Here is a 57,126-nt window from a genome sequence, read left to right on the forward strand (position 1 = left end):
AGCAGATGCTCAAGGTCAGCGAAGACCTCGGCGGCATGCTGCGCAATCGCATTCCCTACGACGAAGCTGCCTTCATCAGCGGCGCTGCCGAGCTCGATAGGCTGTCGCGCGAGCCCTGGCAGCATTTCCCCTCGGTGGCCGACGACGAGCGCAGCAAGGCCAGCCCGGACGTCTGGCAGCGCCAGGAGCAGTTTCAGAAAATGGCGCGCGATCTGGAGCAGGCCACCGCTGCACTGGTGCAGGCGACGACCACGCCGCCGCTACGCCGCTCCGAGTTGGAGCCTGCGGTACAGGCCGTCGAGGATAGCTGCGAGGCCTGCCACAAGGCGTTCCGCGCTTACTGATCGACGCTCGCTTCGGCTTCGGCCTGCTGCAGTTCGGCGCGCGCTTCGGCCAGCTTGGCCTGACGCTTGGCGATCTTCTCCTGATCGCCCGTGCCCATGGCTTCGCGCAGATCCTTTTCGCGCTCCTGCACTTCCTCACGCGCTTCCTTGACGCTAGCCAGGCGCTCCTCATGCAGCGAAGCGTCTTCGCAATGGGCATCGACGTTGCCCAGTGCTCGCCGCAGCCCATCCAGTTCTCTGGTATTGCCGCTCTGCTGCGCGGCGTCGATCTTCTCCTGAAGCACTTGGCGTTTGACGGCGCAGCCACCTTCGCCGTCGGCGGCGAGCAACGGCATGGCATTCAGATTGGCGGCCAGCAGCAGGCCGAACAAAGCGGTATGACGGATCATGATCTTTCTCCTTGGGTCTCTTTCGAAGTGACCTTGACGGTCGCGCGAGGTTCGACCCGATTGAGCCATTGCCTGACCTGGATCAACTGCGCGGTGGATGTGGCGCTGGCTCGAAGCCGGCAACGCCGGCCCGCTGCAATCGCTCGCCAAGGCGCTGCACCTCCGGATGGCTGAAAAAGGCTTGCAGGCGCTCGGCGCTCTTCGGGCCGACGCCCGGATGTTGCAGCCAGTCCTCCTGGCTGCGAGACAGCAGCGCTGGCCAGTCATCCTCCTCGCGTAACTGCAGACCCGGCGGCACGCCAAGTGCCAGCAGCCACTGCTGCATCGAGCGTTGCTGGGCTTTGGCAAAGGCCTGCTGCAACTGCGCGGCGCGCCGTGGGCCGATCCCCGGCAGTAGCTGCAGTTGCTGACTGTCGAGCTCCAGCCAGTCGAGCAGGCCATGCAGTTGCTCGCCGGCCAGCAACGTATTCCAGGTGCCCGGTCCGACGCCTGGCAGGTTAAGACCCCGTTTGCCGGCGAGCCAGTTCAGTCGGGCATGAAACTGCTGCTGACATTCAGCGCTCAGTCGCCAGCAGCTCAGGGCGTGGTAGCGGCCAGGATCGGGCGCGTGCACCTCTGCGCGCTCAGGGCTGCGCCAGATCACCTGGTCGAGGCGTGGAATGGTCAGGCCCGCCAGGCGTATCGACACTTGATCGCCCGGGCGTATGTCCAAGTTCTCCCAGGCTTGCAGCGAACCCAGGGCCACGCGGCTGATGCGTCGTTCATCGAGGTCGACCGGCTGCAGGCGCAGGATCGGCGTGATGCGCCCCGTGCGGCCGATGCTGAAGTCCACCGCCTGGACCACGGCCAGCGCCTGGCTGGCCGGGTATTTCCAGGCGATTGCCCAATGCGGCGCCTCGGCCTGCCAGCGTTCGCCAGAGGGGCGCGCGCCCTGGCGCAGCACCACGCCGTCGCTGGCGAATGGCAGCGGCTGATCGAACCAGCGTCGGCGCCAGTGGCTGGCCTGGTCCGGGCTCTGCAACGCCTGCGTGTAATGCGGGCTGTCGCTGAAGCCGAGCCTGTGCAGGGCTCGCAGGCGCTCGGGCATCTGCTCGGGGCCGTCCGGCCAGTCCCAGACGAACAGGCCGACGGCGTCAGTCTCGTGCTCGTCCAGGGTCTGTCGCGCCATCAGGCCGGCAACCTTGCCCCGCGCACCAGCGCCACCGTCACGGCTTTGCACGTGATCGTCCAGGCGCCAGTAAAGCTCGCCATGCAGCACGGCGTCGAGTGGCTCCGGCAATTGACTCGGTACACCTGGCAATTGCCGGGCGCGGGCCGTCCAGTCCTGTCCCTGGCGTCCGTCACCGCGGCTAATGGCTTGCTGAAGCAGGCCGTTGCGGTAGACCAGCGTGACTGCGACGCCATCGACTTTGGGCTGAATCCACAGGTCATCGCGGCTGGCGATCCATTCGGCTACCGCCGCGTCGTTCAGCTTGCGCAGACCGGTTTGTGCCACCGGGTGAGCGAGCTTGCCCGTGCTGCCCGCCAGCGGTTCCGGCAGGGGGTCGAGAGCGCCTGGAAAACACTGGTGCCAGGATTGCAGGCGCTCGCGAGCCTGATCATAGATCTCATCGGCGACCAGCGAGCGGCCCTGGTTGTGGTAGGCGTCGTCCCATTCGGCGATCTGCTGGCCAAGGGCAAAGAGTTCGGTCTTGGCGCGGCTGGCCGGCCAGTCGGGGCAGAGGGACGCCTGGGCGGTGAATGGGAACAGCAGCAGCGCGATCCAGCGTTTCATGGCAAGCATCCGTGCTTGGGGAGGTAAACTTCAGACTAGACCAATTCGTCGCCTGCGTCGGTTCCGCTTCGGCAATGAAAAAGCCCCGTACACTCAGGCGCGGGTGAAGCGCTCTGATTGGGCGGAGCTGAGCAACTGTGGTAGCGGCCTTGGCCGCGTTGTTTTTCCATCCCGTTCGCGGACAAGTCCGCTCCCACAAGAACTGCTGCTTTTGCCATCAGTGGTTAGGGGGAACCAGTCGCGTAGCCCGGATGCAATCCGGGCTGCGAACGGTGGGGGAGGCTTGGCTGCGATGTTTCTTCTTCACCCCTTTCGCGGACAAGTCCGCTCCCACAAGAGCGGTAGCCTCTTCCCCGGCCCTCTCCCATAGTGGGAGAGGAGGCGCCAAGCGCGTGCTGCCTTGAATGAGCAGCGTTACCGCGCTGGGCGGGGCTTCGAGTGACGCCTGAGGGTCTTACAGGCCGGCAGCGGCGCGCAGGTCGGCAGCCTTGTCGGTGCGTTCCCAGGTGAAAGTGGTGAAGCTGTCGTTGCCGACGGTCCTGGACTCGGGCGTGCGGCCGAAGTGGCCGTAGGCGGCGGTGTCCTGATACATCGGGTGCAGCAGGTCGAGCATGCGGGTGATGGCGTAGGGACGCAGGTCGAACACTTCACGCACCAGCTGAATGATCTTCTCTTCGGCGATCTTGTGGGTGCCGAAGGTGTTGATCGAGATGGAGGTCGGCTGGGCCACGCCGATGGCGTAGGACACCTGGATCTCGCAGCGCTCGGCCAGGCCGGCGGCAACGATGTTCTTGGCCACGTAGCGGCCGGCGTAGGCGGCGCTGCGGTCGACCTTGGACGGGTCCTTGCCGGAGAAGGCGCCGCCGCCGTGACGGGCCATGCCGCCGTAGCTGTCGACGATGATCTTGCGCCCGGTCAGGCCGCAGTCGCCCACCGGGCCGCCGATGATGAACTGGCCGGTCGGGTTGATGTGGAACTGGGTGTCCTTGTGCAGCAGCTCGGCCGGCAGCACGTGCTTGACGATCAGTTCCATCACGCCGTCGCGCAGGTCGTCGTATTTCACTTCCGGGTTGTGCTGGGTGGACAGCACGACCGCGTCGATGGCCGCGACCTTGCCGTTTTCGTAGCGGCAGGTGACCTGGGACTTGGCATCCGGACGCAACCACGGCAGCAGGCCGGACTTGCGCGCCTCGGCCTGACGCTCGACCAGGCGGTGCGAGAAGCAGATCGGTGCCGGCATCAGTACGTCGGTCTCGTTGCTGGCGTAACCGAACATCAGGCCCTGGTCGCCAGCGCCCTGGTCTTCCGGCTTGGCGCGGTCGACGCCCTGGTTGATGTCCGGGGACTGCTTGCCAATGATGTTGAGTACGCCGCAGGTGGCGCCGTCGAAGCCGACATCGCTGCTGGTGTAGCCGATATCGCAGATCACGTCGCGGACGATCTGCTCCAGGTCGACCCAGGCGCTGGTGGTCACTTCACCGGCGACGATGGCCACGCCGGTCTTGACCAGGGTTTCCACGGCCACGCGGGCGTGCTTGTCCTGGGCGATGATGGCGTCGAGCACCGCATCGGAGATCTGGTCGGCGATCTTGTCCGGATGCCCCTCGGACACGGACTCGGAGGTAAACAGGGAATATTCGCTCATCTATCGGTTCCTTTCTTGCCGGAGGCTGAAGGCGCTGTGCGCGTCGGGTTTGGCAAAGTGCCGTAATTGAATCTGAAAGCCGTTTTTCAGGCCGATGTACAGGCTTTCGCCGGGCGTCAGGCCGGCGGCCGTCGCCCAGCGCGCCAGGTCTTCCTGTTCGAAGCCGAGCCACAGATCGCCACAGGCTTCGCGGGCCCAGCTCTGGTCATGGCTGCACAGCTCGCTGAGCAGCAGGCTGCCACCTGGGGCGACCAGCCCGGCCAGCTTGCGAAAGGCCTCGGCCGGCGTGGCGAAGTGATGCAGCACCATGTTCAGCACCACGCAGTCTGCCGGCCGTTGTTCGTCCTGTAGCGCATCGGCCAGCTTCAGCTCGACGTTATGCAGGTTTTCGGCAGCGCAACGCTGGCTGGCCAGTTCGAGCATAGCCGGGCTGTTGTCCAGCGCCGTGACCTGGGCGAAACGCCGCGCCAGCTCGGGTAGGAAGGCGCCGTCGCCCGGGCCGATTTCCAGCGCCGTGGCGCTCGGCGTGAAATGCAGGGCATCGAGCAGGGCCAGCAGGCTGTCGCGGTACTGCGGCAGGCCGGCGATCAGGTCCTGCTGGGCCTGGAAACTGGCGGCCATGCGTGCGAAGAAGTCGCGGCTGACGGTGGCGCGCTGCTGATGCACGGTGGCAATGCGCGCCTGCACGTCGCCGGGCAGCGGCAGTTCGTCGATGTCCTCCAGCAGGGCAGCGTGTAGGCGGCCGTTGGGCAGGGCGCGACGGTAGAAGACGGCGTTGCCTTCGCGGCGCGTGGCCACCAGTCCAGCCTGGGCCAACACCTTGAGGTGGTGGCTCATGCCCGACTGGCCGATGGCGAAGATTTGCGCCAACTCCAGCACACCGAACGAGTCGTTGCTCAGCGCGCGCAGCACGTTCAGCCGCAGTGCATCACCGCCGGCCTTGCACAGGGCGGCGAGTTCATCGCAAGGGTCGAATTCCAGTTGAGGTGCGCGCAGGGTCATGCGGCGCAGTCTAGTCGGTCATTTTTCATACAGCAATACCAATATCAAAAAGTTTTGATATTGGCTCGGGGTGGGTTGGCGCCCAGGCGTTACAGTGCACGCCGGTCATGCTGGCACGGGGCGGCGGTGGGCCTGGCAAACAGCCTTGCGCAGAGTGTTCCAAGCGAAACAGGCGGGCTGATTTCGGCTCTACGACCATCTGTCATTGCTCCGCGGGGCCCGGCTGGGCGAAAATACACGCCTTTTTTCGCCCCCTTCATTCAGAAGCAGCCCCCGTAGGAGATTCAGCGATGCCCAGCCGTCGTGAGCGAGCCAATGCCATTCGTGCCCTCAGCATGGATGCTGTGCAGAAAGCCAACAGCGGCCACCCCGGTGCCCCCATGGGCATGGCGGACATCGCCGAAGTGCTGTGGCGCGACTACCTGAAGCACAATCCGGCCAACCCGAACTTCGCTGATCGTGACCGCTTCGTGCTGTCCAACGGCCACGGCTCGATGCTGATCTACTCGCTGCTGCACCTGACCGGCTACGACCTGTCGATCGACGACCTGAAGAACTTCCGCCAGCTGCACAGCAAGACCCCGGGCCACCCGGAGTTCGGCTATGCGCCAGGCGTCGAGACCACCACCGGCCCGCTCGGCCAGGGCATCGCCAACGCCGTGGGCTTCGCCCTGGCGGAAAAGATCATGGCGGCGCAGTTCAACCGCGACGGCCACAACATCGTCGATCACCACACCTACGTGTTCCTCGGCGACGGCTGCATGATGGAAGGTATCAGCCATGAAGTCTGCTCGCTGGCCGGCACCCTGGGCCTGGGCAAGCTGATCGCCTTCTACGACGACAACGGCATCTCCATCGACGGCGAAGTGCACGGCTGGTTCACCGATGACACCCCGGCACGCTTCGAAGCCTACGGTTGGCAGGTGATCCGCAACGTCGACGGCCATGATGCCGACGAAATCAAGATGGCCATCGACACCGCGCGCAAGTCCAGCGACCGTCCGACGCTGATCTGCTGCAAGACCATCATCGGCTTCGGTTCGCCGAACAAGCAGGGCAAGGAAGAATCCCACGGCGCCGCTCTGGGCCACGACGAAATCGCCCTGACCCGCGCTGCCCTGAACTGGAACCACGCGCCGTTCGAAATCCCGGCCGACATCTATGCCGAGTGGGATGCCAAGGAAGCCGGTCTGGCTGCCGAAGCCGAGTGGGATCAGCGCTTCGCTGCCTACTCCGCCGCCTACCCTGAGCTGGCCAACGAATTCGTGCGCCGTATGGCAGGCGAGCTGCCAGCCGATTTCTCCGAAAAGGCCAGCGAGTTCATCCGCGCCGTCGCCGAGAAGGGCGAAACCATCGCCAGCCGCAAGGCCAGCCAGAACTGCCTGAACGCCTTTGGCCCGCTGCTGCCGGAGCTGCTGGGTGGCTCGGCTGACCTGGCCGGTTCCAACCTGACCCTGTGGAAGGGCTGCAAGCCGGTGGTCGCCGAAGATGCCTCGGGCAACTACATGTACTACGGCGTACGCGAATTCGGCATGAGCGCGATCATGAACGGCATCGCCCTGCACGGCGGCCTGATCCCCTACGGCGCGACCTTCCTGATGTTCATGGAATACGCGCGCAACGCGGTGCGCATGTCGGCGCTGATGAAGCAGCGCGTGCTCTACGTGTTCACCCACGACTCCATCGGCCTCGGTGAAGACGGCCCGACCCACCAGCCGGTCGAGCAACTGACCAGCCTGCGCACCACGCCGAACCTGGACACCTGGCGCCCGGCGGATACCGTCGAAGCCGCGGTGGCCTGGAAACACTCGGTCGAGCGCAAGGACGGCCCGAGCGCGCTGATCTTCTCGCGCCAGAACCTGCCGCATAACCTGCGCGACCATGAAACCGAAGCGGCCATCAGTCGCGGCGGCTACGTGCTCAAGGACTGCGCCGGCGAGCCGGAGCTGATCCTGATCGCCACCGGCTCGGAAGTCGGCCTGGCCATCCAGGCCGCCGACAAGCTGAGCGAGCAGGGTCGCCAGGTGCGCGTGGTGTCGATGCCGTCGACCAACGTCTTCGACCAGCAGGACGCCGCCTACAAGCAGTCCGTACTGCCGCTGCAGGTCACCGCGCGGATCGCCATCGAAGCCGCCCACGCTGACTTCTGGTACAAGTACGTCGGCCTCGAAGGTTGCATCATCGGCATGGACACCTACGGCGAGTCGGCGCCTGCCGGTCAGCTGTTCGAGCATTTCGGCTTCACCGTCGAGAACATCATCGGCACTGCCGAAGAGCTGCTCGACGCCTAAGCACCGTTCTTGGAAGCGAGCACTGCGCGGAACCTCTGGTCTCGCACAGGGCTCGCCGGCCAGGTTTCTCTTTCCTTGTGAGCGCCTATGCCACGCCATCGCCCCTATCGCGTTGCCCTCAACGGCTATGGCCGTATTGGCCGTTGCGTGCTGCGCGCGTTGCACGAGCGTGGTAATGCCGCGAGCCTGGAAATCGTCGCGCTCAACGACCTGGCCGACCAGGCCAGCATCGAATACCTGACCCGCTTCGACTCCACCCACGGGCGCTTTCCTGGCGAGGTGAAGGTCGATGGCGACTGCCTGCACATCAACGGCGACTGCGTGAAGGTGTTGCGTCAGAGCGAGCCGGAGGCCGTCGACTGGGCGGCGCTGGATATCGACCTGCTGCTCGAATGCTCGGGGCAGTACACCACGCGTGCCGACGCCGAGCGTTTCCTCGATGCCGGCGCACCGCGCGTACTGCTGTCGCAGCCGATGGCGAGCGAGGCGGATATCGACGCCACCGTCGTCTTCGGCGTCAATCAGCAGTGCCTGAGCGGCGCCGAGCGCCTGGTGTCGAACGCCTCCTGTACCACCAACTGCGGCGTACCGCTGTTGAAACTTCTCGATGAGGTGGTGGGTCTGGAATACGTCTCCATTACCACCATCCACTCGGCGATGAACGACCAGCCCGTAATCGATGCCTATCACCACGAAGACCTGCGCCGCACGCGCTCGGCCTTCCAGTCGGTGATCCCGGTATCCACCGGGCTGGCCCGTGGTATCGAGCGCCTGCTGCCAGAGCTGGCCGGGCGCATCCAGGCCAAGGCCATCCGCGTGCCGACGGTCAACGTCTCCTGCCTGGACATTACCCTGCAGACCGCGCGCGACACCTCGGCAGAAGAGATCAACCGTGTGCTGCGCCTGGCAGCGGAAAGCGGCCCGCTCAAGGGACTGCTGGCCTACACCGAATTGCCGCATGCCAGCTGCGACTTCAACCATGACCCGCACTCGGCCATCGTCGACGGCAGCCAGACCCGCGTGTCCGGCCCGCGCCTGGTCAATCTGCTGGCCTGGTTCGACAACGAGTGGGGCTTCGCCAACCGCATGCTCGATGTCGCCGAACATTTTCTCGCTGTATCCACTTCCCCCTTGCAACCAGCCTTTGTGAAGGACTGATCCATGACCGTTCTGAAGATGACCGACCTCGACCTCAACGGTAAGCGCGTGCTGATCCGCGAAGACCTCAACGTCCCGGTGAAGGACGGTGTGGTCAAGAGCGACGCGCGTATCCTCGCCTCGCTGCCGACCATCAAGCTGGCGCTGGAAAAAGGCGCGGCCGTACTGGTTTGCTCGCACCTCGGGCGCCCGGAAGAAGGTGTCTACAGCGAGGAAGACAGCCTGGCGCCCGTCGCCGCTTACCTGAGCAAGGCCCTCGGCCGCGAAGTACCGCTGGTCAAGGACTACCTCGGTGGTGTCGAGGTCAAGGCCGGTGAGCTGGTGCTGCTGGAGAACGTGCGTTTCAACAAGGGCGAGAAGAAGAACAGCGACGAGCTGGCCCAGCAGTACGCCGCCCTGTGCGACGTGTTCGTGATGGACGCCTTCGGTACTGCCCACCGCGCCCAGGGCTCGACCCACGGCGTGGCCAAGTTCGCCAAGGTCGCCTGCGCCGGCCCGCTGCTGGCTGCCGAGCTGGACGCCCTGGGCAAGGCCTTGGACAAGCCGGCCCGGCCGATGCTGGCCATCGTCGCCGGCTCCAAGGTGTCGACCAAGCTCGACGTGCTCAACTCGCTGGCGGACATCTGCGATTCGCTGATCGTCGGTGGCGGCATCGCCAACACCTTCCTCGCTGCTGCCGGCCTGCCGGTGGGCAAGTCGCTGTATGAGGCCGATCTGGTCGACACCGCCAAGGCCATCGCGGCCAAGGTCAGCGTACCGCTGCCGGTCGATGTGGTGGTGGCCAAGGCCTTCGCCGAAGACGCCGAAGCCACCGTCAAGTCGGTTCAGGACGTCGCTGAAGACGACATGATCCTCGACATCGGCCCGCAGACTGCCAAACAGTTCGCCGAGATGCTCAAGGCCTCGCAGACCATTCTGTGGAACGGCCCGGTCGGCGTGTTCGAGTTCGACCAGTTCGGCAACGGCACCAAGGCCCTGGCCCTGGCCATTGCCGAGAGCCCGGCGTTCTCCATCGCTGGCGGTGGCGACACCCTGGCGGCCATCGACAAGTACGGCGTGGGCGAGAAGATTTCCTACATTTCCACCGGTGGCGGTGCGTTCCTCGAGTTCGTCGAGGGCAAGGTACTGCCGGCCGTGGAAGTGCTGGAGCAGCGCGCACAATAAAGGCGAGCCAGGGTGATGGGTGTCACCCAGCGCCCCGGCTGATTAAACCCTGACGCGAACGGGTGGTCTGTAGAAAACCGGATCATCGTACAAGGAGTCGTGTCATGGACAAGTTAGCCGCATTGAGCGTGATTGGTATGTTGCTGGCCGGTTGTGCCGGCGGTGGTCGGGAGGCGGCCTGCGAGGTCTTCAGCCCTGCGCAGATCGAAACCCCGACCACTCAGGATGATCAGCGTGTCGAGCAAAGCACTGGCCAGCCTACTGGCCCGGCGCCGGAACAGCGTTGCTGACGAGGAGAGGTAATTGAGCGGGATCAAACTGGCGGGGCTCGCTGCCATCGCCCTGCTGCTGGCAGCCTGCAGCAACCAGCCGGCCGCGCCGGATCAGTGGAATCGCTGGGTGTGCGACAGCCAGGCCGAAGTCCAGTGGCGCTTCGCCAATGGCAGCTTCGATCAGGTGGACGTGCGCCTGGGCGGTGACGACATCGTCTATCGCCTGACTCAGGAGCCGGCCGCCTCCGGCGCGCTGTACAGCGATGGGCGTCTATCCTTCCACACCAAGGGTGAGGAAGGTCTGGTCTACTGGACGGCCACCGATGACCTGATAGGCCGCGGCTGCAAGGCTCCGTAACATCCTCGGTGATGCCGAGGCGAGAGCGGCGGGCGTGTCCCAGCTTCACGAAACTTGAACAACGCCTGCCCCTGCGGCAGGCTTGCACGATTAACGACCTCCAAACCGGGAGACAGAAACACCATGGCACTTATCAGCATGCGCCAGATGCTCGACCACGCCGCCGAATTCGGCTACGGCGTGCCGGCCTTCAACGTCAACAACCTCGAGCAGATGCGCGCCATCATGGAAGCCGCCGACAAGACCGATTCGCCGGTCATCGTCCAGGCCTCCGCTGGTGCCCGCAAGTACGCCGGTGCGCCGTTCCTGCGCCACCTGATCCTGGCTGCCATCGAAGAATTCCCGCACATTCCGGTGTGCATGCACCAGGACCACGGCACCAGCCCTGACGTGTGCCAGCGCTCCATCCAGCTGGGCTTTTCCTCGGTCATGATGGACGGCTCGCTGAAGGAAGACGGCAAGACCCCGGCCGACTACGACTACAACGTCCGCGTGACCCAGCAGACCGTGGCGTTCGCCCACGCCTGTGGCGTTTCGGTGGAAGGCGAGCTGGGCTGCCTGGGTAGCCTGGAAACCGGCATGGCCGGTGAGGAAGACGGCGTCGGCGCCGAAGGCGTGCTGGATCACAGCCAACTACTGACCGACCCGGAAGAAGCCGCCGACTTCGTCAAGAAGACTCAGGTCGATGCCCTGGCCATCGCCATCGGCACCAGCCACGGCGCCTACAAGTTCACCAAGCCGCCAACCGGCGACGTGCTCTCCATCGAGCGCATCAAGGAAATTCACAAGCGCATCCCCAATACCCACCTGGTGATGCACGGCTCCTCCTCCGTTCCGCAGGAATGGCTGAAGGTGATCAACGAATTCGGCGGCGACATCAAGGAAACCTACGGTGTGCCGGTCGAGGAAATCGTCGAAGGCATCAAGCACGGCGTGCGTAAGGTCAACATCGACACCGACCTGCGTCTGGCTTCCACCGGCGCCATCCGCCGCATGATGGCCGAGCACCCGAGCGAGTTCGACCCGCGCAAGTTCTTCGCCAAGACCATCGTCGCCATGCGTGACATCTGCATCGCCCGCTACGAAGCCTTCGGCACCGCTGGCAATGCCTCCAAGATCAAGCCGATCTCCCTGGAAGGCATGTTCCAGCGCTACGCCAGCGGCGAGCTGAACGCCAAGGTCAACTAAGCCCGGCGCGTTGCATGCAAACGCCGCGGTTCCTCACGGAGCCGCGGCGTTTTTTTATGGCGTGCGTTCAGGTCGCGTCAGTTCGCGGCACCCACCAGCGAGCGGTGTTCGATCTTGAGCAGATCGAAGCGCGCGGCGCCGGCTTCGGTTTCATACCCGGTGTTGTCCTGGGTGTAGACCCCGGCCTTGAAGTAAAGCGGTTTGATCGCCCAGGTCGGCTCCACTCGGGTGTTCCAGTTGATGCTGTTGAGGCTGATGGCCAGGGTGCCGTCGGGTTTCAGGTTGATAACGTAGCGAAACGGCTGGTTCAGACGGATGCCGCTGGCGATGTTCACCACCTGAATCTCCGACGTTGGCGTTACACGGACCTTGGCGACGATATTGCCGTCGGCGGTTTTGGTCTTGTACTGGTACTCCAGCTTGAGTAGCGGCTCGGAACTTTTCAGCGCGTGGATCTGGCCGATGACGATCTTGCCGGTGGACGGCACCTGGCTGACGCTCAGTGACGCACGCAGGAAATTGTCCGCCTCCGGGTAGGTCCAGTTGCGCAGACGGCCGTCGGCGAAGGTTTCGCGCAGTTCGGTGCGGGGGTATTTCGCGCTCTCGGTCGTGGTGCCATTGACCGGCGCCCAGAAAAAGATGGCGCCTTCCTTGGACTGGAAATAGTGATCCTGGTAACCACCAGTCAAAACGCGGGTCTCGATGGTGGTCGCGGGGACGCCGACTGGAACGCTGAGATTCCACATGGCGAGTTCGATCATGTTCAAAAGCTCCTGAAAAAGGAAACTTCAGTCGGGGGCACATCTCATCCAGGAGTCAGTAACGGCTTACTTGGCGTTCCAGCCGGTGACGCGCGAGCTAGAAGGGTGGCAGGGCTGCCTTCACGGGCGGCGAGTGCGCTCGTGGCGCGCTTTATAACGGAAACCGGGGCAAAAGCGTGATAGCCGTCCATCGTCTTATTGGCGCCAATATAAAGTCATTATCATTGGCACTTCGATCCGTCGTGCCGCCGCTCAAAAGCGAGGGTGGAGGCGACACCCGGCACAGGTAAAACCCTGTAAAACACCCAGGGAATAACGGTCGGTGGGGTGCGCCATAATTCGCGCACTGTCGTTCCGGGAACCGTCATCCATGTCCAGCAAGCCGCGCCTGTTGTTCGCCTTTCTCCTCGCCGTGTTGCTGGCTTCGCTGCTTGCCTCGATCTTCCAGACCCAGACCAACCTTGCCGCCCTGCAGGCTCTGGGGGCGCCGGTGCCAATGGATGTGCGCGTTGGCACCACCTGCCTCGACCTGCTTGGTTTCGCCCCCACCTTTATCCTGCTCAGTGCGCTGGGCTTTCTCGTCGCCCTACCGTTGGCCATGTGGTGTGCGCGACGTATGCCGATGCTGCGCTGGCTGATCTTCGTTCTGGCGGGCGCGCTGGCCATCTGGTCGGCACTGGCGCTGGCCAACGCCGTTGCGCCGATGCCAACGCTGATCGCCGCTGATCGCAGCCCGTACGGCACGCTCGGGCTAATGGCCTGCGGCAGCGTCGGCGCATTGCTGTTCGGCCTGCTGGGCCGGCGTGTGCGCTACCGGACGCGCCCGACCCCTTCCGACTCCCTGTGACAAGGCGTTGCCTATGTTGAGAAGTACCCGCGCGCTATTGCTCGGCGCCCTGTTCGTCAGTGCGCCCGTGCTGGCGCTGGATTACCGCATCGAGACCTTCAGCGAAGGCCTGGAGAATCCATGGGCGATGGCCTTCCTGCCGGATGGGCGCATGCTGGTCACCGAGCGCGTCGGGCGCCTGCGCATCATCGAGGCCGACGGCAGTGTCGACTCGGAACCTGTCGCGGGCCTGCCCGAGGCGTTCATCGCGGCCCAGGCCGGGCTGATGGAGGTGGCGCTGGACCCGGACTACGGCGAAAACCGCTGGCTGTACCTGACCTACGCGCACGGCTCGCTGGAGGCTAACAACACGCGCCTGGCCCGTGCCCGCCTGGTGGACGACGAGCTGCATGACTTCGAGGTGCTGTTCACCGCCCAGCCGCTCAAGGCCGGAGCTTCGCACTATGGCGGGCGTATCGCCTTTCTCGCTGACAAGACCCTGGTGCTGACCCTGGGCGACGGCTTCGACTGGCGTGAGGAGGCGCAGAACCCGGCCAATCACCTGGGCAAAGTCGTGCGCCTGAACCGCGACGGCAGCGTGCCGCAGGACAATCCACTTGTGGAGCAAGAAGGGGCCGCGCCGGAGATCTACAGCCTCGGCCACCGCAACGTCCAGGGTATCTTCTTCGACGCCGAGAGTGGCCGCCTGTACAGCCACGAGCACGGCCCGCGCGGGGGAGACGAGCTCAACCTGATCGAGGCTGGCAGCAACTACGGTTGGCCGCTGGCGACCTTCGGCATCGATTACACCGGCGCGCGGATCAGCCCCTACACCGAGTTGCCGGGGCTGACCGCCCCCCTGCTGCACTGGACGCCGTCGGTCGCGCCGTCGAGCCTGACGCTGTATCGCGGCGAGCTGTTCCCCGAGTGGCAGGGCGATCTGTTCGCCGCCACCCTGGCCGAGCGCAGCGTGCGCCGCATTCGTGTGCGCGACGGCATGCTGGCCGGTGAGGAGGTGCTGTTCGAAGAGCTGGACGAGCGTATTCGTGACGTGCGCAGTGGGCCGGACGGCGCCCTCTACCTGCTCACCGATAACCCGCAGGGGCGTCTGTTGCGTGTGGTTCCCAGCGAGTGATGCGCCATCCGGTACACTGACGGTCCAGATGAAAGCGGGATCGTATCGTTGAAGTATCTACAGGGTTATCCGGTTGCCGTGCAGCAGCAGGTTCGCCAGCTGATCGCCGATGATCGGTTGGGCGGTTACCTGGCGCAGCGTTATCCGGGGCGACACGAAGTGCAGAGCGACAAGGCGCTGTACGGCTATGTGATGGCGCTCAAGCAGGAACACCTGAAGAACGCACCGGCTATCGACAAGGTGCTCTACGACAATCGCCTCGACCTCACCCATCGCGCCTTGGGGCTGCACACGGCGATCTCGCGCGTGCAGGGCGGCAAGCTCAAGGCCAAGAAGGAGATTCGCGTCGCCTCGCTGTTTCGCGACGCCGCGCCGGCCTTTCTGCAAATGATCGTGGTGCACGAGCTGGCGCACCTGAAGGAGGCCGAGCACAACAAGGCCTTCTACAAGCTTTGCGACCATATGCTGCCGGGCTACGCGCAGATCGAATTCGACCTGCGCATGTTCCTGACCTGGCGCGAGATGACGGCGGCTAACTGAGCCGCCGGTGCGCTGCCCCGCGAGCTCAGCTGTGCAGGCGCACGTTGAGCTGGTCGACCACTGGCGCCCAGTCGGCGTCCTCGAGAATCTCGTCGCGCAGCAGCGCGGCCTGCGCAGGCGTCCAGAACGGGGCTTCGGACAGCTTGCAGGCGTCCGGTAGCGGCGAATGGGTGCTGATGAAGGCGTTGATACTGGCGGCATCGTCGGGCAGGCCGAGCTGCTTGAACAGCGCGGGCAGGCTGTGCACGGGGTTTTCCATGACGAACTCTCCAAACGTAAGGGTCATCGATAATTACCCTGCTTTGGCCCGGATAGTTCCGCTCACTCGACCATCACGACCTCGAAGGTCTGCAGCCGCTGGCCCATCGGCAGGGTGATTTCGTCGCCGGGGTGCTTGCCGAGTAGCAGGCGCCCCAGCGGCGCAGCATTGCCCAGTACCTGGATGCTCTGCCCGGCATGCTGCAGCTTCATGCTAGCGCCCTGCGGGCCGAGAAACAGCCACTGCTGGTGATCGTCTTCGCTGGCAAGCAGAATCAGCGCACCCAGTTCGATGCCTTGCGCCTCGTCGAATGGCCGCGGGCGCAACTGGCGCCAGGTGATCAGGGTCTGGCGCAGTTCTTCGACTCGGCGTGCCTGGCCGCTGGCCAAATAAGCGGCCTCCAGGCCCAGGGTGTCGTACTTGTTCTCGGCGACGTTCTCTTCATGGGTGGCCGCTTCATGGGCGGTGAGGGCAGCGAGGCTGGCCTGCTCGAGGTCGGCCTGCAGATGGGTGAGCACGTCTTGCAGCAGCAGATTCTTGTCCATGGAGCGTTATCGGTTCGGGTGAGGCGATGGGCCATGCCCATCTTCAAGGATTTTGGGTAGCCAGTTGTACACGGTTGCGCCCTTCGGCCTTGGCCCGGTACATGGCCGCGTCGGCCAGGCGAATCAGCGTGGTGGCATCGTCGCCGCCGCGGGTCAGGGCGATGCCGATGCTGGCACCGACGCGTACGGCACGATCTTCTAGATACATCGGCGTGTCCAGCCCTTCCAGCAAGCGCTTGGCCAGGTCCTGGGCATCCTCGGCCGACTGCACGTTCTCGCAGATCACCACGAACTCGTCGCCGCCCAGGCGCGCCGGCAGGTCGGCGTCGCGGATGTACTGGCGCAGGCGTCTGGCGATCTCGGCCAGCACCTGGTCGCCAAAGCCGTGGCCGTGCTGATCGTTGATCGGCTTGAAGCCATCGAGGTCGATCAGCATCACGGCGAGCAGTTCGTCACGGCGCAGGCTGCGTGCCAGGGCCTGTTCCAGGTGCTGCTGCAGCGCGGTGCGATTGGCCAGGCCGGTCAGCGGGTCCTGCAGCGCCAGTTCGCTGAGGCGCTGGTTGGCCTGCTGCAGCGCCAGGGTGCGTTCGGTGACGCGCTTGGCCAGGACCTGCTCATTGAGTTGCAACGCCGCCTCGCGCTGGCGCTTGAGTTCGTTGAAGCGCGCGGCCAGGGCGAAGGACAGCAGGATCATCTCCAGCCCCGAACCGATCTGCATGGCGTACAGGGTTAGAAAGTTCGACGGGATCAAGGCGAAGTTGCGCAGCGCCAGCAGCACAGCGCCGGTCAGTAGCATCAGCCAGGCCAGGGCGAACAGGCGCGCACCGGGCACCCGGTAGCCGACGCAGACGAAGCTGGTGACCAGCAACGTCAGGGTGGCGACCAGCCCGGTCAGCGACATCAGCTGCAACGCGCGCTGTACCGGCAGTAGCACTGTCGCCACCACGGCGGCGCCGATAGCGATGCACAGTATCAGCAGGCCTCTGTCCCAGCGCGGCAGCCACTGACGGGTATCGAGGAAGCTGCGGGCGAAGATCACCGACAGCAGGGCCGCCGACGTCAGGCTGACCGGCAGCATGCGGTTGCTCCAGGGCGCAGCCTCGGACCACAGATACTGCGCGCCAAGGCCGTTGAGCGAGAGCACGCTGAGGGCGAAGGCGCACATGAACAGCACGTAGTTGAGGAAGGGTCGTTCGCGCAGGGCGAGAAACAGCAGCAGGTTGTACAGGCCCAGCGCGATCAGGACGCCGAAGTAGATGGCATGCACCAGGTAACCGTTCTGGCTGTGCTGCTCGAAATCGCGCGCGGGCATCAGCGCGCCGCTGAGGGTCATGCTGCCGCGCGAATCGACGCGCAGGTACAGCGTGCGCAGCTCGCCAGGTTGCAGGGTGACCTCGAATACCGGATAGCGATGACCGACGGCGCGCTCGGCGTAGGGCACGGTATCGCCGCTGCGTGACTCGCGCACGCCATCGGCGCCAACGTCGTACAGGCGCACTTCATCCAGCGAGGCGTAGTTCAACTCCAGGCGCCAGGCGCGTGTCTGCTGGGCGTCCGATTGCAGTGCCAGGCGCAGCCAGATCACCCCCGGCACATAACCGAAGCTCAGATCGCGGCGCTTCAGTGAGGACTCAAATGGCGCGTCGGCGGCGCGAACGTCGTCCAGGCTCAGGGTGCCCTGAGGATCGGCGAGAAAATCCACCAGGCCATGAAGATCCTGCGCCGCGCTGGCGTCGCCCAGACGCGTGGCAGCGAAGGAGAGCTGGCTGGCCAGCAGCAGGCAGCACACCAGCAGCAGACCCGGCAACGAGACCGGAAAGGCAGGGGCGGTGTGTCGGTTGGCTGGCATGGGCAAGGCCTGGGAAATAGGCGTCGTCAGATAGTGGCAGAAAGCCCCATGAGCCTGCTAGTGGCGATCCTTCTGCAGGTGCGCCGCCAGGGTGCGCAGCGGCGCGAGCTGGCGGCAGATCAGCGCCAACTGCGTTTGCACCAGACGCTGGCGTTCGTCGACGTCATCGGCGATCTGCTCCAGGCTTTGCGCCAGGGCCTGTTCCTCGTCGCTGTGAATGGCCAGCGGTTGCTCCCCGCGCAGGCCAGTGGCGATTTCATCGAGACTGCTCGCCAGCGCTTCGGCCTGTTCCAGCAGCTGTGCCTGGGCCGCCTGCGGCAACTGCTCGCCGCGATGTGCGCCGAGTGCGGAGAGGTAGCTGAGCAGGGTGTGCGACAGCACCAGGAAGCGAAAGCCGAGGTCGGCGTCCTTACGGAAGTGGCCCGGCTCCATCAGCATGTTGCCGAGGGTGGTGGACAGCGCCGCGTCGGCGTTGTGCGCGTTGCGTCGGGCCAGGCGGTAGCCGAGGTCGTCACGCTTGCCGCGTGCGTACTGGGCGATGATCTGCCTCAGGTAGGCACTGTTGCAGCTCAGCGTGCCGGCGAGCATGCGGCCCAGGCGCCGGCCTTGCCAGTCCGGCAGGATCAGGAACACTGCCAGCCCGGCGATCATGCCGCCGAGCAGGGTGTCGACCAGGCGCGGCAGGAACAGGCCATAGCCATCGCCGACCTGGTTGAAGCAGAACAGCACCAGCAGGGTGATCGCCGTCGTGGCCAGGGTGTAGCGGGTGGCGCGTGTGGCGAAGAAGGCGACCCCGGCGACCACGGCGAACAGCGCCTGGATACGCGGATCGGGGAACAGGTCGAACAGCGCCCAGCCTATCCCCAGGCCGAGCAGGGTGCCGACGATGCGCTGCACCAGCTTCAGGCGCGTGGCGCCGTAGTTCGGCTGGCAGACGAACAGGGTGGTCAGCAGAATCCAGTAGCCCTGGGTCGGATGAATCAGGTGCAGCAGGCCGTAACCGGCGGCCAGGGCGATGGACAGGCGCAGCGCGTGGCGAAACAGCAGCGAGGTGGGTGTCAGCTGCTGGCCGATGCGCTCGGCCACTTCACGCAGTGAATGCGGTTCGCGATCGAGCAGGCTGCTGTCCTGTTCGTCGGCCAGGGCATCGGGGTTGCTGGCATTGCCCAGCAGCAGGTCGAGGCTGGCGAGGTTGCCGGCCAGTGCGCCGAGCGAGCGTAGCAGGCGGCGCCAGGCCGGGTTGCTCTGCAGATGCAGATGGTCGAGCGAGGCATGCAGATCTTCCAGCGCCTGGCTGCACAGCTCGCGGTATTCGAAGGGCTGGCGCAGTTCGATGGCGCTGCCCAGGCGTTCGCAGGCTTCGCCGTGTAGGCGCAGCAGGCGCTGGCAGCGAAACAGCACGTCGCTGTGGAAGAAGGCCTCGGCCAGCTCGTTGTAAGGGTAGTGCGAGGAGCTGGCGCGTTCGTGAATGTCCTGGGCGAGAAAGTACAGCTTCAGGTAGCGATTGACCTTGGGCCCGGGACGGCCATTGCCGACCCGGTGCAGGATGATCTCCTTGGCCGCGTTGAGCGCCGATACCACGCGCCCGTTCTGCTGCGCCAGTTCCAGGCGGCGCTGCTCGACGTCCAGCTGGCGCACCGGTTCGAACAATGCCGCCTTGAGCTTGAGGTACTTGCCCAGCTCGCGAAACAGCCTGGCCAGGCTCTGCTGCACCGGCTGATGGGCGAACAGGCCATGCCAGATCACCGACAGCAGGCCGTACCAGGCCGCGCCAGCGACCAGCAGCAACGGCTCCAGCCATAGACCGGCGACACCGCCGCGTTGCTCGACGCCGATCATGCTGTACACGGCGAGGATCAGCGTGCCGGAGCCGAGCGTGGCGAAACGCTCGCCCAGGGCGCCAAGCAGCGTCAGGCAGAACGCCGACAGTGCCAGGGCGATGACGAACAACCAGGGGTAGGGAAAGAGAAACTCCACAGCGTAGGCCGCTGCACTGAAGCAGCCCAACGTGACCAGCACCGCGCCGAGGCGGCCCTGCCAGCTGTCGTCGGTCTCGGTCAGCGCACTGGCGATAATGCCGAGAAAGAGCGGGATCAGCCCGTGCGTCCAGCCCTGCCACCAGCACAACGCGAGGGCGCCGGCCAGGGCGATGAATACCCGCAGGCTGGCACTGAACTTGTCCAGCGCCCAGAGACGGCGCAGCGAGTGGCGAAGGCGAGAGCGGGGCATAGGTGACCTGGTGGAAGTAGACGCGAGCAGCCTACCGGAACTGCATGACCGCTGGGTATCCGTCTGCACCCAATAGCCATGCCTGGCGCCTCGCTTCACCCGCTCGTACATGCCCTGTAGCACATCCGCTCGCCCGGTCGAGGGAGTCGCAGAAGGGCCTGGACTATGCTCAGTCAGGTCCCGCTGCCACATCTTCGGTACCACCGCGGGCCTGGGAGTCGAACGTGTCACCTGGCTGGTTGCGTCTGTGTCTGTGCGCTCTGATCCTCTGCGGATCGGCGGGGGTGAGTGCGGCGCCGGGCGCAGTGGTGCGCTTGCAGGTGGATGGCGTGATCGGCCCGGCCAGTGCCGATTATCTGGTGCGCGGCTTGGCCAGGGCGGTGGACGAAGGCGCGCAGTTGGTGGTGATCGAAATCGACACCCCCGGCGGCCTGGACAGCTCCATGCGCGCCATCATCAAGGCGATTCTCGCCAGCCCCGTTCCGGTCGCAACGCATGTCGCACCCGGTGGCGCGCGGGCGGCCAGCGCCGGTACCTACATCCTCTACGCCAGCCATGTGGCCGCCATGGCGCCGGGGACCAATCTCGGCGCCGCCACGCCAGTGGCCATCGGCATGCCGGGCTCGCCCGAGGGAGACGGCAAGAGCGAGTCGAACAAACCGACACAAGACCAAAGAGGCTCGGACGACGCCATGACCGCCAAGCAGGTCAACGACGCCGCGGCCTACATTCGCGGGCTGGCCAATATGCGCGGACGCAACGCCGAATGGGCCGAGCAGGCGGTGCGCGAAGCCGTCAGCCTGTCTGCCGAGGAGGCGCTGGAACGCAAGGTGATCGACTATCTGTCCGGCGATACCAGCGATCTGCTGCGCCAGCTAGATGGCAAGACCCTGCAGGCGGCAGGCGTCGAGCAGACCCTGGCCACGGCCGGCGCGCCGCTGATCAGCCACGCACCGGACTGGCGCACTCGCCTGCTGGCGGTGATCACCAACCCCAGCGTGGCGCTGATCCTGATGATGATCGGCATCTACGGGCTGTTCTTCGAATTCGCCAACCCCGGCAGTGGCGTTGGCGGCGTGCTCGGCGGCATCAGTCTGGTGCTCGCGCTCTACGCCCTGCAATTGCTGCCGGTGAACTACGCCGGCGTGGCGCTGATTCTGCTCGGCATTGCCTTCATCACCGCCGAGGCCTTCCTGCCCAGCTTCGGCGTGCTCGGCATCGGCGGGGTGGTGGCGTTCGTATTCGGCGGGCTGATCCTGATCGATACCGATGTGCCGGGCTTCGGTATTCCGCTGGCGCTGATCGTCACCCTGGCGCTGATCAGCGCTGCGCTGGTCCTGGCCATCGTCGGCATGGCGCTCAGGGCTAGACGCCGTCAGCAGGTGGCCGGTGCCAGCGGTGTGGTGGGCAGCCTGGTGGCGGTCGCTGCGGTGCGCGACGACGATCCGCACGCCGGTTGGGTAGCGCTGCAGGGCGAACGCTGGCAGGTGCAAGGCACCGCGCCGTTGCGCCCCGGGCAACGGGTACGAGTCACTGCGCGCGACGGCGTGCATCTGCAGGTCAGCGCGGTGGATGAGCCACCGCCTCAAGGAGGTCACTGATGGGTTTCGAATTGAGCTTCATTGCACTGGCGATCATCGTTCTGGGGTTGCTCGTCTCTTCCTTTCGCATCCTGCGCGAATACGAGCGCGGCGTGGTGTTCCAGCTCGGCCGTTTCTGGCGGGTCAAGGGCCCGGGGCTGATCCTGATCATCCCCGGCCTGCAACAGATGGTGCGGGTCGACCTGCGCACCATCGTTCTCGACGTACCGCCGCAGGATGTGATCTCCCGCGACAACGTCTCGGTCAAGGTCAACGCGGTGATCTACTTCCGCGTGCTCGACCCCCAGAACGCGATCATCCAGGTCGAGGATTACATGGTCGCCACCAGCCAGCTGGCGCAGACCACGCTGCGCGCGGTGCTCGGCAAGCACGACCTGGACCAGATGCTCGCCGAGCGCGAACAGCTCAACTCCGATATCCAGCAGGTGCTGGATGCGCAGACCGACGCCTGGGGCATCAAGGTCGCCAATGTCGAGATCAAGCACGTCGACATCAACGAATCGATGGTGCGCGCCATCGCCCGCCAGGCCGAAGCCGAACGCGAGCGGCGAGCCAAGGTGATTCACGCCGAAGGCGAGCTGCAGGCCTCGGAGAAACTGATGCAGGCCGCCGAGATACTCGGCCGGCAGAGTGGCGCCATGCAACTGCGCTACATGCAGACGCTGAGCAACATCGCCAGCGACAAGAACTCGACCATCGTCTTCCCGCTGCCGGTGGAGCTGCTGCGCGGTATTGTCGACTTGAAGGAGCCCAAAGCTTGAGTTTTGAACCGTTCGGTTCTAAATTGCGCGCATGACGACGACACGTGGACGCCCCAAGAGCTTCTGCCCGGACCGGGCCCTGGAGAACGCCATGCAGCTGTTCTGGCAGCGTGGCTATGAGGCCGCATCGCTGCAGGACCTGCAGGCGGCCACCGGGCTGTCCAAGAGCAGCCTGTATCAGACCTACCCGAGCAAGCAGGCCTGGTTCGTCGCTGCGTTCAGCCGCTACGTAGCGCAGCGCCGCGCTTTGCTGCTGGAGCAGTTACAGGCCAGCGCCTCGCCGCTTGCCTTCATCCGCGAGCGCCTGCTCAGCGTGCTCGAAGATGACGGTCCAGACGGCGTGCCGCGGGGCTGCATGCTGGTCAATGTGGCCAACGAGTTTTCTCTTTCGGAACCGGCGCTGGTACCGGTGCTGCAGCAGGCCACGGCGGGTGTCTGCCGGGTGTTCGAAGAGGCGCTGTCGCGCGCCGTGGCCTGCGGAGAACTGCGCAACGGTCAGGACCTCGTCGCCCGAGCCGGCTACCTGCAGTGCGTGATGAGCGGGCTGCGCACTCAAGTGAAATCCGCGGTGCCGGCGGACTCGATTCGCGCCACCGTGGCCGTGGTGATGGCCAGCCTGGATTGCCAGTGAGCAATCCTGCGTTGGTTTTTCTTCGCTTTATTTTGGACCGAATGGTCTTTAAAGGAGGTGATATGCGGGAGTTGTTCGAACTGTGCGGCGCTGATCGCGAGCTGCTGTTCTCGCCCTACTGCTGGCGCGTGCGTCTGGCACTGGCGCACAAGGGGTTGGACTGGCAGAGCCGGCCGATACGTTTCACCGACAAGGAACTGATCGCCTTTTCCGGGCAGAAGCTGGTGCCGGTGCTCACCGACGACGGCGAAACGCTGCACGACAGCCTGGCGATCTTCGCCTACCTGGACCAGCGCTACCCGCAATGCCCGCTGCTCGGTGACGGGCTGGCGGCCGAGCGCGCCCGCCTGGTCGAGCGCCTGAGCTTTCACATGGTGCGTGTGCCGCTGTTGAAAATACTGATCCCGCGCGTCTTGCAGGTGATCGACCCGGCCGACCGCGAGTACTTCCGCAGCAGCCGTGAGAAGGTGCTGGGTATGAGCCTGGAAGCCTTCGCCGATCCGGAAGGTGGCGAGCGCCTGTTCCGCGAGGGCGTGGCGCCGCTGGAGATGTGGCTGCGCGAACAACCCTTCCTCGAAGGCCAGGCACCTGGCGGCTGCGACTACCTGCTGGCCGGCATGCTGCTCTGGGCCTGGTGTCTGGGTGCGCAGCCCTGGGCCGACGATTCGGCCTTGGGCGCCTGGTTCGCGCGTATCGTGCAGGCTTACGAATCCACCCACGGCCCGGTCAAACGGGCCGAGATTCGGATGGAGGCGGGCAGATGATCGACCTCTATTACTGGACCACGCCGAACGGCCACAAGGTCAGCATCTTCCTCGAAGAGGCCGGGCTGGAGTACCGCATCGTCCCGGTGCATATCGGCAAGGGCGAGCAGTTCTCCCCTGCGTTTCTCAAGATCGCACCGAACAACCGGATTCCCGCTATCGTCGATCATGCGCCGGCCGATGGCGGCGAGGCCATCGCCCTGTTCGAATCCGGGGCGATACTCGAGTATCTGGCCGACAAGAGCGGGCAGTTTCTGCCGCGAGAGACGCGAGCACGCTTCAGCGTGCTGCAGTGGCTGTATTGGCAGATGGGCGGCCTCGGCCCGATGGCCGGGCAGAACCATCACTTCCTGCGCTACGCGCCGGAGCCAATCCCCTATGCCATCGACCGCTACGTGAAGGAAACCGCGCGTCTCTACGGCGTGCTGGATCGCCAGTTGGCCGGGCGCGAGTACGTGGCGGGCGACTATTCCATCGCCGACATGGCCATCTATCCCTGGGCCCGGGGCTGGCAGATGCAGCAGCAGAAGCTGGAGGATTTTCCCAACATGGCCGCCTGGCTCGAACGCATCGAGGCGCGGCCGGCCGTGCAGCGCGCCTACGCGCTGGTGGAGAAGGTCAATGCCGACCCGCAGGCGCTGCTCAGCGCCGAAGCGCGGCGGCTATTGTTCGGGCAGTGACGGACGGACAGCTTTTCTCACGGATTTCCCGGTAAGGCGCGTGGCCCTTTCCTAGACTTCAGGGTGTTGATCCTGAACGCTGGGAGAGAGTCATGCGAATCGGCGTACCCAAGGAAATCAAGAATCACGAGTACCGTGTCGGCCTCACGCCGCAGTCCGTGGCCGAACTGACCGCGCTGGGGCACGAGGTATGGATCGAGACCCAGGCCGGCGCCGCCATCGGTTTTGCCGACGAGGACTATCGCGAGGCCGGGGCGCAGATCGCCCAGAGTGCTGGCGAGGTGTTCCAGCAGGCGCAGCTGATAGTCAAGGTCAAGGAGCCGCTGGCGGTGGAGCGGGCCAAGCTGCGCGAGCAGCACACGCTGTTCACCTACCTGCACCTGGCGCCGGACCGGTCGCAGACCGAGGAGCTGATAGCTGGCGGTGCCACCTGCATCGCCTACGAGACGGTGACCGATGCGCAGGGCCGCCTGCCGTTGCTGGCGCCGATGTCGGAGGTGGCCGGGCGTATGTCGATTCAGGCCGGTGCCGGCTGCCTGGAAAAGGCCCGCGGCGGCCGCGGCGTGCTGCTCGGCGGCGTGCCTGGGGTGGCGCCGGGCAAGGTGGTGATTCTCGGCGGCGGGGTGGTCGGCAGCCATGCCCTGGCCATGGCCGTTGGCCTGGGCGCCGATGTCACCGTGCTGGACAAGAGCGTCGATGCCTTGCGCCGGCTCGATGCGCAGTACGGAAACCGCATCACCACGCTGTACTCCACGCGTGCGGCGGTACGCGAGCAGGTGCTGGCGGCCGATCTGGTCGTCGGCGGTGTGCTGATTCCCGGGGCGGCTGCGCCCAAGCTCATCACTGCCGACATGGTGCGGCAGATGAAGACCGGCGCGGTGCTGGTGGATGTCGCCATCGACCAGGGCGGCTGCGCCGAAACCTCGCGTGCTACCACTCATGCCGAACCTACCTACGTGGTCGACGACGTGGTGCATTACTGCGTGGCCAACATGCCCGGTGCGGTGGCCCGTACCTCGACCCTGGCGCTGAACAACGCCACGCTGCCATTCGTCGTCGCGCTGGCGCAGAAGGGCACGCGCCGAGCGCTGGAAGAGGATCCGCATCTGCTGGCCGGCCTCAACGTCGCGCGTGGCGTCATCACCTGTGCCAGCGTTGCCGAGGCCCACGGGCTGCGTTTCCAGGCGCCGGACGGCTTGCTCGAGCAACTCTAGGCAGTGAATGGTTGTGGCCTCTTTTCCCCACCTTTACAGCGGCCACACCCAAAGCAGCAGGGGCACGCTGATCAGTACCACGAGTATTTCCAGCGGCAGGCCCAGGCGCCAGTAGTCGCCGAAGCGAAAGCCGCCGGGGCTGAGGATCAGCGTGTTGTTCTGGTGGCCGATGGGTGTGAGGAACGAGCAGGAGGCGCCGATGGCCACTGCCATCAGCAACGCGTCCGGGCTGACGCCCAGCTGGCTGGCGGCGCTCAGGGCGATGGGGCACATCACCGCGGCGGTCGCCGCGTTGTTCATGAAGTCCGACAGGGTCATTGTGACGATCAGCAGCAGGGTCAGGGTGATGATGGCGTTGCCCTGCGCCAGGTGTTCCATCAGCACCCTTGCCAGCAGGTCAGCAGCACCGGTCGATGACATCGCTCCGGCCACCGGGATCAGGGCGCCGAGCAGTACGATCACCGGCCAGTCGATGGACTCGTAGACGGCGCGCAGCGGCACCAGACGCAGCAGCATGTAAGCCAGCACGCCGCTGGCGAAGGCGATCGCTGCCGAGAGCAGGCCGAAGGCGGCCGCAGCGATGGCCAGCAGCATGATGCCGAGCGCGAGATTGGCCTGGCTAGGGTCGGGAATGTTGATCGCCCGCGCGGCCAGCGGCACGCAGTCATAATCGTTGGCGAACTCGCCGATATCCTCGGCGCTGCCCTGCATCAGCAACACGTCGCCGCCCTGGAACTGGGTCGAACGCAGGCGCTTGATGGAGCGATGGCTCTGCCGGGAGATGGCCAGCAGGTTGATCGAGTAGCGGCTGCGCAGGCGCGTGCTGCTGGCGGAGCGGCCGATCAGCGAGGAGTCGGGTTTGACCAGCAGCTCGAGCATGGCGCGCTCCTCGCTGTTGCTGACCTTCTTCTCCGTTTCGCCATCCTTGTCTTCCTTCTGTTCGGCTTCCTCGGCCTCGCGCTCGGCCTCCAGCAGCAGGTCGAGCTGGCCGAGCACCTCGCCCAGCTCCTTTGGGTCGGCCTCGATCACCAGCACGTCGTCGGCCTGCAGCACGCGCCGCGGGTTTGGCGCGGTCAGGCGCAGCTTGTTGCGCACCATGGCCACCACCTGGGCGTCGGCTTCGTCGAGCAGTTGCTCGATCTCGCGCAGGGTCTTGCCCTGCGCCTTGCCGCCTTCCTTGACCCGCGCCTCGGTCAGGTAGTGGCCGGTGTCGAAGCTGGCGGCGTTGCCCACCTCGCGTTTCGGCACCAGTCGCCAGCCGAGCAGGGCGATGAACAGTACGCCGGCCAGGGCCACGGCCACGCCGACCGGGCTGAAGTCGAACATGGCGAAGGGGCCACCGCCATGCTGGGCGCGGAAGCTGGAAACGATCAGGTTCGGCGGTGTGCCAATCAGGGTGGTCATGCCGCCGAGAATGGTGCCGAAGGCCAGCGGCATCAGTACGCGCCCCGGTGGCAACTCCAGGCGGGCGGCAATCTGCAAGGCGATGGGCATCAGCAGGGCGAGGGCGCCGACGTTGTTCATGAATGCCGAGAGCAGCGCGCCAAGGCCGGTCAGCGCGGCGATGGACAGCAGCACGCCGGCGCCGCTGGGCAGCAAGCGTTGCGCCAGCCGGCTGACCGCGCCGGTGCGTTGCAGGCCGTGGCTGAGCACCAGCACGCAGGCCACGGTGATCACCGCCGGGTGGCCGAAGCCGGTGAAGGCTTCGCGTTCGGGCACCAGACCGACGATCACGCAGGCCAGCAGGGCGCCGAGCGCCACCACGTCATGGCGCCAGCGGCCCCAGATGAACAGGCCCATGCTGGCCAGGAGGATGATGAAAATCTGACCTTGTTCGAGGTTCATGCGTGGGACTGTCCCTGTGGTACCCAACTTCGCGTCTGCTGTTCATAGCAGAGTCTGCGCCGCGCTGGCAGTTCCCGTCGCGCCAGCGGATGGAGCGCAATATTTCGCGCCTCAGACGTATTGCGCGGCGGCGTACCCCGAAGCCCAGGCCCACTGGAAATTGAAGCCGCCGAGGTGGCCGGTGACGTCCAGCACTTCGCCAATGAAATACAGCCCCGGCACCTTGAGCGACTCCAGGGTTTTCGACGACACCTCGTCGGTGTTCACCCCGCCCAGGGTCACCTCGGCGGTGCGATAGCCCTCGGTGCCGGCCGGCACCAGCTGCCAATCGGACAGGCGCTCGGCAATCGCCTTGAGTTCGCTCGGCGTGTACTGCTTCAGTGGTTTGTTGGTGAACCAGCTGTCCACCAGCAGCGTCGCCATCTTCTTGGTGAACAGCTCGGCCAGCAGGGTTTTCAGCTCGCTGTTGCCGCGCTCACGCTGCTGGGTGGCCAGCCACTCGGGCAGGTCGATATGCGGCAGCAGGTCGATATGCACGGTGTCGCCCGGCTGCCAGTAGGATGAAATCTGCAGGATCGCCGGTCCGGACAGGCCACGGTGGGTGAACAGTATGTTCTCGACGAAGCTCTGGCCGTTGCAGCTCACCCGGCAGTCTTCCACCGAGGTGCCGGACAGCTCCGTGCACAGCGCCTTCAGCTGTGGGTCGGTGATGGTGAAGGGCACCAGGCCTGCACGGGTCGGCAGCAGTTCGTGACCGAACTGGCTGGCCACCTGATAACCGAAGCCGGTAGCGCCGAGTGTGGGAATCGACAGCCCGCCGGTGGCGATGACCAGAGACTGGCAGGTTATCTGGCCAAGGTCGCTGTGCAGCAGAAAACCGCCGTCGCGCTTCTCGATGCGCTGTACCGCCGTGTCCAGGCGTATCTGCGCGCCAGCCTCGGCGCATTCGGCCAGCAGCAACTCGAGGATGTCGCTGGACTTGTTATCGCAGAACAGTTGGCCGAGCTTCTTCTCGTGGTAGGGCACGCCATGCTTGGCCACCAACCCGATAAAGTCCCATTGGGTGAAGCGCGCCAGGGCGGACTTGCAGAAGTGCGGGTTGCCGGAGAGGAAGTTGCCCGGCTCGCAGTACATATTGGTGAAATTGCAGCGACCGCCACCGGACATGAGGATTTTCTTGCCGGCCTTGTTGGCGTGGTCGAGCACCAGCACCCGGCGGCCACGGGCGGCGGCCGTGGCAGCACACATGAGGCCGGCGGCGCCTGCGCCGATGATCAGTACGTCGGTTTGCAACACGAGAGGCCCTCGGGTGGATCGCAGGCAGGGACGGGCTGCGCGAAAACCGGCGAAGTTTACCCGAAGCGACCCTCGTCCGCCGGTCTGCCTGCACTCTTTACGTGAACCATCAACGCCTGGTTGGTTGTCTCAAACTGGAAACAGTGACGGGTAAGGCTGAGCCTGCTATCACTACACCGAATAATTCCAATGGGTCGTCGCCAATGCCCGCTGTACGCGTCTGGCTTTTTCTCCTGCTGCTGTCCTCGGCGCTGGCTTCAGCCGAGTCGTTACGTCTGGTGGCCGACCCATGGCCGCCCTTCACCGATCAGCGGCTACCGGGCAAAGGCCTGGCCAGCGACCTGGTTGAGCAGGCGTTCAAGCGCGCCGGCTACCGTACCAGCTACGTGGAAGTGCCCTGGGAGCGTGCGGTGCGGGGACTCAAGCGGGGCGACTACGATGTGCTGATCAACGCCTGGTACAGTCCCGAGCGCGCCGAATACGGGTACTACTCCAAACCTTATCTGTTCAATCGCATCCGCTTGCTGCAGCGCAAGGGCGGCAACATCCATTTCGAACGCCTGGCCGATCTTTACCCGCACAGCATTGCGGTGGTCAGGGGGTATGCCTATTTCAGGGAGTTCGACAACGACCCGCATTTGCGCAAGGTCGGTGTCGGCAGCTTCGAGATCGCTGCGCGTATGCTGCATGCCGGGCGGGTGCCCCTGGCGCTGGAGGACGAACTGGTGGCGCGCTACCACCTGGGTCGAGAGCTGAGTTCGATGCGCGACGAGCTGGAATTCCTGCCGCTGCCGCTGAGTGAAAACGGGCTTTATGTCCTGATCAGCCGCAGCCGTAGCGACTACGGCGAGATCGCCAGCCGCTTCGACCAGGCGATCCAGGCCATGAAGGACGATGGCAGCTACGCCACCACGCTGCAGCGGCACAGTCCCTGATCAGGCCACGACCGTACGCGCGCGGCCCTGCTGCTTGGCCCGATACAGGCGGATATCGGCTTCATGCAGCAGGCTTTCCAGGTCTTCCGGTTCGCCCTGATAGAGCCCGGCGCTGAACGACAGCGGCGGGGCGCCTACCGTGTAGTGCAGCCCGGCGCACTGGCGACGCAATCTCTCCAATGCCTGCGCGACGTGCTCTGCGCCATGCAGGGTGAGCAGGGCGAATTCCTCGCCGCCCAGGCGGCCGAGCAGCATGTCGGGGAAGGCATTGCTCATTGCCCTGGCGAACACCACCAGGGCGCTGTCGCCGCTGGCATGGCCGAAGCCATCGTTGATCTGCTTGAAGTGATCGAGGTCGAGCATCGCCACGCTGACTTCGCGACTTTCCCGTTGCGCCTGCTGCAGCATCTGCAGGCCCTGTTCGTAGAAGGCGCGGCGGTTGTTCAGGCCGGTCAGGGCGTCGAACTGCGCCGCCTTCTTCAGCGCGCGCAACAGGTCACGACGCTCCAGGGTGGACATCACCCGGCAGTTCAACTCTTCCGGGCAGAACGGCTTGCGCAGGAAATCGTCGGCACCGTGCTTGATGAACTGGGCGCTGAGCGAGCCTTTGGGGTCGGCGGAAACGCCGATGATGATCAGGTCATTGAGGCGCAGCTTTTGTCTTAGCAGCTTGACCAGCTCGAAGCCGCTGACGCCGGGCATAGCATGGTCGAGCACCAGCAGGTCGAGGTCGGGGTGTTCGTTCAGCTGGCGCAGGGTTTCCTTGCCATCGCTGGCTTCGATGAGCTGATAGTGATGCGGTTCGAGAATATGGCGGATGTAATGACGCTGCGCCGCGGAGTCGTCAGCGATGAGAATCTTGATGTGGCTGTTCTGATCGAGCCGGTGCAGCAGGCGAAAGGCGTACTCGTAGGAGTGCTGGCTTTCCTTGAGCACGTAGTCGACCACGCCTTTCATCAGCAGATCATCGCGCCGCTGCTCGTTGTAGCTGCCACTGAGCACGATGCACGGCAGTTGATAGCGCATCACCAGATCGACGCTTTCGCCGTCCGGTGCGTCCGGCAGGTGCAGGTCGACGATGGCAGCGAAGAACAGCGAAGCGGAGGTCTCCAGCATCACCTCGGCCTCAGCCAGCGAGGCGCAGAAAATTGGCTCCAGATCGGTTTCCTGGCGGAACAGATGCTCGAGGATCTTCAGGACCAGCGGGCTGTCTTCGATGACCAGAATATTGCGCATGGGTAACTCCGGCCCAGGCCGTTTGATCCTTTATATCAGCCCCGGAAGTCGTGCGCGATCTTGCGAGGCAGAGCGAGTGCGCTCGATCACGAGCAACTTCTTATAACAGACGTACGCGCAGCGTTCTGCCCTTGATCTTGCCTTCGCTCAGGCGTTTCAGAGCCTGGCGCGCCACGTCACGCTGCACGGCAACCAGGGCTTGGTAATCGAACAGGGCGATCTTGCCGACCTGATCGCCGGGGATGCCGGCATCGCCGGTCAGGGCTCCGAGAATGTCGCCGGGGCGCAGTTTCTCCTTGCGTCCGGCACCGATGCACAGCGTATGCATCGGTGGCAGCAACGGTTCGCCAGCAGACTTGGCGGCAGGCAGCGGATACCAGGCCAGTTCCTTGCCCTGCAGGGTTTCGATGGCCTGGGCTCGACCGGCTTCGGCTGGTGCTACCAGGCTGAGCGCCAGGCCTTTGTCACCGGCGCGTCCGCTGCGGCCGATGCGGTGAATATGAACTTCGGCATCGCGCGACAGCTCGACGTTGATCACCATCTCCAGCCCGGCGATATCCAGGCCACGGGCAGCGACGTCGGTGGCCACCAGTACGCTCAGGCTGCGGTTGGCGAATAGGGCGAGGATCTGGTCGCGCTCGCGTTGCTCCAGGTCGCCGTGCAGGGCCGCGGCGGAAATCTTCTCGGCCTCCAGTTGTGCCGCCAGCTCGTCGCACTGCTGGCGGGTGGCGCAGAAGGCCACCACCGGCTGCTTGCGAAAATGCCGCAGCAGGGTGCTGACCGCCTGCATGCGCTGGTCGGAGGCTATTTCGTAGAAGCGTTGCTCGATCTGATCATCGTCGTGCAGCGCCTCGACTTCGACCCGCTCGGGCGTGCGCAGGAAGCGCGCGGCGAGTTGCTCGATGCCGGCTGGGTAGGTGGCGGAGAACAGCAGGGTCTGCCTGCGCGCCGGGGTCTGCTCGATGATCTCGCTGATGCTGTCGACGAAGCCCATGTCGAGCATGCGGTCGGCCTCGTCGAGCACCAGGGTGTTGAGGCCGTCGACCTTCAGCGTGCCCTTGCGCAGGTGCTCCTGCACCCGGCCCGGTGTGCCGACGATGACGTGGGCACCATGCTCCAGCGAGCCGATCTGCGGGCCGAAGGGCACACCGCCACATAGGGTCAGTACCTTGATGTTGTCGGCGGCGCGCGCCAGGCGGCGGATTTCCTTGGCCACCTGGTCGGCCAGCTCACGTGTCGGGCAAAGCACCAGCGCCTGGCAACCGAAGTAGCGCGGGTTGAGCGGGTGCAGCAGGCCGATGCCAAAGGCGGCGGTCTTGCCGCTGCCGGTCTTGGCCTGGGCGATCAGATCCCGGCCCTGGAGAATCAGCGGCAGGCTGGCGGCCTGAATCGGCGTCATCTCGGCATAGCCGATGGCGGCGAGGTTGGCCTGCATGGCGGCGGAAAGGGGCAGGCTGGCGAAGGCGTTGGCGGTCACGGCAGGAGCTCGGGCATGGAGAAACAGGCCGGCAGTGTAGCAGGCCCGCTCATTCGTCCGCTGAAACCTCGATGCTGCGCCCGCCTCGACCCTCTTTCGCGTCCAGTTGCAGAAAGATCGCAGCGGCCAGCATCGACAGCAGGCCGACGCACAGGTAGGTGGCCTGGAACGCCTGCAGCACGTGCTCGCTGCCGCCCAGCTCACGGCTGAAACCACTGAGCAGCGCCGCCGCCGAGGCGACGCCAAGGCCCATCGCCAGTTGCACCACTACCGACAGCAGGCTGTTGCCGCTGCTGGCGTCACGGTTGTCCAGGTCGATCAGGGTCACGGTGTTCATTGCGGTGAACTGCAGTGAGTTGCAGGCACCGATCAGGCTCAGCTGGATGATCAACTGCAGCGTCGAGGTGTCGCCGTCGACTAGCGCCAGGCTGGCGATCAGTGCACCGAGCAGCAGGGTGTTGCTGGTGAGGATGTTGCGGTAGCCGAGGCGTTCGATCAGCGGCCTGGCCAGCGGTTTGGCCGCCATCGCTGCCAGCGCCAGCGGGATCAGGCTCATGCCGGCCTGGGCGGGTGAATAGCCCATCGCCAGTTGCAGCAGCAGCGGTGTGAGAAAGGGCAGCGCGCCGCTGCCGAGGCGGGCGAACAGGTTGCCGATGATGCCCACGGCGAAGCTGCGGGTATGGAACAGCCTGGGCGCGAACAAGGGGTGTTCGATGCGCCCGGCGCGCAGCCAGTAGGCGGCCAGGCAGGCCATGCCGCCGAGCAACAGCAATACCACGCGCATGGTCGGCAGGTGCAGCTCGCCCAGACCTTCCAGGGCCACGGTGATCAGCAGCATGGCGGCGCCGAACAGCAAAAAACCGGCGGTATCGAAGCGGCTGCGTTCCGGCCCGCGCAGGTCGGGCATATGCCGCAGCGCCGCCCAGCAGCCGAGCAGCCCCACCGGCAGGTTGATCAGGAAGATCCAGTGCCAGCTCGCCACTTCCACCAGCCAGCCGCCAAGGGTGGGGCCGATCAGCGGGCCGAGCAGGCCGGGCAGGGTGATGAAACTCATAATCCGCACCAGCTCCGAGCGCGGATAGGCGCGCAGTACCACCAGCCGTCCGACCGGCATCATCAGCGCGCCGCCCAGGCCTTGGATGACTCGTGCGCCGATCAGCATGCTCAGCGATTCCGATATCGCACAGAGCAGCGAGCCGAGGCTGAACAGGGCGATGGCACCGAAGAAGATGCGCCGGGTACCGAAGCGGTCGGCGATCCAGCCCGAGGTGGGGATCAGCAGGGCGACGGTGAGCATGTAGGCGATCACCACCGACTGCATGCGCAGCGGGTCTTCGTTGAGATCGGCGGCCATGGCCGGTAGCGCGGTGTTGAGGATGGTGCCGTCCAGCGTCTGCATGAAGAAGGCGATGGCGACTATCCATGGCAGCAGGCGGGCGGTGCGAGGGTCGAGTTGGCTGAGCATGGGTTGCATGAGGCGTCCGGCAGTGAAGGGCGGCAGGGGCCGCTCCGCCATTATCGCGGGAAGTGCTCCCGTTCGACGGCGCTGGCACGAATAAATTCGATCCGACATGCATGCGCAGTCCGGCTGGGACCCAGTATGGTCGGGCATCGATCGGTAGGAGCGGATTTATCCGCGATAGGGTGTGGCTCCGATGCTGCGAGGATCGCGAATAAATTCGCTCCTACAGGCGGGAGCGGCGGCTGGCACTGCGTAGGGTTGGACCATGATCGGTAGGAGCGGATTTATCCGCGATAGGGTGTGGCACCGATGCTACGAGGATCGCGAATGAATTCGCTCCTACAGGCGAGATTGGAGGCTGGCACTGCTTAGGGTTGGATCACGATCGGTAGGAGCGGATTTATCCGCGATAGGGTGTGGCTCCGATGCTGCGAGGATCGCGAATGAATTCGCTCCTACAGGCGAGATCGGAGGTTGGCACTGCGTAGGGTTGGACGGTGATCGGTAGGAGCGGATTTATCCGCGATAGGGTGTGGTACCGATGCTGCGAGGATCGCGAATGAATTCGCTCCTACAGGCGAGATCGGAGGCTGGCACTGCGTAGGGTTGGACCACGATCGGTAGGAGCGGATTTATCCGCGATAGGGTGTGGCTCCGATGCTGTGAGGATCGCGAATGAATTCGCTCCTACAGGGTGGGGCTTGCGGGGGCGACCGTTCTGGTCGCCATGTCGGCGGGGCTGGTCTAGGGTGTTACGAACGAAGGATCAGGAGGCAAAGGAATGCCGGACGATATCTACCCTCATGCGCGCAGCTTGCGCGTCGGCCGCTTTTCCGAGGCCGGGCGCAGCTACATGATTACCACCGTGACGGCCGGGCGCCGCCCGCTCTTCCTGGATTTCGTCACGTCCCGCCTGTTGATTCAGCAGATGCGCCATTGCGAGGCGGAGGGGCTGGCCCGCTCGTTGGCCTGGGTGGTCATGCCGGATCATCTGCACTGGTTGGTGACTCTGGATCACGGCGGATTGGCCCGCCTGGTCAAGCACCTGAAGGCGCGCAGTGCTCAGGCGATCAACCGCGAGCATGCCGTGCAGGGTCGGGTATGGCAGCCGGGCTATCACGACCGGGCGGTTCGCCAGGAAGACGACGTGCGCGCCCTGGCACGCTACATGGTGGCCAATCCGCTCAGGGCCGGATTGGCGCAACACGTGGCGGACTATCCGCATTGGGATGCGATTTGGTTGTAGGGCACGGATCGCGAATAAATTCCTTCCTATCGCCCTGCCCCAGGGACACGAAATACTAGCGGCATGAGCCCTGCGTGTAGGAGCGAATTTATTCGCGATAGGGGCCGCAGGCCCCTCCGATGTTGGATGTCAGGCCGCCGAGGCCGCCCGCTGCGGTTGCCCGCGCACGGGTCGCTCGCCGGCGACGAAGTAGGGCGCGGTGCTGCGCGGCAGCGCCTGGCGCCCGCGAATCCGATCGGCGATCTTTTCGGCCATCATGATGGTGGTGGCGTTGAGGTTGCCGGTGATGATCTCCGGCATGATCGAGGCATCCACCACACGCAGTCCCTGCAAACCGTGCACGCGACCCTGGCCGTCGACCACCGCCATGTCGTCCTCGCCCATCTTGCACGAGCAGGACGGGTGGAAGGCGGTTTCCGCATGTTCGCGAATGAAGGCATCGAGCTCTGCGTCGGTCTGCACGTGGGCGCCGGGGCTGATCTCACGGCCGCGGTACGGATCGAGTGCCGGCTGGCTCATGATCTCGCGGGTGATGCGGATGGCGTCGCGGAATTCCTGCCAGTCCTGATCAGCGCTCATGTAGTTGAACAGGATGCTAGGGTGCTGGCGCGGGTCCTTCGACTTGAGCTGGATACGCCCGCGGCTGGGCGAGCGCATGGAGCCGACGTGGGCCTGGAAGCCGTGCTCGTTCACCGCGTTGCTGCCGTTGTAGTTGATCGCCACCGGCAGGAAGTGAAACTGGATGTTGGGCCAGGCGAACTCCGGGCGGGTGCGGATGAAACCACCAGCCTCGAACTGGTTGCTGGCGCCGATGCCGTGGCCGGTGAATAGCCACTGCGCGCCGATGCCCGGCTGGTTGAGCAGCTTGAGCGCAGGGTACAGCGACACCGGCTGGGTGCAGGCGTACTGCAGATACATCTCCAGGTGATCCTGCAGGTTCTCGCCGACGCCCGGCAGTTCGTGCACGACATCAATGTCCAGGCTGCGCAGCAGCTCGCCCGGGCCGACGCCGGAACGCTGCAGGATCTGCGGCGAGGCGATGGCGCCGGCACACAGCAGTACTTCGTGACGGGCACGGGCCACGGTGGCGTCATTGGCGTTGCCGATCAGGTAGCTGACGCCGCTGGCGCGCTTGCCGTCGAACAGAATGCGGTCGGTGGTGGCATGGGTGACGATGGTCAGGTTGGGCCGTCCCCGCGCCTGATCCAGATAGCCACGGGCGGTGCTGGCGCGACGACCTTCGGGGGTCACGGTGCGATCCATCGGGCCAAAGCCTTCCTGCTGGTAGCCGTTGAGGTCGTCGGTACGCGGATAACCGGCCTGCACCCCGGCCTCGACCATGGCGTGGAACAGCGGGTTGTTGCCGACCTTGGGCGTGGTCACGCTGACCGGGCCGTCGCCGCCGTGGTAGTCGTTGGGGCCGATGTCGCGGGTTTCCGCCTTGCGGAAGTAGGGCAGGCAGTCGTGGTAGGTCCAGTCTTCCAGGCCCTTGGCCTTGGCCCAGTTGTCGAAGTCCAGCGCGTTGCCGCGGATGTAGCACATGCCATTGATCAGCGACGAGCCGCCCAGGCCCTTGCCGCGTCCGCACTCCATGCGGCGGTTGTTCATGTGCGGCTCGGGGTCGGTCTCGTAGGCCCAGTTGTAGCGCCGGCCCTGCAGGGGGAAGGCCAGGGCGGCGGGCATTTGGGTGCGGAAATCGAGGCGGTAGTCGGGGCCGCCGGCTTCGAGCAGCAGCACGCTGACGTCTGCATCCTCGGTCAGGCGGGTGGCCAGAACATTACCGGCCGAGCCGGCGCCGATGATGATGTAGTCGAATTCCTGAGTCATGGCTCCTCCTGCTGCCCGGTTGCGATCCGGGAAAACACGGTGACTATTCCCGGATTGCATCCGGGCTACGCGGCGGCGTTTTTTTGTAGGAGCGGATTTATCCGCGAGAGGCATCGCGGATGAATCCACCCCTACATGGTGTGGCGTTGACGATCAGAACACCGAGGCGTAGTCGCCCATTTCCAGCTGCACCGACTTGATGCGGGTGTAGTGGCCGAGGGTGACCAGACCGTTCTCGCGCCCGACGCCGGACTGCTTGTAGCCGCCCACTGGCATCTCGGCTGGCGATTCGCCCCAGGTGTTGATCCAGCAGATACCGGCTTCCAGCTTGTGGATCACCCGGTGCGCACGGTTGAGGTCGCGGGTCACCACGCCGGCGGCGAGGCCGTAATCGGTGTCGTTGGCGCGGCGGATCACTTCATCTTCGTCGTCGTAGATAAGGATGCTCATCACCGGGCCGAAGATTTCCTCGCGCACGATGGTCATGTCGTCTCGGCAATCGGTGAACACGGTCGGCGCAACGTAGGCGCCATTGGCGTACTCGCCGTCGGTCACGCGCGCACCGCCGATCAGCAGGCGTGCGCCTTCGCTGCGGCCTTTGTCGATATAGCCGAGCACGCTTTCCATGTGCGCGTAGCTGACCAGCGGGCCGAAGTTGGTGGCGTCATCCAGCGGATCGCCAAGGCGGATGCGCTTGACCCGATCAAGCACCTTGGCCTCGAAGCGTGCCTGCAGCATGCGCGGCACGAACACGCGAGTGCCGTTGGTGCAGACCTGGCCGGAGCTGTAGAAGTTGGCCATCACCGCGATGTCGGCGGCGCGATCCAGATCGGCGTCCTCGAACACGATCAAGGGCGACTTGCCGCCCAGCTCCATGGTCACTTCCTTGAGGCTGGAACTGGAGGCGCTGGCCATCACCTTCTTGCCGGTGACGGTGCCGCCGGTGAAGGAGATTTTCTCGATGCCCGGATGCTCGGTCAGCCACTGGCCGACTTCGCGGCCGCTGCCGGTAAGCACGTTGAACACGCCGGCGGGCAGGCCGGCCTCGGTGTAAATCTCGGCCAGCTTCAGCGCGGTCAGCGAGGTGACCTCGCTGGGCTTGAAGATCATCGCGTTGCCGGCAGCCAGGGCCGGGGCGGATTTCCACAGGGCGATCTGGATCGGGTAGTTCCACGCGCCGATGCCGGCGACCACGCCCAGTGGCTCGCGACGGGTGTAGACGAAAGAGGTCTCGCGCAGCGGGATCTGCTCGCCTTCGATGGCCGGGATCAGGCCCGCGTAGTACTCCAGCACGTCGGCACCGGTAACGATATCGACGTAGCGGGTTTCGGAAAGCGGCTTGCCGGTGTCGAGGGTTTCCAGCTCGGCCAGCTCGTCGTTGCGCTCACGGAGAATATCCACCGCCTTGCGCAGAATGCGCGAGCGCTGCATGGCCGTCATCGCCGCCCATACCTTCTGCCCTTCGGCGGCGCTGGCCACGGCACGATCCACGTCCGCCTGGCTGGCGCGCTGCACCTTGGCCAGCACCTCACCGGTAGCCGGGTTGATGCTGTCGAAGGTTTCTCCACTGCTGGCGGCGACGTACTGGCCGCCGATGTAGAGCTGCTGTTCGGCGAAACGGGGCATGGGCTGTCCTCTGAACTCGGTCAATCTGCTTAGAGGACAGCCTATTTTATTTAAATTGAACGATCAATCAATAAAAACGACAAGGCGCAGCCAAACGCGACATACCAAGTGAGCAACCCACGCAGCCGTAGGGTGGGCTTTAGCCCACCAGGGTCAGGAAGGATCGAGCTTCTGAGGTCTCGCCGCCGGCAAACCCTAACGGGCCTTGGCCAGCTGCAGGTCGAGGTAGTCGTAGGCGATGCGGCGCGCCTGGTCGGTGTCGAAGGCTTCGCCGGAGAGCGCACCGCGCAGCCACAGGCCATCGATCAACGAAGCCAGGCCGCGAGCGGCAAGGCGCGCCTGGTCTTGCTCCAGGGCGCGATGGAACTGGCCGCAGAGGTTGGAATACAGGCGGTGGTCATTGACCCGCTGCAAGCGCTGCAGGGCCGGCTGGTGCATGCTGCTGGCCCAGAACGCCAGCCAGGTTTTCATCGCCGGGCCGCTGACCTGACTGTCATCGAAGTTGCCATCGATCATCGCCTTCAGGTGCGCGCGCGGGCTGTCGTCGTCCAGCGCCTGGCGCCTCTGGGCGACGGCATCACGCAACGCCTGCATCAGGTGGCGCATGGTGGCTTCGAGCAGACCGTTCTTGTCCTTGAAGTAGTGGCTGATGATGCCGTTGGAAACACCGGCCAGGCGGGCGATATAGGCGATGCTGGCGTCGGCCATGCCGACCTGGTCTACGGCTTCCAGGGTGGCGGCGATCAGTTGCGAACGGCGAATGGGCTGCATGCCGACCTTGGGCATGGGGTTCTCCATGAGGGGCAAGGAGCCGAAGTCTAGGCAGTTTTTGACTGAGCGATCAATCAATGCGTGCTGCGGTGTCTGCAGTCAGCGGCCTGTAAGCAGAAGATGTGGCAGAAACAGGGCGGTGCTTAGGCCCAGGCCCTGCAACAGGTGGCTGAAGAAGAGCCTGGTAACACTACGTGCGTCCCCGACGTACAGCACGCCAGTCAGCGTACGCTCGTTGCAACGAATGGAATACAGGGCGACCGTCAGGCAAATGGACATGCCAAACGCGCCGGCACCAATTCCCCAAAGGCCCCAGGAAGCTGGCGCAAGCCAGGCAGGAAGATAGGGCAGAAGCAGCAGCTTATAGCCCTCCGGCCGGTTGGTAACGGCCTGTATCCAGCGCTCCAGTTCGTTACGAGCCGGCCGCCTGTGAAGGTGTCGGAGCTTCTTGCTCATACCGCGTCGATCAAGGCTGTTGAGACTCCTCGGCGGCTTCCGAGGGCAGGGCGGTGCATTCGATCAGCGCGGCGACGTACAACAGTCCGACCGCCATAACGGTATACAGATCGAAACCGAACAGAAACTGGGTGATCAGTGCCGTAAGCAGCAGGACGGCGATAGCCAGCTTCGAGGTACCGGGCTTGCCGGCCGCTAGCAGAGCCGCCCCGAAGATGGCTGCGATCATCAGCCCGGCGCAGATGGCCAGATAACGGTAGGTCTTTGCGTCCCAGATCAGGAAAATGTTGATCGAGCTGGTGTAGACGAACAGGAACGTCAGCAGGGTAAGACAGCCAATAGTGGCGAAGACGACGGCGGTACTTTTCATTGCGTTCTCGGTCTGTTCGTTTTCGGGGGGCGAGAGTCTAGAGGGCATGCCGTCGATGTCCCAGTCGAGATGTCCGAAAACTTGAACTCGGACTCGGCAGAAACGACAAAGCGGGCCGAAGCCCGCTTTGTGCTGGTGCAGGACCAGCGTCTTACTTCAGCCAGCTGTCGACGCGATCCGGGTTCTTGGCGATCCAGTCCTTGGCGGCCTCATCCGGCTTGGCGCCTTCACGAATGGCCAGCATCACCGAACCGACTTCTTCGCCGCTCCAGGAAATCTTGCTGAGGAAGGCGGCAGCGTCGCCGGCCTTGCCCTTGAGCTGCGGGTTGGCCACGGTGTCGACGCGCTCGTCGTCGCCGAAGACCTTCTTCGGATCTTCGAGGAAGCGCAGTTTCCATTTGGCGAACATCCAGTGCGGAATCCAGCCGGTGACCACGATCGGCTTCTGCGCCTTCTCGGCACGGGTCAGGGCGGTGGCCATGGCCGGGCCGGAGCTTGGCATCAACTTGATGCTGGCCAGGTTGTATTCCTTGATGGCGTCCTCGGTGCGGCGCATCACGCCGGCACCGGCGTCGATACCGGTGATCTTGCCGTCGAAGTCCTTGGCGTATTTCTCCAGGTCTTCGATGGTCTTGGCCTGAACGTAGTCCGGCACGATCAGGCCGATCTTGGCGCCGGAATAATTGGTGCCGAGGATCTCGACCTTGTCCTTGAGCTTCTCGTAGTACTCGCCGTGGGTGGCTGGCAGCCAGGCGGAAAGGGTGGCGTCGAGGTCGCCGCGGGCGACGCCCTGCCACATGATGGCGGGTTCGACCGGTTTCAGCTCGACCGTGTAGCCGAGGCGGCTTTGCAGGATTTCACCTGCGACATGGGTAACGGCAACGCTGTCGTCCCAGCCGTTGACGTAGCCGATCTTCAGGGTGGGTTTGTCGGCGGCCAGGGCGCTGCCCATGCCGATGGCCAGGGCGGCGGCGCCGAGGCAGAGGTGTTTGAGTACGCGCATGTTATTAGTGCTCCGTCAGTTGAGAGCAAGGCTACAAACTTCTGCGCTCGGCCATGCCGCGTTGGAAATCAGCCTCAAAATGCTCATGTACGGCTCGTACATTGCGCCTTCTCGGCCCATTTCGCCTTGCCTGGCCATCGCTCGCTAGGTTTGTAACCTCCTCTAGAGTGGCAGTTGCAAAGTGTTGACTGGCTCGTTCTCATTGCGGGCCTTGCGAACCGTGTTGCGTTGCAGATTGCCGGTTCGCGGGCAAAGCCTCGCCGTCACGGCCAAATTGGCCGCTATCGTTCAGCGAGGAGGTTTCCAGGCCCGAACCGCGAGGTTCGAGCCCGAATCGAGTCGGGTGCGGTTACAGCCCGACGTGTTTCTTCACGGCAGCGACGCCGTCCTGGCCGTCGAAGGTGGTCACGCCGCTTAGCCACTGGTCGAGGATCGCCGGGTTGGCCTTGATCCACTCCTTGGCGACGTTCTGCGGGTTTTCCTTCTCGAGTACCTTTTCCATCAGCTGGCTTTCGATATCGACGGTGAACTGCAGGTTGTTCAGCAGTTTGCCGACGTTCTCGCAGCGCGCCTCGTAATCCGGCGGTACCACGGTGTAGACCTTGGCTGCGCCATAGTCGGGGCCGAACACGTCGTCACCACCGGACAGGTAGGTGATGTCGTGCTGAGTGTTCATCGGGTGCGGCGCCCAGCCGAGGAAGACCACCGGCTCCTTCTTCTTGATGGCGCGCGACACCTGTACCAGCATGCCGGCTTCGCTGGACTCGACCATACGGAAGTCGCCTAGGTCGAACTGGTTGTTCTTGATCATGCCGTCGATCAGCAGGTTGCCGTCGTTACCCGGTTCGATGCCGTAGATCTTGCCGCCCAGCTGATCCTTGAACTTGGCGATGTCCTGGAAACTCTTCAGGCCGGCTTCGGCCGCGTAGGTCGGTACGGCCAGGGTGTACTTGGCGCCTTCGAGGTTGGCCTTGGGCAACACCTTGACACCGTCGCCCTTGAGGAACGGCTCGATCACCGAATCCATCGAGGGCGCCCAGTAGCCTAGGAATACATCGACCTGCCCGCTCTTCACGCCAGTGAATGCGATCGGTACCGACGCCATGACCTTGCGCGGCTGGTAGCCCAGGCCTTCGACCAGGGTCATGGCCACGCCGGTGGTGGCGGCGATGTCGGCCCAGCCGATCTCGGCGAAACGCACCTGTTTGCAGCTCGCCGGCTCCGCGGCCATGGCGCCCTGCATCAATGCGCAGGACAGCAGGCCAATGGCGGCGGTGGTCTTGAACGATTTCATCTGCGGTTCCCTGTGAAGTGAAAAAGTAGTTACTGGCGCTGCAGTTTGCCGCTGAACCAGGCGAACACGCCGCGCTTGGCAGTCTGTTTGGTGCCGAAGCTTTCGGTGATGCGATCGAGGATGATCGCCAGCAACACCACGGCCATGCCGCTTTCGAAGCCTAGACCGATATCCAGGCGCTGGATACTCGCCAGCACGTCGTTACCCAGGCCGCCTGCACCGACCATCGAGGCGATGATCACCATCGACAGGGCCATCATGATGGTCTGGTTGACCCCGGCCATGATCGACGGCATGGCGTTGGGCAGTTGCACCTTGAACAGCAGCTGGCGGCTGGTGCAGCCGAACGACTGACCGGCCTCGACGATTTCCTTGTTCACCTGGCGAATACCCAGGCTGGTCAGGCGCACTGCCGGTGGCATGGCGAAGATCACCGTGGCGATGATGCCGGGCACGCGACCCAGGCCGAAGAGCATCGCCGCCGGGATCAGGTAGACGAACGCCGGCATAGTCTGCATGAAGTCGAGAATCGGCCGGATGATGGTCGCCACGCGCTCGCTGCGTGCGGCCCAGATACCCAGCGGGATGCCCAGCAGCAGGCTGATCAATGTCGAGGAGAAGGTCAGACCGAGGGTGACCACGGTCTGCTCCCAGAAGCCGGTCAGGACGATGAGGATGAACGCCACCGCCGTGAAGATCGCGAAGCGTACGCCGATGCGCCAGAGGCCGAGGCCGACGAAGATGGCGATGAGCAGCCAGGCCGGCGGCAGCATCAGCAGGTTCTCGATGCCCTCGGAGAAACCGCTGACCAGTTGGCCGATGCTGTCGAACACACCGCTGTAGTTGTCCAGCAGGTGCTGGACCACGTCGTTGACCCAGCTGCCCAGGTCGAGTTTCTTGTCACTCATTGGATTCCCCCTGCAGGCGGGTCAGCAGACGCCCCTTGCTGATGGCGCCGCAATAATGACCTTCGGCATCCACCACCGGGATCGGCCCTTCGTTGTCCACCAGACGGGTGATGACGTCTTCCAGTGGCATGTTTTCAGGAACCGGAACCACCTGCTTGAGCGCATCGGAATTCAGCGGCCGAGGCTCGTCGCCGTCGACCATCAGGGCGATCTTCTCGAGGCTGATCGAGCCCTGGAAGTTGTTCTGCTCGTCGACGATGAAGGCGTAGTGTTTGTCCAGCGCCTGCAGCTCTTTGCAGATCTTCGCCGCGTCCGGCGCCTTGCCGTTGTGCACGTAGGTCGGCACGCTGTCGGCCTTGAGCTGGCCGGCGGTGAGATAGCGGCTGGTGTCGACGGTGTCGAAGAAGTTGCGCACGTAGTCGTTGGCCGGCTTCTCTATCAGTTCCTGCGGGGTGCCGACCTGGACCAGCTTGCCGCCTTCCATGATGCCGATGCGGGTACCGATGCGCATGGCCTCTTCGATGTCGTGGGAGACGAAGATGATGGTGCGGCGGTGGGTTTTCTGCAGCTCCAGCAGCACGTCCTGCATCTCGCGGCGCTTGAGCGGGTCGAGGGCGGAGAAGGCCTCGTCCATGATGATCATCGACGGGTTCACCGCCAGGGCACGGGCCAGGCCGACGCGTTGCTGCATGCCGCCGGAGAGCTCGTGCGGATACTTGCTGGCGAAGGGGGCGAGGCCGACCTGTTCGAGCACTTCCATCGCACGCTGCTCGCGCTCCTTGCGCCCGACGCCAGCGACTTCCAGGCCGAAGGCGGCATTGTCCAGCACGCTGCGCGAGGGCATCAGGGCGAAGGACTGGAAGACCATGCTCATGTCGCGACGGCGTAGTTCGATCAGCTGCGATTGCGGCAGCTTGGCCACGTTCTGGCCGTCGATGTAGACATCACCGGCGCTGGGCTCGACCAGGCGGTTGATCAGACGAATCAGGGTGGATTTGCCGGAGCCGGAAAGGCCCATGAGGACGAAGATCTCGCCCTCCTCGACGCTGAACGACACGTCGCTGACTCCGATTACCGCGCCTTTCTCGGCGAGGATCCTTTCCTTGCTCCAGCCTTCCTTGAGTAAGCCAATGGCTTCTTGTGGGTTTGAGCCGAAAACCTTGTACAGGTGTTCGACCACGATCTTTCCAGACTGCATGGGACATTTCCCCTTCAATCGGCATCCAGTGGGCGCTGGCACGGCTGGGTACGCATCATCGAAGCGTAGAACCGCGGTGACAGACCTCTGATATCTGTGGGTGTTTTCTGAAAGTCGAGGTTGGCGAACGTTTCGCTGCGCTGGCAGGAGCCTGAACTCGGGCACGTTCAGACGAAACGCAGGCGGTTGTCATAGACCGTCGCGCCGTTGAATCGTGTAGAAGAGTGATCGTTGCCTTGCCGTGCTGCAAACCGCTTTCCAAACCCTCTGGCAGTGTTTCGAAATCCAGTCCCTTGGGGGTTCATGCTCCGTCCTGGAGCATGCGTACATCCGAAATTTCTTGTTGGGCCGGCGCCCGTGGAGGTGGGCCAGCGCTTATCTGTTCTTCGGTCCGGGGTTGTGGGGCCCCAGTCTGCCGCTCCTCTGAGGAGTCGGCAGCGACGTCATCGGCTGACTCAACGATATAGCCTTGGAGGCTGCGCAATTATCGGTTTGCGACTCTGACATGTTGGGCGACGACATGGCGCTGTCCGCTGCGTGTTTAGCGATTTTCCACATGCTATCGAGCTGGCGGTGTGGGATAAGTCCACGATTTTTAATCCCTCCCTTGGTGAGGTTTCGAATGAGTGGTGCGGCACACGCGTTAAAAACCTTAACAGACTTTTTTACCCTCAGGCCAACCCTGAAACCCGCGTACGGCGCGGTTTCCCGCTCGCTGATCGGGCTGCAGGCGCCATAGGACGGGGGCTGCGCTTGTGTTGAAAAAAATTGACAGCGGCAAGTTGAAAAAGATCATTTTGCGTCGAAAAGGTTCGTGCGCGGCCCGATGATTACTGGCAGCCGATGCAATCACCACAACAGGAGGGAAACGATCGCCTCGAGTTTTGTATGAACGAGCAATATGCCGATTTTTTATCGTCTTTAACCGGATTTTTACGGATTTTTTAATGCATTTCTCAGGGGCGTCTGCTTACGCCGACGAGCCAGCCGTTGACCAATTCGGGATTCTTGTCCATCCACTGTTTGGCCACGCGCCGTCGGTTGGTATTGCCTTCGAGTACGCCACTCATCAACTGGTTTTCCGCTGCGATGGTGAAAACCATGTTGCGAAACAGCTGGGCCACGTTCGGACACTCGTTGGCGAAGCCGCCGCGTGTGACGGTATTGACCTGCGCCGCGCCATAATCAGGGCCAAAATACTCATCGCCGCCGGACAGGTAGAACATGCGTAGTTGATCGTTCATCGGGTGCGGCTCCCAGCCGAGAAATACCGCGGAGCGACCCATCTGCTGGGCGCGTTCGACATGGTTGAGCATGCCCTTCTCGCTGCTTTCCACCAAGGTGAAATCACGCAGACCGAAGACGTTCTCACGAATCATGGTCTTGACCATTTCGTTGCCTTCGTTGCCAGGTTCGATGCCGTAGATCTGGCCACGCAGCTCGTCCTTGAAGCGATGGATATCGGCGAAGTCCTTCAGGCCTGCTTCATGCGCAGGCTGCAGTACCGCGAGGGTGTAGCGCACGCTGGGCAGGTTGGTTTGCAGCTTTTCTATGCGTCCGCTTTGCAGATGGGACTCTGCCAATTGGCCTTGTGCCGGCATCCAGCTGCCGAGAAAGACATCGACGTTGCCGTCGGCGAGCGCCTGATAGGTCTCGGGCAGCGACAGCCGCTTTACCTGGGTGCGATAGCCGAGATCGGTCAGTACCAGGCGGGCGACGGCTGTGGTCATGGTGATATCGGTCCAGCCGACATCGGCGAGGGTGATCAGCTCACAGCGTTCGGCCTCGGCGGCCTGCAGGCCGGAGCCGTAGAACAGGCCGAATGCGATTAGCCAATGAGCGAGTTTGTTCATGGATCACACCTGCCTGTTCGAAAGAGGGATTCAGTTGCTGACTAAAAAGCAAATGGCGGGCCGCCTGCATGGTGAAAAACGACCTCCGCATACCCAGCATGGCCGCTTGCCATTCTTTATCTGTTACCTCTGCGGATGGGGTGGGAACGCAGCGGGCACGGAAAGAAAATTGCCGATCGTTTACGGCGCCACTTTCCATCCGTGAATGTACGGATGCCGGGGTTGCGAATCGCCCATTTCGAGGCAAACCGCATTTGAGCCGGGCTGGGGCGAATGCGGTGTTTCTCGCCAGCTTTTGGTGCGTTCCAATCCGGTCTGGAACGACCGTCTCAGGGGGCTGTTACCGCCCATCCGTTACTCCCTATGAACCTCTGTGTGGAGGTTATCCTCGTAGTGCTACCGAAATGCACAGAGGCCCTTGAGAACGGGCTTCCCGGCTCATTTGCAGGTGCAGTGTCGAGCCTTGGAAAGCCCGGTTGGCGAGGGCATGTTTTTTTATTGAAGGCTTGATCAATTTCGGCATGGGCTTTGCCTGATTTATATGACCAGCTGGTCTCGAATCAGCACATAACAAAACTACGGTCCGCCACTGTCGGACCGATACCGTGCTTAGCGTGAGGGTTTCATCGATGTCGCAGTCCAGCCAAGGGGCGCAACCCCAGAATCGTGCCGTCCAGTCCATTGGCTTCCTGCTCCTGGATAATTTCACTCTGATTTCCCTTGCCTCGGCGGTGGAGCCCCTGCGCATGGCCAACCAGCTCTCCGGCAAGGAGCTGTATCGCTGGCACACGCTCACGCTCGACGGCCTGCCCGTCAGCGCCAGTGACGGCCTGCAGATCACCCCGGATGCCGCCATGCAGAATGCTCCGGCACTGGATGCGGTGATCGTCTGCGGCGGTGTGGACATCCAGCACAGCGTCAAGCGTGAGCATGTCAGCTGGCTGCAATTGCAGGCACGCCAGGGCCGTCAGGTTGGCGCCGTATGCACCGGCAGTTGGGCGCTGGCCAAGGCCGGGCTGCTCGATGGTTACGATTGCAGCGTGCACTGGGAGTGTCTCGCTTCGATGCAGGAAGCCTTCCCGCGCGCGGCCATCACCACCCGCCTGTTCTCCATCGACCGCAATCGCAACACCTCGTCCGGCGGTACCGCGCCGATGGACATGATGCTGCACCTGATCGGCCAGCAGCACGGGCGTGAACTGGCTGCCGGCATTTCCGAGATGTTCATCTACGAACGTATTCGCAACGAGCAGGATCATCAGCGCGTACCGCTCAAGCACATGCTCGGCAGCAATCAGCCGAAGCTGCAGGAGATCGTCGCCCTGATGGAGGCCAACCTAGAGGAGCCGATCGACCTCGACGAGCTGGCCTGTTTCGTCGACATTTCCCGTCGCCAGCTCGAGCGTCTGTTCCAGAAGTACCTGCACTGCTCGCCGTCGCGCTACTACCTCAAGCTGCGTCTGATTCGTGCGCGTCAGTTGCTCAAGCAGACCAGCATGTCGATCATCGAAGTGGCCTCGGTATGCGGCTTCGTTTCCACTCCGCACTTCTCCAAGTGCTACCGCGAATACTTCGGCATTCCGCCGCGCGACGAGCGTGCCGGCCAGCAGGGACACAACCTGGTGGTGCTGCTGCCGATTCCCGAACAGCAGCAGATAAACTCCAGTGCGGTATTGGCGTTGAGTCGCGCCCAGGGCGAATCGACCTTCGCCAGTGTGCGGATCTGAGCCGAGCGGCAATGAAAAACGGGGCGCCACTGGCGCCCCGTTTCGTTTTGAGTGGTGTTCTGTGTTGGCTGTTTGTGGTGGGCTGAAGCGGATCGCTGCCCGGCCCACCCAGCGCGGTGCATTGTAGTCGTCGTAGGGTGGGCTTCAGCCCACCGATCTAAGTCAGGCCTGCTTCGGTACCAGTGCTGGCAGCAGGTGCCGGCTGATGGCTTCGCGCACATTGGGCAGCAGCGTGGCGTTGCCGCCGAGCAACTCTTCCACCAGGCGGCGCAGGGCTACGGCACGCTCCGGGCTGAGGCCGCTGACGGCCAGCTCGCAGGATTGCTCTGGCGTGGCGCCCGAGGGAATGCTAAGCCCCAGTGCAACCAGGCGTTCGCGGAAATCTTCCTGGTCGATCAGGTCGGCGTGCATCATGGTCATGACTCCTTGTGGCAAAGCTGGTTTTAACAGCGTAGGCGAAGCGGCAAGGCAGACGGTTTTCCAACCGCCCGTTAGCGCAGGACGCCTTCTTCGATCAACAGCTTGAAGATAGCCTCCGCGCCGTCCTGTGGCGAGACATCCTTGAGCACCTGACCGCCGCCGCCACTGGCTTTGGCCGTCGCCGCCTTCATCCGTTCGGCGCCAGTCTTGGCCTTGATCACCTTCAGGCGTTTTGGCCGCGGCTTGGCTGGCTGCAGGCTGGCCTCAGCCAGCAGCGGATCGTCGATCACCGTGACTTCGTGGGCTTCGACCTGGCCACGGCGAGCCGGGCCGAAGGCGCTCTGGCGTGCGACCGGGGCCGCATTATCGACGCTGGCGACACACGGCAGGCGTACCTTGAGGCGACGGCGCTGGCCACGTGGCAGGGCTTGCAGCACCTGGGCCACGCCGTTCTCGACCTTCTCCACTTCGGCCAGGCCGACCACCATCGGCCAGCCCAGACGTTCGGCCAGCAGGAACGGCAGCATGCCCGAACCTTCGCCGGTTTCCGCCTGGCTGCCGGTGAGTACCAACTGCGTGCGACTGCCTTGCAGGTAGTCGACCAGCAGCGGCAGGGCGTCTGCGCCTTCCGGCTGTTCCAGCACGTCGAGCTGTTCCAGGCCCATGCCTAGGTAACCGCGCAACGCTTCGGCCTGCGGGTCGCCGGCATGCAGCAATTGCAGATTCTGCCCGGCCAGGCGCAGGCCGAGTTCCACCGCGCGGGCATCCTGCTCGGCGCGGCGTGCGCGGGCTGAGGTCGGATGGGCGCCGACCGACACCAGGGCGACGATATTCAGATCAGTCATTTGGGCAACCTCGAACAGTGGGGGCAGCTTTAGCCGCGATATGGCCATACGCGCGATCTGTCGCGGCTGAAGGCCCTCCCACGAGAGAGTATTCGTGAGGATTAGGCCGCTTCACGCTTGCCCTCCTGGCGCCAGGCGGCGACACGCTCCATCAGCGCGCGCAGGATCGCCGCTGAGTCGCCGATCACCGAGAGATCGGCACGTTTAATCATGTCGCAGCCGGGATCCATGTTCACCGCCACCACCTTGTCGCAGGCGCCGATGCCTTGCAGGTGCTGGATGGCGCCGGAAATACCGACGGCCAGGTAGACGCGAGCGGTGACCCAGGTCCCCGTGGCACCGACCTGACGATCACGCGGCATGAAGCCATCGTCGACCGCCACGCGCGAGGCGCCTTCGGTTGCTCCAAGGGCGACGGCAGCTTGGTGGAACAGGTCCCAGTCCTTCACGCCGTTGCCGCCGGAAAGAATGAATTCGGCCTCGGCCATGGGAATCTGCGCCGGGTCCACGGCCACCGGGCCCAGGTCCTCGATGCGCGGCAGGCTGTGGGCGACCTTTCCGGCCAGCTCCAGCGGACGGACTTCATGGCGGGTCTCACTGACCGGCTCGGCGCATTCGGCCGCGGCCAGAATCAGGCGTGGCAGCGCGCGCTGGAGATCCTGCTGACCACTGCCGGCACGGCCGATGGCCTGTTCGCCGGCAACCTGCCAGACGCGCGTTGCAGGGCGCTCACCGAGCTTGGCAGCCAGGCGCCGGCCCAGTTCTCCGCCGCCGGTGCGGCTGTCTGGCAGCAGCCAGTGACGCGGCGCCAGTTGGCTTTCCACAGCGCTCAGCGCCAGTCCGCGGGCTTCCGGCGCGTAGCCGTCGAAGGTGTCGCCGACGATACGCAGCAAACGGTCGACGCCGGCCGTGTCGAAGGCGCTTTCCTTGTCCTCGCCGAACACGATCGCCACCACCGCGCCGCTATCGCCAGCCAGTTTGCGGGCCAGGCCGAGCAGGTCCTTGTCATGGCTGGACAGACGGCCGCCGACCATGTCCGGCACCACGCAGATGTGGAATGCCGGTTGCTCGACGACGTGCAGCGGCAATTGCACCTCGACGCTGGCGCTGCTGCGTTTGCCGGCCGTGCCCTGCTGGGCGCCGCTGCGGTCGATACGCTTGAGCCCGGCCGGGCCGATGAAACCGGCGGCGATGGCGTGCGGGTTCTTGCGGATGATGCCGTTGGGGCCCATCCAGCTGGTTTCGGCCTTCTGCATCGACGCATGCAACGGGTGCAGGCGGTTGCGGGCGATCCACTCGGCGCGTGGGTCACGGCGGATGATGTCGCTCATTCCAAGGCCTCCAGGCTGTGTGTAGGGCGGGTACAACCCGCCGGGCAGATGCTGGCGGGTTGCACCCGCCCTACGTCGGTCGCGTTCACTGCACCTCCGCCGCTTCGCGCTTGGTGTTCGGGCGCTTGGCCGGTACTTCGGTGGCTTCGATCAACACTTCGGCAACCAGCTCGGCGATGTCCTTGATTTCCGGACGCGGGGCGACCACGCCTTCGAGCATCGCGGTGCACTGTGGGCAGCCCACGGCCACCAGTTCGGCGCCGGTTTCCTTGATGTCGACCATGCGCATGTCGGGAATACGTTGCTTGCCGGGGATATCGGTGATCGGCGCGCCGCCGCCGCCGCCGCAGCAGCGTGAACGGAAGCCTGAACGTTCCATCTCCTTGACCTCGATGCCGATGGCCTTGAGTACCGCGCGCGGCGCTTCGTACTCGCCGTTGTAACGGCCGAGGTAGCAGGGGTCGTGGTAGGTGACGCTGGCGGCCTTGCTCTGGCCGAGATTCAGCGAGCCCTTGCGCACCAGCTCTTCGATGAAGGTGCTGTGGTGCAGAACCTGGTAGTTGCCGCCGAGTGCGCCGTATTCGTTTTTCAGCACGTGGAAGCTGTGCGGGTCGCAGCTGACGATGCGCTTGAAGCGATACTTGGCCAGGGTGGCGATGTTGCGCTTGGCCAGGTTCTGGAAGGTCGCTTCGTCACCCAGGCGGCGCGCCACGTCGCCGCTGTCGCGTTCTTCCAGGCCGAGTACGGCGAAGTCCACGTCGGCAGCCTTGAGGATCTTCACAAAGGCCCTCAGCGTTCTTTGATTGCGCATGTCGAAGGCGCCGTCACCGACCCAGAACAGCACGTCGGTCTCTTGCTTGTCGGCGAGCAGCGGCAGGTTCAGGTCGGCGGCCCAGTTCAGGCGACCGCCGGGATTGAAGCCGCCGGGGTTATCGGTGGCGATCAGGTTGTCCAGCACCTCGGCACCCTTGTTCGGGGTGGCGCCCTTTTCCAGAGTCAGGTGGCGGCGCATATCGACGATGGCATCGACGTGCTCGATCATCATCGGACACTCCTCGACGCAGGCGCGGCAGGTGGTGCACGACCAGAGGGTCTCGGCATCCACCAGCGCCTTGCCCTGCAGCGACACGATCGGCTGATGCGGACCGCCGCTGTGTTCGCCGAGCGGTTTGCCGGGGTAGGGCGAACCGGCGAACTTGGCGTCATTGCCACCGGCCAGGCCGATGACCATGTCTTGGATCAGCTTCTTCGGGTTCAGCGGCTGGCCGGCGGCGAAGGCCGGGCACATGGCCTCGCACTTGCCGCACTGCACGCAGGCGTCGAAGCCGAGTAGCTGGTTCCAGGTGAAGTCGGTGGGCTTTTCCACGCCCAGCGGGGCTTTCGGATTGTCCAGGTCGAGGGCTTTCAGGCCAGTCGAACGACCGCCGCCGAAGCGCTCGGCGCGGCGGTGCCATGCCAGGTGCAGGGCGCCGGCGAAGGCGTGCTTCATCGGGCCGCCCCAGGTCATGCCGAAGAACAGCTCGGACACGCCCCAGGCCACGCCAACGGCGAGGATCGCCGCCAGCACCCAGCCGCCAAAGTCCGCGGGCAGAATCCCGGCAACCGGCAGCGTGGCGATGAAGAAGCTGGCCGCGAACATCAGCAAGCTCTTGGGCAGACGCATCCACGGGCCTTTCGACAGGCGCGAGGGCGGATCCAGACGACGCTTGGCGACGAACAGGGCGCCGACGAACATCAGCACCGTGGCGCCCAGCAAGGCGAAGCCGAGGATACGGTTATGCAGACCGAAACCGTGCACGATAATGGCCAGCACGGCCGCAAGAACGAAACCACCGGCGGTGGCCACGTGGGTCTTGGACATGTACTTGTCGCGCTCGACCACGTGGTGCAGATCCACCAGGTAGCGGCGCGGCATCTTCAGTAGGCCGCCGATCCAGTCGACCTTGGCAGGACGACCGCGGCGCCACATGAAAAATCGCTTCAGCGCGCCCAGCACGGCCAGTGCCAGGGCAGCGAAGAGCAGGATGGGAAGAATGGTATTCAGCATGAGAGCCCCCGAGGGGCAGCTACAAGCTTCAAGCTGCAAGCCTCAAGCTAAAGGCGACGGGCGCCCCTGCTTACAGCTTGCAGCTTGCGGCTTGCGGCTGCTTAAAAGTCCTTGCACAGGCGCAGGGCGTCGTAGATCGCCGCGTGGGTGTTGCGCTGGGCCACGCAGTCGCCGATGCGGAACAGCAGATAGCCATCGCCCGGCTCGGACAGGCAAGGCTGCGGCTTGATCGCGAACAGCGCCTCCACGTCAATTTGACCCTTGTTGCGCGAACCCTGCTTGAGTGCGTAGTAGATGCTTTCGTCCGGACGGACGCCGTTCTCCACCACCACCTGGTCGACCACGCGCTCTTCCTTGGCGCCGGTGTATTCGTTCTCCAGCACGGCGACCAGCTTGTCGCCCTCGCGGTAGACCTTCTCCAGCATCAGGTCCCCGGTCATGATCACTTCTTTCGGGTACAGGCTGCGGTAGTAGGTCGGGAAGCTGGTACCACCGATGGCTACGCCCGGCTTGATATCGTCGGTGACGATCTCCACCTGCGCGCCCTTGTCGGCCAGGAAGTCGGCCACGGACATGCCGGTGAATTCGCAGATGGTGTCGTACACCAGCACGTTCTTGCCCGGTGCAACCTTGCCCGAGAGCACGTCCCAGCTGCTCACTACCAGGCCTTCGTCAGCGCCCCAGTGTTCGTTCTGCTCGAGGAATGGATGGCCGCCGTTGGCCAGCACCACGATGTCCGGACGCAGGTCGAGGATGCTCGCCGCGTCAGCGCCGGTGCCCAGGCGCAGGTCGATGCCCAGACGCGCCAGCTCCAGCTGGTACCAGCGGGTAATCCCGGCGATCTGATCGCGCTGCGGAGCCTTGGAGGCCAGGGTGATCTGCCCGCCCAGTTGTTCCTGCTTCTCGAACAGGGTCACGTCGTGGCCACGTTCGGCGGCTACGCGCGCGGCCTCCATACCGGCCGGGCCACCGCCGACGATCACCACCTTGCGCTTGGCGCCGGTGGTCTTCTCGATGATGTGCGGCACGCCCATGTATTCACGGCTGGTCGCGGCGTTCTGGATGCACAGCACGTCCAGGCCCTGGTACTGGCGGTCGATGCAGTAGTTGGCGCCGACGCACTGCTTGATCTGGTCGATCTGGCCCATCTTGATCTTGGCGATCAGGTGCGGGTCGGCCATGTGCGCGCGGGTCATGCCGACCATGTCGACGTAGCCGCCTTCGAGAATGCGCGTGGCCTGGTTCGGGTCCTTGATGTTCTGCGCGTGCAGCACCGGCACCTTGACCACTTCCTTGATACCGGCCGCCAGGTGCAGGAAGGGTTCCGGCGGAAAGCTCATGTTCGGAATGACGTTGGCCAGCGTGTTGTGGGTGTCACAGCCCGAGCCGACTACGCCGATGAAGTCGAGCATGCCGGTGGCGTCGTAGTACGCCGCGATCTGCTTCATGTCCTCATGCGACAGACCGTCCGGGTGGAATTCGTCACCGGTGATGCGCATGCCGACGCAGAAGTCGTCGCCGACTTCCTTGCGCACGGCCTTGAGCACTTCCAGGCCGAACTTCATGCGGCCTTCGAAGGTGCCGCCCCATTCGTCGGTACGCTTGTTCACGCGCGGCGACCAGAACTGGTCGATCAGGTGCTGGTGCACGGCGGACAGCTCGACGCCGTCCAGGCCGCCCTCTTTGGCGCGACGTGCGGCTTGCGCGTAGTTGTCGATGATGCGCCAGATTTCCTCGATCTCGATGGTCTTGCAGGTGGCGCGGTGTACGGGTTCACGGATGCCAGACGGCGACATCAGGGTCGGCCAGTTGAAACCGTCCCAGCGCGAGCGACGACCCATGTGGGTAATCTGGATCATGATCTTGGCGCCGTGCTTGTGCATGGCGTCAGCAAGATTCTGGAAGTGCGGAATGATACGATCGGTGGACAGGTTGACCGAACTCCACCACTCCTGCGGGCTGTCGATGGCGACCACGGACGAACCGCCGCAAATGGCCAGGCCGATGCCGCCCTTGGCTTTCTCTTCGTAGTATTTGACGTAGCGCTCGGTGGTCATGCCGCCGTCGGTGGCGTAGACCTCGGCGTGCGCAGTGGAGAGCACGCGGTTGCGGATGGTCAGTTTGCCGATCTGGATCGGCTGGAACATTGCTTCAAAAGCCATTGCGGCACCCTCACGGAAAGCGGCCTGGGGTCTCTGGTCGGAGGTGCTTCAGTGGCGTGAAGCCCTCCCTCCTGTCGTTATTGTTTAGAGCGGTTTGACGCGGAACAGGCCGTGGTCGTGGCCTTCCTGCGAGGCACCGTAGACCTGCTCGGCGACGGTGCGAATGCTGCTGCCCTGAGCCTGGAGGATCTGATCCATGGCGCCGGCGAACCAGCCGGTGAACATGTAGTCGACAGGGCGCCCGCACTTGCCGTAGACGTAGACGAAGGCCGAGTGATCCAGGCGCACTTCGCAGGTACCGGCGTCGAGGTCGATCGACTCAATCTTGAACAGGCCCCAGCCACGCTGCGACAGGCGCTTCATGTAGTGCTCGAATACCGCTACGCCGGACAGGCCATGGCACTCGGCTTCCTTCTCGCACCAGTGCCAGGCGGACTTGTAGCCGGCCTTGTAGAGAATCTCGGCGTACTTCTCGGCGCCGAGCACTTCCTCGATGCCGATATGGTTGTTGACGAAGAAATGCCGCGGCACGTAGAGCATCGGCAGGGCGTCGGTGGTCCAGACGCCGGTTTCGTCGTCGACCAGGATGGGCATTTCGGGGGCGTGGGTGGCCATGTGTTTTTAGCTCCAGAATTCGTTGGTTGTTTGCCCTCTCCCCCGGCCCCTCTCCCATAAATGGGAGAGGGGAGCAGAGCCACTGCGGTGCTCTGTGGGCCAGTCCCCTCTCCCGCTTGCGGGAGAGGGTTAGGGAGAGGGGCTGTTAAAAAGGCTTACTCGCCCCAGACGTCGGCTAGTACGCGCACCCAGTTCTCGCCCATGATCTTGCGCACCACGCGCTCGGAGTGGCCGCGTTTGAGCAGGGTTTCGGTGAGGTTGGGGAACTCGCCCACGGTGCGGATGCCCAGCGGGTTGATGATCTTGCCGAAGTTGGTCAGGCGACGGGCGTAGCCCTTGTCGTGGGTCAGGTATTCGAAGAATTCCTTGCCGTGACCCTGGGTGAAGTCGGTGCCGATACCGATGGCGTCTTCACCGACGATGTTCATCACGTACTCGATGGCTTCGGCGTAGTCGTCGATGGTCGAGTCGATGCCCTTGGCCAGGAACGGCGCGAACATGGTCACGCCGACGAAGCCGCCATGGTCGGCGATGAACTTCAGCTCCTCGTCGGACTTGTTGCGCGGATGCTCTTTCAGGCCGGAAGGCAGGCAGTGGGAGTAGGTCACCGGCTTCTTCGACTCGAGGATGACCTCCTCGGAAGTCTTCGAGCCGACGTGCGACAGGTCGCACATGATGCCCACGCGGTTCATCTCGGCGACGATCTCGCGACCGAAGCCGGACAGGCCGCCGTCACGCTCGTAGCAGCCGGTGCCGATCAGGTTCTGGGTGTTGTAGCACATCTGCACGATGCCCACGCCGAGCTGCTTGAACACCTCGACGTAGCCGATCTGGTCTTCGAACGCATGGGCGTTCTGGAAGCCGTAGATGATGCCGGTCTTGCCCAGCTCCTTGGCCTTGCGGATGTCGGCGGTGGTGCGTACCGGCATCACCAGATCGCTGTTCTCGCGAATCAGCTTGCTGCTGGCAGCGATGCTGTTGACGGTGGCCTGAAACCCTTCCCATACCGACACGGTGCAGTTGGCCGCGGTCAGGCCGCCCTTGCGCATGTCTTCGAACAGTTCGCGGTTCCATTTGGCGATGATCAGACCGTCGATGACGATGCTGTCGGCGTGCAATTCGGCTGGGCTCATCAGGCTTGTCCCCTAATACTGATGCGCCGAGACGGCTGTCGGCGCTTTGGGGAGAGCTTATCCCTGGGGGGCTGGCCGACCCGGTACAAAAACGACTGGGGGTTTGCCGAAAGCGTCAAGCCGAGGTCGCGGACGGATATGTTCGCCCTGCGCACCTCGTCACCTGTAGGAGCGGCTTCAGCCGCGATGTCGCGACTGCAAGCTTCGCGGCTGAAGCCGCTCCTACGGGCAGCTGTGCATTCAGTCCAGCCGCTCGCGGCGATCCTGGCTGGGGCTGGCGGCGAAGCGCCTGCGGTAGCAGCGCGAGAAGTACGAGGCCGAGTCGAAGCCGCACGCCAGGCCCACCTCCAGCACGCTGAGGTCGCTCTGGCGCAACAACTGGCGCGCCTTGTCCAGGCGCAGGTCGAGGTAGAAGGCCGATGGCGTGGTGCCCAGGTGATGGCGAAACAGGCGCTCCAGCTGACGTACGCTGATGCCTACCTGCTCGGCCAGCGCCTCACTGGACAGTGGTTGCTCGCACTGGCGTTCCATCTCGCCGATCACCCGCACCAGCTTCTTGTTGTGCAGGTCGTAGCGGCTGGCCACCTGCATGCGCTGGTGATCCAGGCGCGTGCGGATACGGCTGACCACGAACTGTTCCGAGACCTGCACCGCAAGCGTCTC

At 64.3% G+C, this 57,126-nt stretch carries 52 protein-coding genes (2 of these 52 running past the window's edge); 20 read left to right on the forward strand and 32 right to left on the reverse strand.

The features are described from left to right. Positions 1-344, forward strand: the 3' portion of a protein-coding gene (locus B2U07_RS17215) for a c-type cytochrome (RefSeq protein WP_275545564.1). It extends 103 nt beyond the left edge of the window; only the last 344 of its 447 coding nucleotides appear in the window; its start codon lies beyond the left edge, outside the window; the stop codon is at positions 342-344. On the opposite strand, the gene B2U07_RS17220 is transcribed toward B2U07_RS17215, so the two are convergent. The 4 genes from B2U07_RS17220 to B2U07_RS17235 form a co-directional block, all read right to left on the reverse strand. Beyond that, positions 338-733: a DUF1090 domain-containing protein gene (locus tag B2U07_RS17220; RefSeq protein WP_197858039.1), complete on the reverse strand. Its 396-nt coding sequence runs from the start codon at positions 731-733 to the stop codon at positions 338-340. The two genes, B2U07_RS17215 and B2U07_RS17220, sit on opposite strands and share 7 nt — an antisense overlap. Positions 734-815: 82 nt before the next feature. Next, the gene (ligB, locus tag B2U07_RS17225) at positions 816-2,507 is read right to left on the reverse strand and encodes an NAD-dependent DNA ligase LigB (protein WP_275545562.1); all 1,692 of its coding nucleotides are present in this window, start codon (positions 2,505-2,507) and stop codon (positions 816-818) included. 454 nt (positions 2,508-2,961) lie between these two features. Next, the gene (gene metK, locus B2U07_RS17230) at positions 2,962-4,152 is read right to left on the reverse strand and encodes a methionine adenosyltransferase (RefSeq protein WP_275545561.1); all 1,191 of its coding nucleotides are present in this window, start codon (positions 4,150-4,152) and stop codon (positions 2,962-2,964) included. Further along, positions 4,153-5,154, reverse strand: a complete 1,002-nt coding sequence (locus B2U07_RS17235) for a metalloregulator ArsR/SmtB family transcription factor (protein WP_275545560.1) — start codon at positions 5,152-5,154, stop codon at positions 4,153-4,155. Between the two features lie 290 nt (positions 5,155-5,444). On the opposite strand from B2U07_RS17235, the gene tkt reads away from it, so the two are divergent. The 6 genes from tkt to fba all read left to right on the forward strand — a co-directional run bounded on the left by tkt (position 5,445) and on the right by fba (position 11,585). Continuing rightward, positions 5,445-7,445: a transketolase gene (gene tkt / locus B2U07_RS17240; RefSeq protein ID WP_275545559.1), complete on the forward strand. Its 2,001-nt coding sequence runs from the start codon at positions 5,445-5,447 to the stop codon at positions 7,443-7,445. 87 nt (positions 7,446-7,532) lie between these two features. Next, complete coding sequence (epd, locus tag B2U07_RS17245; RefSeq protein ID WP_275545558.1) at positions 7,533-8,603, forward strand: erythrose-4-phosphate dehydrogenase; 1,071 nt, start codon at positions 7,533-7,535, stop codon at positions 8,601-8,603. Between the two features lie 3 nt (positions 8,604-8,606). Next, positions 8,607-9,767, forward strand: a complete 1,161-nt coding sequence (locus B2U07_RS17250; RefSeq protein WP_275545557.1) for a phosphoglycerate kinase — start codon at positions 8,607-8,609, stop codon at positions 9,765-9,767. A 104-nt stretch (positions 9,768-9,871) separates the two neighbouring features. After that, the gene (locus B2U07_RS17255) at positions 9,872-10,057 is read left to right on the forward strand and encodes a hypothetical protein (RefSeq protein WP_275545556.1); all 186 of its coding nucleotides are present in this window, start codon (positions 9,872-9,874) and stop codon (positions 10,055-10,057) included. A 13-nt stretch (positions 10,058-10,070) separates the two neighbouring features. Beyond that, entirely contained in the window at positions 10,071-10,397 is a 327-nt protein-coding gene (locus B2U07_RS17260) for an MliC family protein (protein ID WP_161865804.1), read from the forward strand. Positions 10,398-10,520: 123 nt separating this feature from the next. Beyond that, entirely contained in the window at positions 10,521-11,585 is a 1,065-nt protein-coding gene (gene fba / locus B2U07_RS17265; protein WP_275545555.1) for a class II fructose-bisphosphate aldolase, read from the forward strand. A 77-nt stretch (positions 11,586-11,662) separates the two neighbouring features. Here the strand turns inward: fba and B2U07_RS17270 are convergent, their stop codons facing one another. Beyond that, positions 11,663-12,346, reverse strand: coding sequence for a polysaccharide lyase family 7 protein (locus B2U07_RS17270; protein WP_275545554.1), 684 nt, complete (start codon positions 12,344-12,346; stop codon positions 11,663-11,665). Positions 12,347-12,716: 370 nt separating this feature from the next. Here B2U07_RS17270 and B2U07_RS17275 point away from each other — a divergent pair, with 370 nt between their 5' ends. From B2U07_RS17275 to B2U07_RS17285, 3 genes are read left to right on the forward strand one after another with little or no spacing between them, the layout of a single operon-like run. After that, a complete protein-coding gene (locus B2U07_RS17275) occupies positions 12,717-13,193 on the forward strand; it encodes a hypothetical protein (protein ID WP_275545553.1) in 477 nt (158 codons plus the stop codon). Between the two features lie 13 nt (positions 13,194-13,206). Further along, complete coding sequence (locus B2U07_RS17280; RefSeq protein ID WP_275545552.1) at positions 13,207-14,307, forward strand: PQQ-dependent sugar dehydrogenase; 1,101 nt, start codon at positions 13,207-13,209, stop codon at positions 14,305-14,307. A gap of 39 nt (positions 14,308-14,346) precedes the next feature. Then, positions 14,347-14,847, forward strand: a complete 501-nt coding sequence (locus B2U07_RS17285; protein ID WP_197858119.1) for a YgjP-like metallopeptidase domain-containing protein — start codon at positions 14,347-14,349, stop codon at positions 14,845-14,847. A gap of 25 nt (positions 14,848-14,872) precedes the next feature. Here the strand turns inward: B2U07_RS17285 and B2U07_RS17290 are convergent, their stop codons facing one another. The 4 genes from B2U07_RS17290 to yccS form a co-directional block, all read right to left on the reverse strand. After that, a complete protein-coding gene (locus B2U07_RS17290) occupies positions 14,873-15,106 on the reverse strand; it encodes a DUF2789 domain-containing protein (RefSeq protein WP_275545717.1) in 234 nt (77 codons plus the stop codon). A 62-nt stretch (positions 15,107-15,168) separates the two neighbouring features. After that, positions 15,169-15,651 carry a transcription elongation factor GreAB gene (locus B2U07_RS17295; protein WP_275545551.1) on the reverse strand — a complete coding sequence of 161 codons (483 nt, stop codon included), beginning with the start codon at positions 15,649-15,651 and terminating at the stop codon, positions 15,169-15,171. 43 nt (positions 15,652-15,694) lie between these two features. Continuing rightward, on the reverse strand, positions 15,695-17,500 hold the full coding sequence (locus tag B2U07_RS17300) for a diguanylate cyclase (protein WP_275545550.1): 1,806 nt from the start codon (positions 17,498-17,500) through the stop codon (positions 15,695-15,697). A 57-nt stretch (positions 17,501-17,557) separates the two neighbouring features. Beyond that, complete coding sequence (gene yccS / locus B2U07_RS17305; RefSeq protein WP_275545549.1) at positions 17,558-19,729, reverse strand: YccS family putative transporter; 2,172 nt, start codon at positions 19,727-19,729, stop codon at positions 17,558-17,560. A 224-nt stretch (positions 19,730-19,953) separates the two neighbouring features. On the opposite strand from yccS, the gene B2U07_RS17310 reads away from it, so the two are divergent. The 6 genes from B2U07_RS17310 to ald all read left to right on the forward strand — a co-directional run bounded on the left by B2U07_RS17310 (position 19,954) and on the right by ald (position 25,380). Beyond that, positions 19,954-21,330, forward strand: a complete 1,377-nt coding sequence (locus B2U07_RS17310) for an NfeD family protein (protein WP_419096352.1) — start codon at positions 19,954-19,956, stop codon at positions 21,328-21,330. Next, a complete protein-coding gene (locus tag B2U07_RS17315) occupies positions 21,330-22,091 on the forward strand; it encodes a slipin family protein (protein WP_197858025.1) in 762 nt (253 codons plus the stop codon). Before B2U07_RS17310 ends, B2U07_RS17315 begins: the two co-directional genes overlap by 1 nt. A 91-nt stretch (positions 22,092-22,182) precedes the next feature. Next, positions 22,183-22,722: a TetR/AcrR family transcriptional regulator gene (locus B2U07_RS17320; protein WP_275545548.1), complete on the forward strand. Its 540-nt coding sequence runs from the start codon at positions 22,183-22,185 to the stop codon at positions 22,720-22,722. Between the two features lie 62 nt (positions 22,723-22,784). Then, positions 22,785-23,486 carry a glutathione S-transferase family protein gene (locus B2U07_RS17325; RefSeq protein ID WP_275545547.1) on the forward strand — a complete coding sequence of 234 codons (702 nt, stop codon included), beginning with the start codon at positions 22,785-22,787 and terminating at the stop codon, positions 23,484-23,486. Then, on the forward strand, positions 23,483-24,166 hold the full coding sequence (locus tag B2U07_RS17330) for a glutathione S-transferase N-terminal domain-containing protein (protein WP_275545546.1): 684 nt from the start codon (positions 23,483-23,485) through the stop codon (positions 24,164-24,166). Before B2U07_RS17325 ends, B2U07_RS17330 begins: the two co-directional genes overlap by 4 nt. Positions 24,167-24,258: 92 nt before the next feature. After that, a complete protein-coding gene (gene ald, locus B2U07_RS17335; protein WP_275545545.1) occupies positions 24,259-25,380 on the forward strand; it encodes an alanine dehydrogenase in 1,122 nt (373 codons plus the stop codon). A gap of 33 nt (positions 25,381-25,413) precedes the next feature. Here the strand turns inward: ald and B2U07_RS17340 are convergent, their stop codons facing one another. Together B2U07_RS17340 and B2U07_RS17345 are read right to left on the reverse strand one after the other, a co-directional pair. After that, on the reverse strand, positions 25,414-27,225 hold the full coding sequence (locus B2U07_RS17340; protein ID WP_275545544.1) for an SLC13 family permease: 1,812 nt from the start codon (positions 27,223-27,225) through the stop codon (positions 25,414-25,416). 111 nt (positions 27,226-27,336) lie between these two features. Further along, positions 27,337-28,521, reverse strand: a complete 1,185-nt coding sequence (locus tag B2U07_RS17345) for an NAD(P)/FAD-dependent oxidoreductase (protein ID WP_275545543.1) — start codon at positions 28,519-28,521, stop codon at positions 27,337-27,339. Positions 28,522-28,724: 203 nt separating this feature from the next. Between B2U07_RS17345 and B2U07_RS17350 the strand changes: the two genes are divergently transcribed. Next, positions 28,725-29,456, forward strand: a complete 732-nt coding sequence (locus tag B2U07_RS17350) for a substrate-binding periplasmic protein (RefSeq protein ID WP_275545542.1) — start codon at positions 28,725-28,727, stop codon at positions 29,454-29,456. Here B2U07_RS17350 and B2U07_RS17355 read toward each other — a convergent pair whose 3' ends face one another. The 3 genes from B2U07_RS17355 to mdtD form a co-directional block, all read right to left on the reverse strand. After that, positions 29,457-30,692, reverse strand: a complete 1,236-nt coding sequence (locus B2U07_RS17355) for a diguanylate cyclase domain-containing protein (protein WP_275545541.1) — start codon at positions 30,690-30,692, stop codon at positions 29,457-29,459. Between the two features lie 100 nt (positions 30,693-30,792). Beyond that, positions 30,793-32,169: an ATP-dependent RNA helicase DbpA gene (gene dbpA, locus B2U07_RS17360; RefSeq protein WP_296277400.1), complete on the reverse strand. Its 1,377-nt coding sequence runs from the start codon at positions 32,167-32,169 to the stop codon at positions 30,793-30,795. A 49-nt stretch (positions 32,170-32,218) separates the two neighbouring features. Then, the gene (gene mdtD, locus B2U07_RS17365; protein WP_296277401.1) at positions 32,219-33,643 is read right to left on the reverse strand and encodes a multidrug transporter subunit MdtD; all 1,425 of its coding nucleotides are present in this window, start codon (positions 33,641-33,643) and stop codon (positions 32,219-32,221) included. A gap of 769 nt (positions 33,644-34,412) precedes the next feature. On the opposite strand from mdtD, the gene B2U07_RS17370 reads away from it, so the two are divergent. Continuing rightward, positions 34,413-34,877: an REP-associated tyrosine transposase gene (locus B2U07_RS17370; protein WP_275545538.1), complete on the forward strand. Its 465-nt coding sequence runs from the start codon at positions 34,413-34,415 to the stop codon at positions 34,875-34,877. A 129-nt stretch (positions 34,878-35,006) separates the two neighbouring features. Here B2U07_RS17370 and betA read toward each other — a convergent pair whose 3' ends face one another. The 10 genes from betA to B2U07_RS17420 all read right to left on the reverse strand — a co-directional run bounded on the left by betA (position 35,007) and on the right by B2U07_RS17420 (position 46,183). Then, on the reverse strand, positions 35,007-36,704 hold the full coding sequence (betA, locus tag B2U07_RS17375) for a choline dehydrogenase (protein ID WP_275545537.1): 1,698 nt from the start codon (positions 36,702-36,704) through the stop codon (positions 35,007-35,009). A 153-nt stretch (positions 36,705-36,857) separates the two neighbouring features. Next, complete coding sequence (betB, locus tag B2U07_RS17380) at positions 36,858-38,330, reverse strand: betaine-aldehyde dehydrogenase (protein ID WP_275545536.1); 1,473 nt, start codon at positions 38,328-38,330, stop codon at positions 36,858-36,860. Positions 38,331-38,525: 195 nt separating this feature from the next. Then, positions 38,526-39,116: a transcriptional regulator BetI gene (gene betI, locus B2U07_RS17385; RefSeq protein WP_275545535.1), complete on the reverse strand. Its 591-nt coding sequence runs from the start codon at positions 39,114-39,116 to the stop codon at positions 38,526-38,528. A gap of 84 nt (positions 39,117-39,200) precedes the next feature. Then, entirely contained in the window at positions 39,201-39,557 is a 357-nt protein-coding gene (locus B2U07_RS17390; RefSeq protein ID WP_275545534.1) for a hypothetical protein, read from the reverse strand. A gap of 10 nt (positions 39,558-39,567) precedes the next feature. Continuing rightward, the gene (locus B2U07_RS17395; RefSeq protein WP_275545533.1) at positions 39,568-39,927 is read right to left on the reverse strand and encodes a hypothetical protein; all 360 of its coding nucleotides are present in this window, start codon (positions 39,925-39,927) and stop codon (positions 39,568-39,570) included. Between the two features lie 151 nt (positions 39,928-40,078). Beyond that, positions 40,079-40,930: a glycine betaine ABC transporter substrate-binding protein gene (locus tag B2U07_RS17400; RefSeq protein ID WP_197858009.1), complete on the reverse strand. Its 852-nt coding sequence runs from the start codon at positions 40,928-40,930 to the stop codon at positions 40,079-40,081. Positions 40,931-41,279: 349 nt separating this feature from the next. Continuing rightward, complete coding sequence (locus tag B2U07_RS17405) at positions 41,280-42,224, reverse strand: choline ABC transporter substrate-binding protein (RefSeq protein ID WP_275545532.1); 945 nt, start codon at positions 42,222-42,224, stop codon at positions 41,280-41,282. 29 nt (positions 42,225-42,253) lie between these two features. Then, a complete protein-coding gene (locus B2U07_RS17410) occupies positions 42,254-43,132 on the reverse strand; it encodes an ABC transporter permease (RefSeq protein ID WP_197858007.1) in 879 nt (292 codons plus the stop codon). Further along, entirely contained in the window at positions 43,125-44,330 is a 1,206-nt protein-coding gene (locus B2U07_RS17415) for a quaternary amine ABC transporter ATP-binding protein (RefSeq protein WP_275545531.1), read from the reverse strand. The genes B2U07_RS17410 and B2U07_RS17415 overlap by 8 nt, the downstream gene beginning before the upstream one ends. Before the next feature lie 956 nt (positions 44,331-45,286). Then, a complete protein-coding gene (locus B2U07_RS17420; protein WP_275545530.1) occupies positions 45,287-46,183 on the reverse strand; it encodes a glycine betaine ABC transporter substrate-binding protein in 897 nt (298 codons plus the stop codon). On the opposite strand from B2U07_RS17420, the gene B2U07_RS17425 reads away from it, so the two are divergent. Together B2U07_RS17425 and B2U07_RS17430 are read left to right on the forward strand one after the other, a co-directional pair. Next, positions 46,182-46,388 (forward strand): hypothetical protein, encoded by a 207-nt coding sequence (locus B2U07_RS17425; protein WP_275545529.1) that lies wholly within the window; start codon positions 46,182-46,184, stop codon positions 46,386-46,388. The genes B2U07_RS17420 and B2U07_RS17425 overlap by 2 nt on opposite strands. A 424-nt stretch (positions 46,389-46,812) precedes the next feature. Then, complete coding sequence (locus B2U07_RS17430) at positions 46,813-47,910, forward strand: GlxA family transcriptional regulator (protein ID WP_197858004.1); 1,098 nt, start codon at positions 46,813-46,815, stop codon at positions 47,908-47,910. Between the two features lie 162 nt (positions 47,911-48,072). Here the strand turns inward: B2U07_RS17430 and B2U07_RS17435 are convergent, their stop codons facing one another. From B2U07_RS17435 to B2U07_RS17470, 8 genes are all read right to left on the reverse strand, one after another. Beyond that, on the reverse strand, positions 48,073-48,324 hold the full coding sequence (locus B2U07_RS17435; protein WP_275545528.1) for a hypothetical protein: 252 nt from the start codon (positions 48,322-48,324) through the stop codon (positions 48,073-48,075). Between the two features lie 77 nt (positions 48,325-48,401). Continuing rightward, positions 48,402-49,175 (reverse strand): electron transfer flavoprotein subunit beta, encoded by a 774-nt coding sequence (locus tag B2U07_RS17440; protein ID WP_275545527.1) that lies wholly within the window; start codon positions 49,173-49,175, stop codon positions 48,402-48,404. Between the two features lie 101 nt (positions 49,176-49,276). Continuing rightward, positions 49,277-50,506, reverse strand: a complete 1,230-nt coding sequence (locus B2U07_RS17445) for an electron transfer flavoprotein subunit alpha/FixB family protein (protein WP_275545526.1) — start codon at positions 50,504-50,506, stop codon at positions 49,277-49,279. 85 nt (positions 50,507-50,591) lie between these two features. Further along, positions 50,592-52,553, reverse strand: a complete 1,962-nt coding sequence (dgcB, locus tag B2U07_RS17450; RefSeq protein ID WP_275545525.1) for a dimethylglycine demethylation protein DgcB — start codon at positions 52,551-52,553, stop codon at positions 50,592-50,594. Positions 52,554-52,654: 101 nt separating this feature from the next. Beyond that, the gene (gene dgcA, locus B2U07_RS17455; protein WP_275545524.1) at positions 52,655-54,715 is read right to left on the reverse strand and encodes a dimethylglycine demethylation protein DgcA; all 2,061 of its coding nucleotides are present in this window, start codon (positions 54,713-54,715) and stop codon (positions 52,655-52,657) included. A gap of 84 nt (positions 54,716-54,799) precedes the next feature. Beyond that, a complete protein-coding gene (locus B2U07_RS17460) occupies positions 54,800-55,330 on the reverse strand; it encodes a 4-vinyl reductase (RefSeq protein WP_197857998.1) in 531 nt (176 codons plus the stop codon). Positions 55,331-55,485: 155 nt separating this feature from the next. Continuing rightward, a complete protein-coding gene (locus B2U07_RS17465; protein WP_013713683.1) occupies positions 55,486-56,463 on the reverse strand; it encodes a dipeptidase in 978 nt (325 codons plus the stop codon). A 240-nt stretch (positions 56,464-56,703) separates the two neighbouring features. Beyond that, a protein-coding gene (locus B2U07_RS17470) for a GlxA family transcriptional regulator (protein WP_275545523.1) crosses the window boundary here: on the reverse strand, positions 56,704-57,126 show its 3' portion. 522 nt of this gene lie beyond the right edge of the window; 423 of the gene's 945 nt are visible here — the last part of the coding sequence; its start codon lies beyond the right edge, outside the window — the gene reads right to left on this strand; it ends in the stop codon at positions 56,704-56,706.

It is taken from the genome of Pseudomonas sp. UBA7530, from assembly GCF_002479365.1.
GTDB lineage: Bacteria > Pseudomonadota > Gammaproteobacteria > Pseudomonadales > Pseudomonadaceae > Aquipseudomonas.

Coding starts and splice junctions, on each gene's coding strand:
- B2U07_RS17220 (WP_197858039.1), bottom strand. CDS start 733: ATGATCCGTCATACCGCTTTGTTCGGCCTGCTGCTGGCCGCCAATCTG.
- ligB (WP_275545562.1), bottom strand. CDS start 2,507: ATGAAACGCTGGATCGCGCTGCTGCTGTTCCCATTCACCGCCCAGGCG.
- metK (WP_275545561.1), bottom strand. CDS start 4,152: ATGAGCGAATATTCCCTGTTTACCTCCGAGTCCGTGTCCGAGGGGCAT.
- B2U07_RS17235 (WP_275545560.1), bottom strand. CDS start 5,154: ATGACCCTGCGCGCACCTCAACTGGAATTCGACCCTTGCGATGAACTC.
- tkt (WP_275545559.1), top strand. CDS start 5,445: ATGCCCAGCCGTCGTGAGCGAGCCAATGCCATTCGTGCCCTCAGCATG.
- epd (WP_275545558.1), top strand. CDS start 7,533: ATGCCACGCCATCGCCCCTATCGCGTTGCCCTCAACGGCTATGGCCGT.
- B2U07_RS17250 (WP_275545557.1), top strand. CDS start 8,607: ATGACCGTTCTGAAGATGACCGACCTCGACCTCAACGGTAAGCGCGTG.
- B2U07_RS17255 (WP_275545556.1), top strand. CDS start 9,872: ATGGACAAGTTAGCCGCATTGAGCGTGATTGGTATGTTGCTGGCCGGT.
- fba (WP_275545555.1), top strand. CDS start 10,521: ATGGCACTTATCAGCATGCGCCAGATGCTCGACCACGCCGCCGAATTC.
- B2U07_RS17270 (WP_275545554.1), bottom strand. CDS start 12,346: ATGATCGAACTCGCCATGTGGAATCTCAGCGTTCCAGTCGGCGTCCCC.
- B2U07_RS17275 (WP_275545553.1), top strand. CDS start 12,717: ATGTCCAGCAAGCCGCGCCTGTTGTTCGCCTTTCTCCTCGCCGTGTTG.
- B2U07_RS17280 (WP_275545552.1), top strand. CDS start 13,207: ATGTTGAGAAGTACCCGCGCGCTATTGCTCGGCGCCCTGTTCGTCAGT.
- B2U07_RS17290 (WP_275545717.1), bottom strand. CDS start 15,106: ATGGAAAACCCCGTGCACAGCCTGCCCGCGCTGTTCAAGCAGCTCGGC.
- B2U07_RS17295 (WP_275545551.1), bottom strand. CDS start 15,651: ATGGACAAGAATCTGCTGCTGCAAGACGTGCTCACCCATCTGCAGGCC.
- B2U07_RS17300 (WP_275545550.1), bottom strand. CDS start 17,500: ATGCCAGCCAACCGACACACCGCCCCTGCCTTTCCGGTCTCGTTGCCG.
- yccS (WP_275545549.1), bottom strand. CDS start 19,729: ATGCCCCGCTCTCGCCTTCGCCACTCGCTGCGCCGTCTCTGGGCGCTG.
- B2U07_RS17315 (WP_197858025.1), top strand. CDS start 21,330: ATGGGTTTCGAATTGAGCTTCATTGCACTGGCGATCATCGTTCTGGGG.
- B2U07_RS17320 (WP_275545548.1), top strand. CDS start 22,183: ATGCAGCTGTTCTGGCAGCGTGGCTATGAGGCCGCATCGCTGCAGGAC.
- B2U07_RS17325 (WP_275545547.1), top strand. CDS start 22,785: ATGCGGGAGTTGTTCGAACTGTGCGGCGCTGATCGCGAGCTGCTGTTC.
- B2U07_RS17330 (WP_275545546.1), top strand. CDS start 23,483: ATGATCGACCTCTATTACTGGACCACGCCGAACGGCCACAAGGTCAGC.
- ald (WP_275545545.1), top strand. CDS start 24,259: ATGCGAATCGGCGTACCCAAGGAAATCAAGAATCACGAGTACCGTGTC.
- B2U07_RS17340 (WP_275545544.1), bottom strand. CDS start 27,225: ATGAACCTCGAACAAGGTCAGATTTTCATCATCCTCCTGGCCAGCATG.
- B2U07_RS17350 (WP_275545542.1), top strand. CDS start 28,725: ATGCCCGCTGTACGCGTCTGGCTTTTTCTCCTGCTGCTGTCCTCGGCG.
- B2U07_RS17355 (WP_275545541.1), bottom strand. CDS start 30,692: ATGCGCAATATTCTGGTCATCGAAGACAGCCCGCTGGTCCTGAAGATC.
- mdtD (WP_296277401.1), bottom strand. CDS start 33,643: ATGCAACCCATGCTCAGCCAACTCGACCCTCGCACCGCCCGCCTGCTG.
- B2U07_RS17370 (WP_275545538.1), top strand. CDS start 34,413: ATGCCGGACGATATCTACCCTCATGCGCGCAGCTTGCGCGTCGGCCGC.
- betA (WP_275545537.1), bottom strand. CDS start 36,704: ATGACTCAGGAATTCGACTACATCATCATCGGCGCCGGCTCGGCCGGT.
- betB (WP_275545536.1), bottom strand. CDS start 38,330: ATGCCCCGTTTCGCCGAACAGCAGCTCTACATCGGCGGCCAGTACGTC.
- betI (WP_275545535.1), bottom strand. CDS start 39,116: ATGCCCAAGGTCGGCATGCAGCCCATTCGCCGTTCGCAACTGATCGCC.
- B2U07_RS17390 (WP_275545534.1), bottom strand. CDS start 39,557: ATGAGCAAGAAGCTCCGACACCTTCACAGGCGGCCGGCTCGTAACGAA.
- B2U07_RS17395 (WP_275545533.1), bottom strand. CDS start 39,927: ATGAAAAGTACCGCCGTCGTCTTCGCCACTATTGGCTGTCTTACCCTG.
- B2U07_RS17400 (WP_197858009.1), bottom strand. CDS start 40,930: ATGCGCGTACTCAAACACCTCTGCCTCGGCGCCGCCGCCCTGGCCATC.
- B2U07_RS17405 (WP_275545532.1), bottom strand. CDS start 42,224: ATGAAATCGTTCAAGACCACCGCCGCCATTGGCCTGCTGTCCTGCGCA.
- B2U07_RS17410 (WP_197858007.1), bottom strand. CDS start 43,132: ATGAGTGACAAGAAACTCGACCTGGGCAGCTGGGTCAACGACGTGGTC.
- B2U07_RS17415 (WP_275545531.1), bottom strand. CDS start 44,330: ATGCAGTCTGGAAAGATCGTGGTCGAACACCTGTACAAGGTTTTCGGC.
- B2U07_RS17425 (WP_275545529.1), top strand. CDS start 46,182: ATGGATCACACCTGCCTGTTCGAAAGAGGGATTCAGTTGCTGACTAAA.
- B2U07_RS17420 (WP_275545530.1), bottom strand. CDS start 46,183: ATGAACAAACTCGCTCATTGGCTAATCGCATTCGGCCTGTTCTACGGC.
- B2U07_RS17430 (WP_197858004.1), top strand. CDS start 46,813: ATGTCGCAGTCCAGCCAAGGGGCGCAACCCCAGAATCGTGCCGTCCAG.
- B2U07_RS17435 (WP_275545528.1), bottom strand. CDS start 48,324: ATGATGCACGCCGACCTGATCGACCAGGAAGATTTCCGCGAACGCCTG.
- B2U07_RS17440 (WP_275545527.1), bottom strand. CDS start 49,175: ATGACTGATCTGAATATCGTCGCCCTGGTGTCGGTCGGCGCCCATCCG.
- B2U07_RS17445 (WP_275545526.1), bottom strand. CDS start 50,506: ATGAGCGACATCATCCGCCGTGACCCACGCGCCGAGTGGATCGCCCGC.
- dgcB (WP_275545525.1), bottom strand. CDS start 52,553: ATGCTGAATACCATTCTTCCCATCCTGCTCTTCGCTGCCCTGGCACTG.
- dgcA (WP_275545524.1), bottom strand. CDS start 54,715: ATGGCTTTTGAAGCAATGTTCCAGCCGATCCAGATCGGCAAACTGACC.
- B2U07_RS17460 (WP_197857998.1), bottom strand. CDS start 55,330: ATGGCCACCCACGCCCCCGAAATGCCCATCCTGGTCGACGACGAAACC.
- B2U07_RS17465 (WP_013713683.1), bottom strand. CDS start 56,463: ATGAGCCCAGCCGAATTGCACGCCGACAGCATCGTCATCGACGGTCTG.